The following is a 57671-nucleotide window of genomic DNA, read 5'->3' as shown; positions in this document are numbered from 1 at the left end:
GAGTCCTTCCGGCAGCAGGAAGGGTTCTCGCTCACCTACCTGCCCTTCATCGCCCGCGCCACGATGGAAGCCCTCCGGGCCTTCCCGGTCGTCAACAGCTCTTTCGACCAGGAGGGTCGTACAGCCACCTTCCACCAGGATGTCAACCTCGGGATTGCAGTCGACCTCAACCAGGACGGCCTGATGGTGGTCACCATCCCGAAGGCGGATGACTACTCGCTGAGGGCCCTTGCCAGGAAGGTCCGTGACCTGGCGGTGCGGGCACGCGGCGGTCGGGTGGGTCCGGATGACGTATCCGCCAGTACGTTCACGATCACCAATCCGGGACCCTACGGATCGTTCATGTCGGCGCCGGTCATCAACGTTCCCAACGTGGCCATCCTCTCGACCGACGGGATCGCCAAGCGACCCAAGGTGGTCACCACGCCCGATGGCGCGGACGCCATCGCCATCAGGCCACTGGGTTACCTCGGCCTGTCATGGGATCATCGAGCCTTCGACGGCGCCGTCGCGGTCCTATTCCTCCGCCGGATCAAGGACAACCTGGAGACCTGGGATTGGGAACAGCAACTGACCTAGACAGACCACGACCACCGGAACCGGTCCCGCTCCCGGTCGACTCGGATGGGCAGTTCCGGGTAGCCGCCGACCCGACCCGGTTGCGCACCCGATGGTTGGGCCGTCTCGCCTACGACGAGGCCTGGGACCTGCAGCGCGCCTTCTGGGAAGGTAGGCAGACCGGCCGGGCCGGATCGGACTACCTGCTCCTGCAGGAACACTCCCACGTCTACACCGTGGGTCGGAATGGCGACGGCTCCCACCTCCTCCTACCCGAGGATCGCCTGGCGGGGATCGGCGCGCAGCGTTTCGACATCGACCGTGGAGGCGACATCACCTACCACGGCCCCGGCCAGCTGGTCGGCTATCCCATCCTGGCCCTGGCCGACCTGCGCAAGATCGTCCCCTACGTGCGGGCCGTGGAGGAGGTGCTGATCCGCACGATGTCCGACCTCGGCCTGGAGGCCTGGCGGGATGCCGGGTACACCGGAGTGTGGACCGACCGCGGGAAGGTGGCCGCAATCGGGGTCCGCGTGGCTCGCGGCGTCACCATGCATGGCTTCGCCCTGAACGTCGATCCCGACATGAGCTACTTCGGCCACATGCACCCGTGCGGCATCACCGACCGGCCCGTCACGTCCCTGGCGGAGTTGCTGGGCAGGAGGATCTCGATCGAGGAGGCCGTGGAGTTGCTTGTCCCGCGCTTCGTGGAGGTGTTCGGTTACGAGCAGAACGACCTCCAACTGGGCGCCTTCACCCGGGGGCAGGGCCGGCCCAGAACCTTCGAGGTGGACCGGCTCCTCGCCGAGGGGACCTTCGCCCCCAAGGGTCGGGCATCCGTGCCGGTGACGATCGGCAAGCGGTTGGCGGGCGAGCCGCCCCGGGCGCCGTGGATGAAGGTGACCGCCCGCCTGGGGCCGGAATACCGGCAACTGGGAAGGCTGATGCGGGAACTCGACCTCCACACGGTTTGCGAGGAAGCAGGCTGCCCCAACATCTACGAGTGCTGGAGCGAGGGCGCCGCCACCATCATGATCCTGGGTGGTGTCTGCACCCGGGCATGTGGTTTCTGCGACGTCACCACGGGCCGCCCTCAAGGACTCGACCTTCAGGAACCGGTCCGGGTGGCCGAGGCCATAGCGGCGATGGGTCTCCGCCACGCCGTGATCACGTCCGTCAACCGCGACGACCTACCCGACGGCGGCTCGACCGTCTTCGCCAGGACCGTACAGGAGGTGCGCAATCGGGTGCCGGAGTGCGACGTGGAGGTGCTGATTCCCGACTTCAAGGGGGTCAGGGCGGACCTGGAGCGGGTCATGGAAGCGGGGCCGGCGGTGCTGAACCACAACACCGAGACCGTGCTCCGGCTCCAGCGCGAGGTGAGGACCGCCGCCTCGTACGGACGCTCCCTGGCGCTCCTGGCCCGGGCGAAGTGGTACCGACCGGACGGTGTGGTGAAGTCGGGATTGATCGTGGGGATGGGCGAGGTCCGCGACGAGGTTCTGGGAGCTATCGCCGACCTCAGGGCGGTCGGCGTGGACGTGGTCACGGTGGGTCAGTACCTGCGGCCCACCGTTAGGCACCGCCCGGTGGACCGTTACGTCCACCCCGACGAATTCGCCGAGTACGCCGACTTCGGCCGGCGGGCCGGTCTGGCCCACATCGAGTCGGGCCCGCTGGTGCGGTCCTCGTACCACGCCCGGGACTCCCTGGACGCCGCCACCACCTCCGGCGTGCCCGCTGCCGTAGGCGGCCGCTGACATCGAAGCGGGCACACCCCGCATCCCACGGCTCCGGCGGGCTTGTCCGGATGGTGGCCCGGCGCGAAGGGCGCGGCGACGCGAGTAGCCTCCGACCCACGCCGATCGTAAGCGAGGAGACGTGGCCGAGCGCACTATCGAAAACCTATTGCAGGAAGATCGCATCTTCCCGCCGTCACCGGAGTTCACCCGGCAGGCCAACGCCCGACCCGGCCTGCATGAGCAAGCGGCCGCCGACCCGGTCGCCTACTGGGAGGCGCAGGCCCGCGACCGTGTGACCTGGTTCAAGGAGCCCACCGTCCTCCTGGACGACTCCAACCCGCCGTTCTTCAAGTGGTTCACCGACGGCGAGCTCAACATGTCGTACAACTGCCTCGACCGCCACGTGGAGGCCGGCCAGGGCGGCAAGGTGGCCTACTACTGGGAGGGCGAGCCGGGGGACGAGCGCGCCATCACCTACCAGGACCTCTACGAGGACGTTTGCCGGTTCGCCAACGGCCTGCGCTCGATCGGTGTGCGGAAGGGTGACCGGGTGGCCGTCTACATGGGCATGGTCCCCGAGTTGGCGGTGGCCATGCTGGCCTGTGCCCGCATCGGCGCCGCCCACAGCGTCATCTTCGGCGGCTTCTCGTCCGACGCCATCTACGACCGGGTCGAGGATGCCGGCGCCCGGGTCCTGATCACATGCGACGGCGCCTGGCGCCGGGGGAAGGTGGTGGATCTGAAGGTGGCCGCCGACCGGGCCATGGAGAGGACCGACCTGGTCGAGCGGTGCGTGGTGCTGCGCCGGACCGAGAACGAAGTGACCATGAAGGAGGGTCGGGACATCTGGTGGCACGATCTCGTGGACGGCCAGAGCGCCGAGTGCGCTCCCGAGGTCATGAACGCCGAGGACCTGCTGTACATCCTGTACACATCCGGCACCACCGCCAAGCCCAAGGGCATCATGCACACCACGGGGGGATACCTGGTGGGCGCGGCCACGACGCACAGCTTCGTGTTCGACATCAAGCCCGACCAGGACATCTGGTGGTGCGCCGCCGACATCGGCTGGGTGACCGGTCACACCTACATCGTCTACGGGCCTCTGGCCAACCAGACCACCTCGGTCATGTACGAGGGGACGCCCGATTACCCGGACAAGGACCGGCTGTGGTCGATCATCGCCAAGTACAAGGTGACCCAGCTCTACACCGCACCCACCGCCATCCGGGCTTTCATGAAATGGGGCGAGGAGTACCCGCAGCGCCACGATCTGTCCACGCTGCGCGTGCTCGGCACGGTGGGCGAACCCATCAACCCCGAGGCGTGGATGTGGTATCACGAGCACATCGGCGGCGGGAAGGCGCCTGTCATGGACACGTGGTGGCAGACGGAAACCGGCTCGATCATGATCGCCCCGCTTCCCGGCATCACCGCCACCAAGCCTGGATCGGCCACCAACCCGATGCCGGGCATCCAGGCGGACGTGGTCGACGATGCCGGCAGCCCGGTCGGCAGGGGAGGGGGCGGCTACCTGGTGCTCCGCAACACCTGGCCTTCCATGCTTCGCTCCATCTGGGGCGACGACCAGCGGTACGTCGACACCTACTGGTCCCGCTATGACGGCCTGTACTTCCCCGGTGACGGTGCCAAGCTGGACGATGACGGGTATCTGTGGTTGCTGGGCAGGGTGGACGATGTGATGCTCGTGTCGGGCCACAACATCTCCACCATGGAGGTGGAGTCGGCCCTCGTCTCGCACCCGTCCGTGGCAGAGGCGGCGGTGGTGGGCCGGTCCGATCCGCTCACCGGCCAGGCAATCGCCGCCTTCGTCAGCCTGCGGGGCACCATCGAGGGCGACGCATCTCTGATAGGCGAGCTGCGGGATCACGTCGCCGGCTCGATCGGCCCGATCGCCAAGCCCAAGAGCATCGTCTTCACGCCTGACGTGCCCAAGACCCGTTCGGGCAAGATCATGAGGCGCCTGCTGAGAGACATCTCCGAGCAGCGGAAGCTGGGGGACGTGACCACGCTGGCGAATGCCGATATCGTTGCCGAGATCGCGGAGATGGCTGCCGCGGCCCCTGCTGACGAGGACTGAGCCCCCTGCGGCGCCGGCGCGCTCGGGCCCGGCGGGTAACTACGGAGGAGAGTCATGCTGCTGACAGGTAAGCGGGTGCTGGTAACCGGCGTCCTCACGCACGGTTCGATCGCCTGGCACAGCGCCAAGGTGGCCCAGGAACAGGGCGCCGAGATAGTCCTGACCGGATTCGGGCGGGGGATGCGTCTCACCCAACGGGCAGCCCGCCGCCTGCCGGATCCGCCCGACGTGTTCGAGCTCGACATCAACGATCCGGTTCACATGCAGCAGCTTGTCGACGAGCTGGGGCGACGCTGGGGGCGCCTGGACGGGGCCTTGCACGCCATAGCCTTCGCTCCCGAGGACGCGCTGGGCGGCAACTTCCTGACCACGCCCGTGGAGAGCGCCTCCCTTGCTTTCACCACCTCGGCGTTCTCCTACAAGACCCTGGCCGTGGGCCTGTTGCCGCTGTTCGAGGAAGCAGGGGGCGGATCCCTGGTGACCCTCGACTTCGACAACAGCACCCAGGCCTGGCCCGCCTACGACTGGATGGGAGTGTGCAAGGCCGCCCTGGCCTCGGTGACCCGCTACCTGGCCCGCGACCTGGGGCGCCACAACGTTCGGGTGAACGCCGTGTCGGCGGGCCCGCTGTCGACCATGGCGGCCAAGGGCATCCCCGGGTTCGAACGGTTCCAGCATGTCTGGAGCGAGCGAGCCCCCCTCACCTGGGACACGTCCGATCCCACCCCGGTGGCCAACATGATCTGTGTGATGCTCTCGGACTTCGCCACCAAGGTGACCGGCGAGGTCATCCATGTGGACGCCGGATTCCACGCCATCGCTACCTAGTTTCTAGTTGATAGTCTCTAGTCTCTAGGTACTAGCACAACTAGGAACTAACAACATAGAACTAGCAACTAGCAACTGACAACTAGGATCTAGCAACTATGGATCCTGCCGGATACGTGAGCGCACTCGTCTTCGGGGCTCTCTCCTTCGTTTCGCCCTGCGTGCTGCCTCTACTGCCCGGATACCTGGGGCTCATGTCGGGCTACTCGGTGGCCGATCTGCAGCAGGGGAAGGCCTCCACCGGCCGGATGCTCCGGGTCACGGTGATGTTCGTGATCGGGTTCACCATCGTCTTCGTGGCCCTCGGAGCGGGGGCTACTTCGGTGGCCGGCCTGCTCGCCCGCAACAAGGGCGTCATCACCACCGCGGCGGGCTGGCTGATCGCCGTGTTCGGGCTGGTCATCGTGCTGATGGCGCTCAGCACGTCGCCCCGCCTGGCCTTCCTCTACCGGGAGCGGCGGCTCCACGTGCGTCCTTCGCAGCTGGGCGGCTGGGCGCCGCTGGTGATGGGCATGGCCTTCGGTTTCGGCTGGACCCCGTGTATCGGTCCGGTGCTGGCGGCCATCCTCACCCAGGCCGCCACCCAGGAGACGGTCGCCAGGGGGATGCTCCTGCTGTTCGTGTTCTCGATGGGTATGGGTTTGCCGTTCATCGCCGCCGGAATCGGTGTGACCAAGCTCTACTCGGGCATCAAGCTCCTCCAGCGGCATCTGCGGACCATCAACGTCCTGTCCGGTCTCCTGATGATCGTCTTCGGTTGGCTGTTCATCACCGGCCGCATCACCGACCTGTCGAGCCTGATCAGCGAATGGATGATCCGGCTCGGCCTCGAGGACCTGGCCGCGATCTAGTTGGTAGTTGGTAGTTGTTAGTTGCAACTATCGACTAGAAACCAATCCAGTCGCTGGCGAGTTCGCTCAGCCGCGCCTTGCCGAAAAGCTGCGCAGCTGCCTCGGCCGCCATCGCCCTCACCTCGGCCTCGTCCACCCTGGTGGAGCGCCCATCCTCCACGATGATCTCACCGGCCACGATCACCGTGTCGACCTCGGCCGCGCTGCCGGAGTGGACCACCGACGCCACCGGACGGCTCCATGGCGTGTGCCGGACGCCGGACACGTCCACCACCACCAGGTCGGCCGCCCGGCCCGGTTCCAGCGATCCGGCGTGCAGACCGGTCATGGCCGCTCCGCCGAGCGTACCCAGTTCGAGGAACTGCTCCACCGTGGTGGCGGTGGAGTCGAGGCTGGCCACCCGGTGCATCAGCATGCCTGCCTTCATGGCCTCGAAGATGTCCTGCCCGGCGACCGCTACCCCGTCGCTACCCAGGGCGACGGTTGCGCCCGCCGACAGCAGCGGCTCCAGGTGGAGCACGCCCGAGGCCAGGTACTGGTTGGAGATCGGGTTGTGCACGGCGGCGGCGCTGGAGGCGCCCATGGCCGCCACCTCGTCAGGATCCAGCCATACGGCATGAGCGAGCGTGGTGTGGCGGCTCAGCAGCCCCCGGTCGGCCAGCCACGCCACGGGGCGGGTTCCGTGCACCTCCATGAAGAACGAGATCTCGTCCTGCACCTCGGAGCAGTGCATGTGCCAGCCGACCCCGGCGGCCGCAGCCATCTCCGCGGAGGCCTCGATCAGCTCCGGCCAAACGTACACGATGTTCTCCGGGCACGGCCAGACCTCGACCCGGCCGCCGCGCGGACGCTCGGCCATGCATTCGGCGGTGATCGCGATCTCCTCCTGGTTGGTCCAGGTGAACAGGTCCGGATCCACCCCCATCAGCTCTCCGCCCGGGTTCATTTCCCCGAAGATCCCCCGGGCGATGGCACCTCTGATTCCCACCTCCTCCACCGCGTCAGCGACTGCCAGGATGGTCTCGGTGTCGGTGGGTGCATAGTGGTTGTCCACCACCATCGTGGTGCCGGATAGGGCGGCCTGGAGCGCGCCGAGCCGGACCGCCGCCACGCTCATCTCCCTTGTGATCGCCTTCGAGTAAGGCAGCATGAACCTCTGCAGCCAGGGCACCAGCGTCATGCCGTCGCCGAGTCCCCGGCCCAGCGACTGGAACAGGTGGGTGTGGCCGTCAGTCAGCCCGGGGAGGACCACCTTGCCGCGGCAGTCGATGACCTTCCCGGCCGTCTCCCGCAAGTGCCGCAGGTCGGCGGCGGAGCCGACCTCCGTGATCTTCCCACCGGCGACGGCCACGGCGCCGTGATCAAGCACCCGCCGCACCCCGTCCAGCGTGATCACCACCCCACCCTCGAGCAGGAGGTCGCATACGGTGCGATCAGATGGAGAAGCCTGGCTCATTGATGACCTCCGTGCATCGGTCGGCGACCGCTCCGATCGTACTCGTCGAGGACCTAACCGACCCTGCTATAGGTGAGGAGGGTGAATGCCGATCACACCCGTCCGTGGACGACGCTACAGTTGTTTAGTCATGATAGAGTAGGGGAGTAGCTTCTCCCGACGAACGACGAAGAGGAGATCGGAGAAGTGACACCGGTTACCGAGAAGTACGTGAGCTTCGACCGGCTGGACGCTGCCATGTCGCGTCTCCACGCCGACATGGAGAGGCGCTTCTCCGAACAGACCCGCTGGATCGTGGGGTGGATGACCGGTCTGGTTGCGAGTGCCGCCGCCATCATCATCGCCGTGCTCCAATGAACGTGCTATCGCCGGCGGTCACCCGGAGCGACCCCCTATTGCCTATTGCCGGTAGGCGCCCGCCGCGCTAAACTGGCTCCCTACGGCGCGGGGTGGAGCAGTCTGGTCAGCTCATCGGGCTCATAACCCGAAGGTCGTAGGTTCGAATCCTACCCCCGCTACCCGGTACGGCCCTCGTTCCCGTTGATGGGGACGGGGGTTGTTTCATTGTGATCCGCCCGGTGCGTGGCCGCGGCGGGGGAAGGAACAGGGATTGAGCGCTCCGATGGCGGTGTTCGAGGCGATGCGACGGCGCCGCATGCACCGAGACTTCCTGCCCGAACCGCCCGACCGCGCCACCCTCGATCGTCTGGTCTACGCCGCCGGTCGAGCCCAGGTGGCCCGCCCGGGGATCCGCCACCTGATCGTGATCACCGATCCGCGGATCGTCCACACCCTGCGTCAGGCCTGCCCGGGATTCGTGAACAACGCCCCGGCCGCCATAGCCGTCTGCAGCGATCTGAAGCGGTCGGAGGAGGAGTCCGGCGTACGCGGGGTGGAGGTGGTGAGCAGGCTGGATGCGGGTGCGTCCGCCGCATTCATGGCCATCGCCGCGCCCGCGCTCGGTATCGGCGTCTGCAAGGTCACCAGCTGGAGCGAAGAAGTGGTCCAGGCCATCCTGGGCCTCCCGGAGCACGTGCGCCCGGAGGTGTTGATGGCGGTGGGAGTACCGGTCTCCAACCCGTCCAAGCCGCTGAAGGGTTTCCAGCCCTCCGTTCATGCCGACCGGTTCGATCAGCCGTGGACGGCATCACCATGAGCAACCAGGAGATCGATCCCCGGGAGTTCCTGTTCGACTTCGTGCTGTACCTGGTGACCTGCGCCCGGCTCCATCTCGATGAGAAACCCATCTACGGTGCGTTCCGGATGATCGAGGGCGCCAGCCGCCTGATCGAGGCGGCCGAGAACCTACCCGGCTGGGAGGTGGATGCCTTCCTAACCGAGCAACGGGCGGCGATCCAGGCCAACAAGGCCCGGATGACGCTTGACAAGGACGGCTTCCGCGGCTGGCTGAGCGACCTGGCCAGGGAGATGGCCGCCGAGGCCACGAGGAGAAACCTCGACCCGCCCGACTGATCCCGGGACGTAGAAACCTCCTCCACCAGCCTTAATGTATCGACTTGGCCGATCGTCGACCTATAGTCCCGTATGATGCGGATCCGAGTCGGCGCCATAGCGGTCCTGGCGACCCTTCTTCTCCCTGTTCCCGGCGTGCTCGCCCAGACGAGCGGCGACGGCGGGCGGGCACCCCTATCCCTCCGAGACTCGCTCGGACCCGGCGACGTTCTGCTGCGCGGTCAATCCCTCCTGTCCCCCGACGGTTCCTACCGGTTGGCCTTCCTCTGGGGCGGCAACCTCGTCCTGTATCGCGACCTCACTCCCTATTGGGGTGTCGAGGAAGTCTGGTCGGCAGGTACCGCCGGCTTGGGAGGCGACCGCATCGTCATGCAGCCCGAAGGCGACCTCGTCATGTACTCGGCGCCCCGGCTCGGAGGTGGGCCGGTCTGGCGTTCCGGCACGGACGGTTTCGACGGCGCCGAGCTTGCGCTGCCCCGGGACGGCGGAGCAACGATCCGCCTCAACGATGCGCAGTTGCTCTGGTCGGCCGGGCTCACGGCGCCGGACGTGGGCCTCGGCGGCCGCAGGCACGCGGTCTACGACCGGCGTGGCGAGAAGATGATGATGTGGCTGGTCGAGGCCGACGGCACGCTCGTGGATAGCTACCCGGTCAGCGGTATGTACCGGAATCCTCCCGCCGGTCATTACGAGGTCTATTCCAAATCGCCGATCGCCTACGGATACAGGGGCGGCAGCATGAACGACATGGTGCGTTTCGCGTGGGGCTTGAACGGTTGGCGGATCGGGTTCCATGCCATACCTCTCCGGAGCAACGGGGAGCCTGTGCAGACGCTCGACCAGTTGGGCCTATCCCTGTCGGCGGGATGCGTGCGGCAGAGAGCCGACAAGGCGGAGTTCCTGTACGAGTGGGCGCCGATCGGCATGCCGGTGGTCGTGCTCGGTTGAGGCCTCGCCTCCCTCGACGACGCCCGCAGCAACGCCATGGCCTGATCGATGGCTCGGGCACGCCCCTCCGGGCTTCCGGTCCGGTAGCTCCCTCGGTAACGTGGACCCATGAAAGTCACTCCGAGCCCGGCTGACTTCCGCCGCCTGGCCGAGCATGCCTCGGTGGTCCCGGTCAGGATCACCCTGCTGTCCGATCGGGAGACCCCGGTCAGCGCCTTCGGCAAGCTGGTCGGCGATGCGCCCGGCTTCCTCCTCGAGTCCCTCGAGGGAGGGGAGCGTTGGGCGCACTGGTCGTTCCTCGGATGGGACCCGGTCTTCACTCTCACCAGCCGGGACGGGGCCTGCCATGCCGACGATGCCCGGGTCCGGATACCGGATGGGGATCCGCTGACGGTCCTCGAAGGGCTGCTGGCCCGCTACGCCACCGAGCCGATGGACGATCTTCCACCTTTGCACTCCGGCGCGGTCGGGTACCTCTCCTATGACGCGGTGCGGTACATCGAACGGCTCCCCGACCGGCCGCCCGACGACCGTGGCCTGCCCGAGATGATGTGGCAGTTCGTCGGGAGCCTGGCGGCGCTCGACCATCCCCGTCAGACGCTGCATCTGGTTCGCAATGTCTTCATCGACCTCGAGGACGACCTCGACGCCGCGTATGACGACGCGGTGACCCGGCTCCACGAAGCCGCGGAACGGCTCGGTACGGCCCTTCGCTACCGCCCGGCCGCCCGGCCCGACCGCTCCGCCCGGCCCGACCTGCCCATCGCCTCCACGCTGGACCGCGAGGAGTTCGAGCGGGCCGTCCTCACGGTCAAGGACTACATCCGGGAGGGCGACGCCTACCAGGTGGTGCTGAGCCGCCGTATTGCAGCGCCTTTCGCGGGCGATCCGTTCGGCCTCTACCGTGCCCTGCGCCTCATCAACCCCTCGCCCTTTCTCTTCTACTTGAGGCACCCGGAGGTCACCGTGGTGGGTGCGTCGCCCGAGCTGATGACCAGGGTCAGGAACGGCACCGTGTTCTCCCGTCCCATCGCCGGCACCCGGAGGCGCGGTGTGTCCGAGGAGGAGGACCTGGCCTTGGAGCAGGAGATGCTGGCCGACCCGAAGGAGCGGGCCGAACACGTCATGCTCATCGACCTAGCCCGCAACGATCTGGGCCGGGTGTGCGACTACGGCACGGTGACCGTGGACGACCTGATGGTGGTGGAGCGCTACTCGCACGTCATGCATCTGGTGTCGGGCGTGTCGGGACGGCTCCGTGACGGGCTGGGGCCGGTCGACGTGGTCCGGGCGGTGTTCCCCCATGGCACCGTTTCGGGGGCGCCCAAGGTGCGGGCCATGGAGATCATCGATGAGATGGAGCCGGTGGCCCGAGGCCCTTATGCCGGCGCCGCCGGCTACATGGACTTCAGCGGCAACGTGGACACCGCCATCTGCCTGCGGACCGTCGTGATCGCGGGCGGCACCGCCTGGGTCCAGGTGGGCGCCGGACTGGTGGCCGACTCCGATCCGGCGGCGGAATTCCAGGAGACCGAGGACAAGGCGGCCGCGGCTCTGGCGGCCGTGGCGGGGGCCGATCTGCTTTGATTACCTTGTCCGGCGAGCCCGACGACTTCAGGGCCGGGTATGCGCATGCCCGGAGCGTCGCAGGATTCGCCACTGACACACTCGGCCTGTTCTGGGCGGTCGGACCGGATGCCATCCCCTACCTGCAAGGCATCCTCAGCCAGGACATCGAGGCGCTCGCCCCCGGGCAGGCGGCCAGGTCCTTCCTCCTGGAACCCAGGGGGAAGCTCGACGCCCTGCTCTGGGTCCTGCGCGACGAGGACCGGGTGGGGATCATCACCGACGCGGCCCGCCAGGTGCCGGTCATCACCTCGCTCTCGCGCTGGCGCCTGCGCGTCGATGTCGAGTTCAGCGGGGATGACCGGCCGGTGCTCGACGTGTGGGGACCCGGCGACCGTGTCCCCGGGGCGCCGCGCGGCTGGCGGGACGAGCAGGGGGTGCTGGCCGCCGAACTGCGAGAGCAGCCGGTGCGGCGCCGCCTGATCGCCGGCCTGGGTCCGGAGGCGCTGGAGGAACTCGGCGCCGTCCCGATCGGCCACCGCGTTGTCGACGCCTTGCGGATCGAGGCCGGAGAACCCAGGATGGGGATCGACGTCAACGCCAAAACCATCCCGCAGGAGACCGGCCTGGTTCCCGAGGCGGTCTCGTTCACCAAGGGCTGCTTCCTGGGGCAGGAACTGGTGGCCCGCATCGACAGCCGGGGCCGGGTCAACCGCCATCTCCGGGGATTGAGGATGCTCGAACCGGTCATGCCGCCGGTGGGCGCCCGGGTAACCCACGGGGAGAGAGTGGTGGGAGAGCTGGCGACCGTGGGGGAGAGCCCGGTGCTGCACGCTCCGATCGCCCTGGCCCTGATCCGCCGCGAAGCCCCACCCGGAAGCCGGGTCACCGTGACCTGGCAGGGCGCGCAGATCGAAGCGGAAGTCCACCTGCTGCCCATGACCGGCGGGACCGGATAGCGCTCCGGCTCACCCGGAGCGCAGCGCCGGGACGGCCCCCAGGGCGCTCTGCGCTATACCTGTACACCCACCAGTGCGAGTAGCCTTCGGCCGATGCTGGACAAGGTTCTCGCCTCGGTGCGCCGCCGCCTGCCCGAGGTGACGGCGCGCCAGGATCAGCTGCGCGAGACAGCTGCCGGCCTGCCCCCGCCGCGGGACTTCACAGGCGCGCTGGGCGGTCCCGGACTGTCGATCATCGCCGAGTTCAAGAGGGCGTCGCCCTCGAAAGGGGTGATCAACGCCGGTATGGACCCCTCCGAGCGGGCCGTGGCCTTCGAGGCGGGCGGGGCGTCCGCGATGTCGGTGCTGACCGAGCCGGATCACTTCGTAGGAACCCCGGACGACCTCCGGGCCGCCCGGTCCGCGACATCGTTGCCGGCGCTCCGGAAGGACTTCACCCTCGATACCGCCCACGTCTGGGAGGCCAGAGCCATGGGCGCCGATGCGCTGCTCCTGATCGTGGCGATCCTCGACGATGTTCTCCTCGCCCGGCTGCTCGGCGCCGCCGATGAAGCGGGGCTCGCCGCCCTGGTCGAGGTCCACAGCCGGGAGGAGGCCATCCGGGCACTGGGCGCCGGCGCCAGGGTGGTGGGGGTCAACAACCGGGACCTGCGGACCTTCGACGTGGACCTGGCCACCTCGGAGGAGATAGCGCCGTTGCTGGCCGGCGTCGACGTCCGGATTGCCGAGAGCGGCGTGCAGGGTCCGGAGGACGCGGCCCGGCTCAGAGCCGCCGGATACGACGCCATACTGGTGGGGGAGTACCTGTCAAGATCGGCGGATCCCGCCGCGGCCATCTCCGGGCTCAAGGGGGCGGCATGACCTGGGTGAAGGTCTGCGGTATGCGCACCGCCGGTGACGTGGAGGCGGCGGCCGACGCCGGTGCCGACGCGCTGGGACTGAACCTCATCCCAGGGACGCCCCGGTACCTGGAGGTGGACGACGCCGCCCGCCTGGCCTCCATGTCCCGTGTGCCCGCGGTGATCCTTACCCTCGACGCCCGTCCCCACGAACTCGTGGAACTGCTGGACCGGGTGGGCGCCGCCGGTGTGCAGCCCTACGGTGACCACGCGCCCGAGGCCGCCCGCGTGGCGGCCACGGCCGGGGCCTTCGTGCTCCGGCCGCACCGCGTGCGGGGCCCCGTGGACCTGGGGACCATCCCGCCCGGCTGCACCGCCCTCCTCGACGGGTACTCGCCGAACGACCTGGGCGGTACGGGCCGCGGGGTCGCTCCGGAGTGGCTCCCGCCTCCGGGCAGCCGGTACGTGCTGGCGGGCGGTCTGAACCCCTCGAACGTCGCGGACGCGGTGGCCCGTCATCGTCCATGGGGCGTCGACGCCTCGTCCGGCCTAGAGTCTGCGCCCGGGGTGAAGGATCCCTCCAGGATCCGCAGCTTCGTGAGGAACGCCAAACGGGTGGAGGAGAATCCATGACGGTAACCGCCGCGACGGGTCCGGGTCCCAGGTTGGACCGGCCTGACGAACGGGGCAGGTTCGGCGACTACGGCGGCATGTTCGCTCCCGAGACCCTGATGCCCGCCCTGGAGGAGTTGGCCTCCGAGTTCGCCGAAGCGTGGATCGACCCGGGCTTCGTCAGCGCGTTCCATGACCTGCTGGCCAGCTACACGGGCCGGCCCACCCCCCTCCGCTCCGCCGACCATCTGTCGCAGGAGCTCGGCGTGCGCGTCCTCCTCAAGCGGGAGGACCTGGCCCACACCGGCGCCCACAAGATCAATAACGCCCTGGGCCAGGCCCTTCTCACCAACCGCATGGGCAAGTCCCGGCTCATAGCCGAGACGGGCGCCGGCCAGCACGGGGTCGCCACCGCCACCGCCGCCGCCTACGCGGGCCTGGAGTGCCTGGTCTACATGGGCGAGAAGGACATCGAGCGCCAGGCCCTCAACGTGCAGAGGATGCGCATGCTCGGGACCGACGTGGTCCCGGTCACATCGGGAGCCGGCACCCTGAAGGACGCCGTCAACGAGGCCATGCGCGACTGGGTACGCACGGTGGAGACCACGCATTACATAATCGGGTCGGTCGTCGGCCCCCATCCCTTCCCGTGGATCGTCCGGGAGTTCCAGAAGGTGATCGGCGAGGAGAGCATCGCCCAACTCGAGGGGGAGATGCCCGACGTGGTCGTGGCCTGCGTGGGCGGGGGGTCCAACGCCATCGGCATGTTCTTCCCGTTCGCCGGTCTCGAAAAGGTGGAGTTGGTCGGCGTGGAGGCGGCGGGTCACGGTATCGAGACCGGCCGGCACGGCGCATCGATAGGGGCCGGTTCGCCCGGCATCCTCCACGGCGCCCGTACCTACATGCTCCAGGACGACGAGGGCCAGGTGCTGGAGGCGCATTCGATCTCGGCCGGCCTCGACTATCCGGGAGTGGGGCCCGAGCACGCTTACTTCGCCGACACGGGTCTGGCCCGGTACGTATCCATAACCGACGAGGAGGCCCTGGGAGGAGTCGACCTGCTCTCCCGCACCGAGGGGATCATTCCCGCCCTCGAGTCGGCCCACGCGGTGGCCTGGGTGGCCAAGGAAGCCGATGCCCTGCGGGACCGCACCGTCCTGATCAACCTCTCCGGGCGCGGCGACAAGGACGTCGAGATGATCGCCGCCAAGATCGGGATGAGGTGATCTGATGAGCCGCAAGGGCCTCGACCGGCTGTTCGCCGACGTGAGGAGGGAGGGTCGCACCGCCTTCCTGCCCTTCATGACCGCCGGACTTCCCAGCCCGGGAGAGACGGTCGAGACGTTCATCGCGATGGCGGAAGCCGGCGCCGACGCCTTCGAGGTCGGTATCCCCTACAGCGACCCGCTCATGGACGGCCCCACCATCCAGGTGGCGAGCCAGCGGGCGATCGAGCAGGGCATGACGCTCGGCGGCGGGTTCGATGTCCTCCGCCGGGTCGTGGAGGCCACCGGCCGGCCCTCGCTGGCGATGTCCTACGCCAACCCGGTGTTCCGGGTCGGCCCGGTCGAGTTCGCGCGCCGGGCCGCCGATGCCGGAGCCGCGGGGCTGATCGTCGCCGACCTGCCCCTCGAGGAGGCCGGGCCGGTGATCGAGGCGACCGAGGGGGCGGGCATCGGCCTGGTGCTGTTCGCCGCGCCCACCACGCATGACGAGCGCCTCGCCAGGATCGCCGCCCGCGACCCGGTGTTCATCTACGGTGTGGCAGCGATGGGGGTGACCGGGGAGCGGGACGAGGTGTCGGACGTCCCCCGCCGCCTCGCGGAGCGGATCAGGGCCGTGACCGGGACGCCTTTGGTGATGGGCGTGGGCATAGGAACTCCCGAGCAGGCGGCCGCCCTGGCGCCCCACGTGGACGGCATCATCGTCGGGTCCGCCCTGGTGCGCCGGGCGCTGGCATCGGACGATCCGATCCCAGAGATAGCCTCCGCTACCCGCGCCCTGACGGTCGCCCTTTCCTAGGGTTTAGTCAATACTCACCGGCGTTTATTGATTATGACTAGCAACTAGGAACTAGCAACTAGGAAGTCATCCTCATCACCGAGATGAAGGCCTCGGGTGGGACATCGACGCTTCCGATCGCCTTCATCCTCCGCTTGCCGGCCTTCTGGCGCTGTAGCAGCTTGCGCTTGCGGGTCACGTCGCCCCCGTAGAGTTTGGCAGTGACGTCCTTGCGGTAGGCCTTCACGGTCTCGCGGGCGATGATCCTGCTGCCGATGGCGGCCTGGATCGGCACGTCGAACTGCTGGCGGGGGATCAGCTCCCTGAGCTTCTCGGTCATCCGGCGCCCGTAGGGATAGGAGGCTTCCCGGTGGACGATGGCGCTGAAGGCGTCGACCGGGTCGTGATGCAGCAGGATGTCCACCTTCACCAGGTCGGCGTCCTCGTACCCGTCGGGCTCGTAGTCCAGGCTGGCGTAGCCCCTGGTCCGGCTCTTCAGCTGGTCGTAGAAGTCGGTCACCACCTCGGCGAGCGGGACACGGTAACGCAGTTCGACCCGCTCGGGAGACAGGTACTCCATGCCCTTGATGCGTCCCCGGCGGCCCTGGCAGAGGTCCATTAGGCGTCCCGTGTAGCGGGCCGGGCTGATGATGCTCGCGGCCAGTATCGGCTCCGCGATGGCCACCACCTCGCCGGCCGGGGGCATCTTGGCGGGGTTGTCGACGGGTACCTCGTTCCCGGCCGCGGTCCGCACCCGGTACTCCACCGACGGCTTGGTGGTGATGATGTCAAGGGCGAACTCGCGCGCGAGGCGCTGGGTGATGATCTCCATGTGCAACAGGCCCAGGAAGCCGCACCGGTAGCCGAAACCGAGAGCGGTGGAGGTCTCCGGCTCGTAGGTGAAGCTGGAGTCGTTGAGGCGCAGCCGGTCGAGGGCATCCCGCAGTTCGGGGTACTCGTCGCCATCAAGGGGATAGAGCCCGCAGAACACCATGGGCTTCGGTTCACGATATCCGGGTAGGGGGGTGGAGGCGGGACGGGCGGCGTCGGTCACGGTCTCGCCGGGGCGGGCCTCCGCAGTGTTCTTGACCCCCGATATGAGGTATCCCACCTCCCCCGGACCCAGCTGCTCCACGGGAGCGGCTGACGGGGTGCGTACCCCGATCTCCTGGACGTTGTAGACAGCGCCGGTCTGCATGAAATGCACACGCGAGCCGGAGCGGAGCGTGCCCCGCACGACCCTGATCGAGCTGATCACGCCCCGGTAGTTGTCGAAATGCGAGTCGAACACCAGGGCGGCCAGCTCGGCATCGGGATCGTCCTCCGGGGGCGGTACGCGCCGGCAAACCGCGTCGAGCAGCCCGGTAACACCCTCGCCGGTCTTGGCCGAGACCGCGAGCACCTCCTCGGCCGCGATGCCCAAGACCTGTTCGATCTCCTCGGCCACCCGGTCGGGATCGGCGGCGGGTAGGTCCACCTTGTTGAGAACCGGCACCACGGCCAGATCGTGCTCAAGGGCCAGCGTGCAGTTGGCCAGGGTCTGGGCCTCGATGCCCTGGGCGGCGTCCACCAGGAGGATCACCCCCTCGCATGCCGCCAGCGAGCGGGACACCTCGTAGCCGAAGTCGACATGGCCGGGCGTGTCGATCAGGTTGATCCGCCAGGGTCCGTACTCCAGGCGGACGCTCTGGAGTTTGATGGTGATACCGCGCTCGCGCTCCAGTTCCATGTTGTCGAGGTACTGGGCGCGCATCCGGCGTGCTTCTACGGCCCCGCAGATCTCCAGGAATCGATCGGCCAGTGTCGACTTGCCGTGGTCGATGTGAGCGATGATCGCGACGTTGCGTATGCGAGATTGATCCATGACCTGCGACGGTGCTCGAGAGCGGTTTCTCCGGGGTTCGCGGGTAGGCGAACTCACCCGGTCCGGGAGTTGCAGGCTAGCGAGCGAACCCCACGGCGATGGGGATACCCTCCTGCAAGGTGGCGCGTCGGGGTAAGATCGGCGCCCGCTCGCCGGGATGGCGGAATTGGTAGACGCGCCGGACTCAAAATCCGGTGCCCGCAAGGGCGTATGGGTTCGAGTCCCATTCCCGGTACTACGGCTACGATCATCGCATGCCCACCCTGGCCCTCGTGGACGGCCATAGTCTCGCCTACCGCGCCTTCTACGCCCTTCCTCCCGACCTCGCCACCAGTTCCGGCCTGGTGACCAACGCCGCGTTCGGCTTCACCTCGATGCTGATCAAGCTGCTCGGCGAGCACCGGCCCGACGGTATGGCGGTGGCGTGGGACGTGGGGAGGTCCACCTTCCGCACCGAGCGCTACGCCGACTACAAGGCCCAAAGAGCGTCGACGCCGGACCTGTTCCGCAGCCAGCTCCCCCTGATCCGTGAGGTGCTGGAGGCCATGGGGATCCTCCAGATGGAACGCCCCGGTTTCGAGGCCGACGATGTGATCGCGACCATCGTGAAGATGGTGACCGACCTCGGCTGGCAGGTGCTGGTAGTCACGGGAGACCGTGACAGCTTCCAGCTGGTGTCCCCGACCGTGAGGGTGATCTACACCCGCCGGGGGATCTCCGACACGGTGATGGTGGATCCGGAGTGGGTCGAGGGCAAGTACGGGGTACGGCCGGGGCAGTATCTGGACTACGCAGCCCTGCGCGGCGACACGTCCGACAACCTGCCCGGTGTTCCGGGGGTGGGGGAGAAGACCGCCGCTCGGCTCCTGTCGGAGTTCGACGACCTGGAGGGCGTCCTCTCGCATGTCGAGACCTTTCCTCCGAGGCTGCGTAGCAACCTCACCGCCCACAGGGAACAGGTCCTGCTCAACCGCGAGCTGATGGCGCTGGTCGACGACCTGGACCTCGAAGTCGATGAGGACCGGCTCCGCCGGAGAGACCTTGACTGGCCGTCGGTACAAGCGGTCTTCGACCGGCTGGAGTTCGCCACGCTCTGGACTCGCTTGACGGATCAGGAGGGCGGCACTTCTCCGGTGGCCGAGACGGCCGTCGAGGTGGAGGTACGCGTGGTGCAGTCGGCCACCGAGGCCGCAACGCTGGCAGGCGCGGCAGGCCTGGCCGTGGAGCCGGTTCACGAGTCGGGCGAGTTGATCGGGCTGATGGTCGTCCCCCTTCTCGGAGAGGCGGCGCCGGGCGGGTCCGAACCCATGGCCGGGACGGCCTACTACGTGCCCGCGTCGCTCCTGGATGATCTCGCGCCCGCTCTGGCCGATCCCGGCGTGCCGCACTCCGCCTACAAGTCGAAGAAACTGGCGCAGAAGTTGCACCGGACCGGCTACGAACTGGACGGGCTGGAGTTCGATCCTGAACTGGCGGGATACATCATCGGCCCGGCCGGTCGATCGGAGAAGCTGGAGGACCTGGCCTCCCGCTTCCTGGCGGCCGACCTGACCGCCACGGAGAGCGGGGCAGCCGATGACGGCCAGGCCACCTTCGACTTCGGTGGAGGCCCGGACCTGGAGGCGGCCGGGGCCAGAGCCATGGCGGTCCGCGACCTGCAGGCCGTTATGGAGGCGGAGCTGGCGGATCGGGACCAGTTGACCCTGCTACGAGAGATGGAGCTGCCCCTGGTGCGGGTGCTGGCCCGGATGGAGCAGCACGGGATCGCGGTGGACAGCAGCTACCTCGAGCAGATGGGTGCAGGCCTCGGGGCCGAACTCGCCGGGTTGGAGACCGAGATACACGAACAGGCCGGTCGGAAGTTCAACATCAAGTCCAGCCAGCAATTCGGAAAGGTGCTCTTCGGCGACCTCGGGCTGCGCGTGGTGAAGAAGACCTCCCGGGGAACACCCAGCACCGATGCCTCGGTGCTCGAGAAGCTGAAGGAAGCCCATCCCATCGTCGGGCTCGTCCTTCGTTACCGCGAGGTGGAGAAGCTACGGAGCACCTACGTCAAGGGCTACCTGCCGTTGATCGGACCCGATCAGCGGATCCACGCCCGGTTCAACCAGACGGGCGCCTCCACAGGGCGACTGTCCTCGGACCGGCCCAACCTCCAGAACATCCCGGTCCGCTCCGAGCTGGGCCGCACCATCCGGCGAGCCTTCGTCGCCGCCGAGGGATTCCGTTTCGTCGTGGCCGACTACTCCCAGATCGAGCTCCGGATCCTGGCCCACCTTTCCGAGGATCCCGGCCTGCTGGATGCGTTCTTGGCCGGTGAGGACATCCACACCGCCACGGCGGCGCGCGTGTTCGGGCTCACTGCCGCCACGGTCACGGCCGATACCAGGCGCCGGGCAAAGGCGATCAACTTCGGCCTCCTCTACGGGATGGAGGCCTACGGCCTCGCCGACCGGCTGAAGATCGGACGGGCGGAGGCCCAGGAGCACATGGACACCTACTTCCGGCAGTTCCCCGACGTGCGCCACTACCTCAGGGAGGTGGTGCGGGAGGCACGAAAGGTCGGCTACACCACCACGCTGTTCGGGCGCCGCCGGTACCTTCCCGAGCTGCTGTCGGGCAACTGGCGGACCCGGCAGATGGGGGAGCGGATGGCCCTGAACGCACCCGTTCAGGGTTCCGCCGCCGATGTCATCAAGATCGCAATGATCGAACTCGACAGGCATCTGGCTCCCGACCAGGCGAGGATGCTGCTCCAGATCCATGACGAGCTAGTGTTCGAGGTCCGAGAGGATGCTGTCGAGCCCACCGTGCGCCTCGTCCGCGAGATGATGGAGGGGGTGGTCGAACTCGCCGTACCGCTCACCGTCGACGTGGGAATCGGACCGGACCTCGCCTCCGTGAAGGAGTAGCGAGGCGGACGGCGGGCGGATAACCTCCTAGGACGCGCCCGCCGGGCCGGCCGGGGAGGTGTTATTCTTCGGCGCGCTCCGTCACCGGCGACGCATAGCGGAGACGCTCTTCCTGCCTGGAGGTCCACAACCAACCACACCGACACGATCAGCTTTGGCGAGACGTGATCCGTCGCGGCTCGTAACCCAGTCCAGGACCTTCCCGCAGAGAAATAGGAAAGATGGAACCTACCTCCGATAAGACAGAAAACGCTCAGGACACCGGCCCTCCCACGCCGGAACCAACCATCCACGCACCGGTATCCCTACCGCCGGTCGTGGTGCCGACCGAGATGGTCGCCAATCCGGATGACAACAACCCCGTCATGGGGCCGCCCGCCATCAAGGCTCGTAGCGTCAGCTCCCTTCCGGACGACCTCGGCCCCGAGGATTTCGAAGCCGCCATCGCCGAGACCGTTCTCGAGTTCAAAGAGGGCGACATCCTCGAAGGACACGTGGTCAGCATGGGCCAGGATGAGGTCTTGGTCGATATCGGCTACAAGTCCGAGGGCGTCGTTCCGCTCAAGGAACTGTCGATCCGCAAGAACGTCACGCCCGACCAGATCGTCTCGATCGGCCAGAAGATCGAGGTGCTGGTCATCGACAAGGAGGACGAGCACGGCCGTCTGATCCTGTCCAAGAAGCGAGCCCTCTACGAACGGGTCTGGGGTCAGATAGAGGCGGTCAAGGAGAACAAGGGCACCGTCCGGGGTACGGTGATCGAAGTGGTCAAGGGCGGGTTGATCGTGGACATCGGGTTGCGGGGCTTCCTGCCCGCCTCCCTGGTCGATCTCCGCCGGGTTCGTGATCTCGACCCGTTCGTGGGCGAGGACATCGAGGCCAAGGTCATCGAGCTGGATCGCAACCGCAACAACGTGGTGCTATCCCGGCGGGCCTACCTGGAAGAGGCCCAGGCCGAGCAAAGGGGCGCGTTCCTGAGCAACCTCACGGTGGGAGAGACCCGCACCGGTTCGGTCTCGTCCGTGGTGAATTTCGGGGCCTTCGTGGACCTAGGCGGGATGGACGGCCTGGTGCACGTCTCCGAGTTGAGTTGGAAGCACGTCAACCACCCGTCGGAGGTGGTCAAGGTCGGCCAGAAGGTAACCGTCAAGGTCCTCGAGATCGACCGCAACCGGGAACGGATATCGCTTTCCATCAAGCAGACCACCGCCGATCCGTGGCAGGCGTTCAGCCGCCAGCACGAGGTCGGAACCGTGCTCGAGGGCGAGGTGATCAAGACGGTGCCCTTCGGGGCCTTCGTGGCGGTCGGAGACGGCGTCGAGGGTCTGGTCCACGTCTCGGAGATCGCCATGCACCGGGTCGAGTCCCCCGAGTTGGAACTCTCCATCGGCCAGCGGGTCAAGGTCAAGCTGACCGAGATGGACGAGGGCCGCCGCCGGGTGAGCTTCTCCATCAAGCAGGCCCTACCCGAGTTCAGCGCCCGGCAGTCGGGCCACCGTCCTCCTCGGCGCCGGCGTCCCGCCGTGTCCGAGTTCGAGCGAGCGGATACCCCAGAAGAGAAGCAGCCCTCCTTTGACGTGGATGCCTCCCTGGAAGCGATCCTGCAGGAGCTGAAGGAGCGGGGGATCGGCCGCCGGTAACCCCAGGCGAGGCCGCTCATGAAGCCACTGCGGTTGGTCATCGGCGGGGGCATCGGTTCCGGAAAGTCACAGGCAGGGGGGTTGCTGGTCGAGCGGGGCTTCGCGGTTCTGGACGCCGACCGGGTGGGCCATTCGATCCTTGAGGGAGACCATCCGGTGGCCCGACGGGTGGCCGAGCGGTGGCCGGCGGCCGTGACCGGTGGGACGATCGATCGGCGTGCGCTGGCAAGGATCGTCTTCCGCGACCGGGACCAGCTCGCCGAACTCGAGGCGATCACCCACCCGGCCATCCGCCAGGGCGTCGCCGCCTGGGCTCGCCAGGTGGGAGACCGTCCGTTGGCCTTGGAGGTCCCGATACTGGCCGAGTTGGCCGGTGGCGACTGGATCTGGGTGATAGTCGAAGCGCCCCTCGAACTCAGAAAAGAGCGGCTACGGGAGCGGGGCATGTCGGACGGGGAGATCGCGGCTCGCGTAGCCGCGCAGCCCAGCCGCGAGGAATGGCTGGAAGCGGCCGACTACGTCATCGACAACGAGGGCACGCAGGAGCATCTGGCCAGGGCGCTCGACGACGCCCTGGCACGAATCAGGACCCGTCCCCGAGCCGGCCGGTAGATCTCCGGACCCCTGCGCCCGACCGTTTCTTGACGGCCAGCGCGGAGAGGGCCTCCATCACCACACGGTTGGCCGCCATCGCCGTCAGGTCGGCATGGTCGAAGGGCGGGGAGACCTCCACCACGTCCATGCCCGCCAACTCGACCGCGCCCACTATCCGGCGGACCGCCCGCAGCAGCTCGCGGGTACTCATCCCGCCTGGCTCGGCCGTTCCCGTCCCCGGGGCGTAAGCGGGGTCGAGAACGTCGATGTCCACGCTCAGGTACACGGCGTCCGCCCCGTCCAATGCCTCGTCGATCGCCCGGTCTACCACCGCCTCGGCGCCATGCTCCTCGATCTCGGTGATGAAGTGCGACCGGAAGCCCTTCTCCTCCATCCAGGCCAGGGTCTCCCCGTCCGGCCAGTAACCCCGGAGCCCCACCTGGACGAAGTTAGGCCCGGCGATGGCGTCCGACTCGAGGAGCTTCCGCATCGGGGATCCGTGGTTCGCGATCGGTCCGAAGACCTCGCCGGTGTCGGCGTGGGCGTCGAAGTGGACCATCCCGATCCGCGCCGGATCGTTCACCTCCGCGATGGCGGTGGCCGACGGCCAGGTGATGCCGTGGTCGCCTCCGAGGACGATCGGCACCGCACCCGTCGCGGCCAGGTCGCGCACCTTCCGGTAGATCATCGCGTAGCCACGTTCCAGCCACACCGGTTCGATGTTGGCGTCACCGGCGTCGACCACGTCCAGTACATCGAAGAGGTCCACGCCGAGTTGGAGGGAGTGGAACACGCTGTAGTTGTTGTTACCCGTCCGTATGGCCCTGGGCCCGAATCTCGCCCCCGGCCGGTAGGTGGTGCCGTCATCGAGCGGCGCGCCGACGATGACCGCGTCAGGGGCCAGGTGGGCGATCTGGCCGATGTCCGTTACCAGGGGCAGCTTGGCGAACGTGGTGGCCCCCATGTAGGCGGGGAGATCGGAGTCAGGACGTTCGACGAACTCCTCGCTGTGCCATCCGTGCATGTCGCCGTAGTCGGGCATCGTCCCTCGAGTCTCGCCGGCGCCGAACGATAGACCATCCGGGCGCCGTCCCCGCACCAGGCGTCTGTTGCTGATCCCTCGCAGTACCTCCTCCAGCCGGTTGTCACCCCACCCTCCTATGATCGAGCGGCGTGGCGGATTTCGCAGTTGTTTCCGACTTCAACCCGGCCGGTGATCAACCTGCCGCCATTACCGCGCTCGCCCAAGGGGTGGAGCGTGGCAACGCGTTCCAGACCCTGCTGGGCATTACCGGCTCCGGGAAGTCCGCCACCATCGCCTGGACCATCGAGCGGGCCCAACGCCCTGCCCTGGTGATCGCTCCCAACAAGGCCCTCGCAGCGCAGTTGGCCTCGGAGTTCCGCCAGTTCTTCCCCGGCAACCGGGTCGAGTACTTCGTCTCCTACTACGACTACTACCAGCCGGAGGCCTACATCCCCCAGACCGACACCTACATCGAGAAGGACGCCACCATCAATGACGAGATCGACCGGCTCCGTCACGCCGCCACCTCGTCGCTGCTGTTCCGGGACGATGTGGTGATCGTGGCCAGCGTGTCGTGCATCTACGGCCTGGGCAGTCCCGACGAGTACGCCGGGCAGGTCCTGCGGCTGATCCGGGGCGTCGAGTTCCCGCTCCACCAGGCCATCCGCCGGCTGGTGGACATCCAGTACCAGCGCAACGAGGTGAACCTGGTACGGGGGCGTTTCCGGGTCAGGGGCGACACCCTCGAGGTCTTTCCCGCCTACGAGGAGACCATCGCCCGGGTGGAGTACTTCGGCGATGAGGTGGACCGGATCGTCCGCATCAACCCCGTGACAGGTGAGATCATCGACGAGATGAAGGAGCTGTGGGTATTCCCGGCCACGCACTATGCCGCTTCGGATGAACGCATGGAGCGGGCGATGGTGGGTATCCAGGCAGAGCTGCGGGAGAGGCTGGCGGAACTGGAGCAGCAGGGAAAGCTGCTCGAGGCCCAGCGGCTCCGCATGCGTACCACCTACGACCTGGAGATGATCCGCGAGGTGGGGTTCTGCTCCGGGATCGAGAACTACAGCCGCCATATCGACGGCAGGGAGCCGGGGGAGGCGCCCTACACGTTGCTGGACTACTTCCCGGACGACTTCCTGACCATCATCGACGAGAGCCACGTGGCCATCCCGCAGCTCCACGGCCAGTACGAGGGGGATCGAAGCCGGAAGGACGTGCTGGTGGAGCACGGTTTCCGCCTGCCTTCGGCGCTCGACAACCGGCCGCTGCGCTTCGACGAGTGGCTGGAGAAGACCGGCCAGGTGATCTTCATGTCGGCCACGCCCGGCCCCTTCGAGCGCAGGCAGTCCGACAACATCGTCGAGCAGATAGTCCGTCCCACCGGGCTCGTCGATCCCGAGGTGGTGGTCAGGCCCGCCAAGGGCCAGATCGACGATCTGATCGGGGAGATCCGGGACCAGGCCGTGCTGGGCAACCGGATACTGGTCACCACGCTGACCAAGAAGATGTCCGAGGATCTGACCGACTACCTGCTGGAGATGGGGGTCCGGGCCCGCTACCTCCACTCCGAGATCGACACCCTCGAGCGGGTCCAGTTGCTACGCGACCTGCGGTTGGGGGACTACGACGTGCTGGTCGGCATCAACCTGCTCCGGGAGGGACTCGACCTGCCCGAGGTGTCCCTGGTGGCGATCCTGGATGCCGACAAGGAAGGCTTCCTCCGCTCCGAGACCAGCCTGATCCAGATCATCGGCAGGGCCGCCCGCAATGTCTCGGGACGCGTGATCATGTACGCGGACGATCTGACCGATTCGATGAGGGCCGCCATCGGGGAGACCAACCGCCGCCGGTACCTTCAGGTGCGCTACAACGAGGAGCACGGCATCGATCCCCAGACCATCCGCAAGAAGGTGTCCGACATCCTCGAGCTGGTGTCGTCAAGCCCGTCGTCATCGCGCCGCCGGGACAGGAGCCTGGGCTCGATGGAGGTGAGCTCGCCGGTGGAGCTGGCGGGCGAGGACCTGGGGCGTCTGATCCAGAGCCTCGAGGACGAGATGAGGGAAGCCGCCCGGGAGCTCCGCTTCGAGTACGCCGCCCGGCTCCGGGACGAGGTGGCCGAGCTCAAACGAGAGATGAAGGAACTGAGCGAGGTAACCAGGTAGCCAACGGGTCTGACGGGGGGGGTGAAGCGACACATCGCCTGTCACCCGGCGCCGGTGGGTGGTCACGGGCAACCACTAGAATGCCTGGTGTCCCGCTTCCCCTGCGCCGAACCGTCCGGGCTTCATGACCAGAGACAAGCTCATCGTTCGCGGAGCACGCGAGCACAACCTCCAGGACATCTCCATCGAGCTGCCCCGCGAGAGGTTTATCGTGTTCACGGGCCTGTCCGGTTCGGGTAAGTCCAGCCTGGCGTTCGACACCATCTACGCAGAGGGCCAGCGCCGCTACGTTGAGAGCCTGTCGGCCTATGCCCGCCAGTTCCTGGGCCAGATGGACAAACCCGATGTGGACTTCATCGAAGGCCTGTCACCCGCCATCTCGATCGACCAGAAGACCGCCAGCCGGAACCCGCGTTCCACGGTGGGCACCGTCACCGAGATCCACGACTACCTCCGCCTGCTCTACGCCCGCATCGGTACGCCCCACTGCCCCCGGTGCGGGAAGGTGGTGGAGCGCCAGACCCCGCAGCAGATCGTCGACCGGATAACCGAGCTTGAGGAGGGCACCCGCTTCCAGGTGCTGGCGCCGATCGTGCGGGGACGGAAGGGAGAGTACGAGGAGTTGTTCCGGGACCTGTCCCGCCAGGGTTTCAGCCGGGCCCGGGTCGACGGCGAGATAATGGACCTGGCCGAATCCATCCGTCTCGACCGCTACTACACCCACACGATCGAGGTGGTGGTGGACCGGCTGGTAGCCGGGCGGGGCGGCACCAGGCGACTCACCGAATCTCTGGAGACCGCTCTGGGACTGACGGGCGGCACCGCGGTGATCGACATCATCGGCGGGTCCGAGCTGACCTTCAGCCAGCATCTCTCCTGCGACAGCTGCGGTATCTCGTTCGACCAACTGGAGCCCCGGTCGTTCTCCTTCAACAGCCCCTACGGCGCCTGCGAAGCCTGCTCAGGCATCGGTACCAGGTTCGAGGTGGATCCCCGCCTGGTCGTGCCCGACGACGAGCGCTCCATAGCGGACGGCGCGCTCGCACCATGGGCTACCAACAGCAACCGCTACTACCAGCATCTCCTCAAGGGCTTGGCCAGGACGCTGGGCTTCGATGTCGACACCCCGTTCTGCGACCTTGACCTCGAGCACCGGCAGGCCGTGCTGTACGGCACCGGAGACCTGAAGATCCAGGTGTCCTTCACCAACCGGTTCGGTCGGAGGCGGCGCTACCGCGCCAAGTACGAAGGGGTGATCCCGGTACTGCGAAGGCGCCACGAGCAGACCGAGTCGGATCACGCCCGGTCGGTGTACGAGGAGTACATGCGCAAGGTGCCCTGCCCGACCTGCTCCGGCGCTCGCCTCAACCCGGTGTCGGTGGCCGTCACCGTGGGGGGGTTGAACATCTTCGAGGTCTGCGACCGGTCGATCCGGGGCACGCTCGAAGCCCTCGACCGGCTCGAGCTCGGCGAACGGGATGCGACCATTGCCGGCCCGGTACTCAAGGAGATCCGGGAGCGCCTCAGCTTCCTCCTCGACGTGGGTCTCGAGTACCTGACCCTCTACCGGGGCGCCGCCAGCCTCTCCGGAGGCGAGGCGCAACGCATCCGCCTGGCAACCCAGATCGGCTCCGGACTGGTGGGCGTCCTCTACGTGCTCGACGAACCCTCCATCGGGCTCCACCAGCGGGACAACCGGCGGTTGCTCGAGACACTGCTGCGGCTCCGCGACCTCGGGAACACCCTGATCGTGGTCGAGCACGACGAGGAGACCATCCGGACCGCCGACCATGTGGTCGACCTGGGCCCGGGAGCAGGGGAGCGGGGCGGGCACGTGGTGGCCCAGGGGGACCTCTCCGACCTCGTGGCCGAGCCGGAGTCGCTGACCGGCGCCTACATGGCCGGCCGGCGTCGCATCCCCACACCCGAACAGCGCCGCAACGGGGACGGGCGGTCGCTCAGGGTGATCGGGGCCGCCGAGAACAACCTGCGCGACCTCGACGTGGACCTCCCCCTGGGGAAGCTGATCGCCGTGACGGGGGTGTCCGGTAGCGGCAAGTCCTCCCTGGTCCAGGAAATCCTGTCGAAAGGCCTCCATAGCCGGCTGTACCGGTCGCGGGCCGTTCCCGGGCGGCATCGCCGCATCGAAGGGGTCGAGCACCTCGACAAGGTGATCAACATCGACCAGTCGCCCATCGGCCGCACCCCGCGCTCCAACGCCGCCACGTACACGAAGGTGTTCGACCGGATCCGCAAGCTGTTCTCCTCCACACCGGAGTCCCGGGCCCGCGGCTACATGCCGGGGCGGTTCTCGTTCAACGTCAAGGGCGGGCGCTGCGAGGCGTGCCGGGGCGACGGCAACATCAGGATCGAGATGCACTTCCTGCCGGACGTCTACGTGCTGTGCGAGGTCTGCGAGGGCCGGCGCTACAACCGGGACACCCTGGAGGTGCTGTGGAAGGGCCGGTCGATCGCCGACGTCCTGAACATGCCCGCCGAGGAGGCGCTTTCGTTCTTCGAGGCGCAGCCTCCGATTGCCCGGATCGCCCAGACCATCTGCGATGTCGGCCTCGGTTACATCCGCCTCGGCCAGCCCGCCCCGACCCTCTCGGGCGGGGAGGCCCAGCGGGTGAAGCTGGCGTCCGAGTTGGGCAAGCGGGCCACCGGCAACACCTTCTACATCCTGGACGAGCCCACCACCGGGCTCCACTTCGAGGACACGCGCAAGCTCCTGGAGGTACTCCATCGCCTGGTGGACACCGGCAACACGGTGGTGGTGATCGAGCACAACCTGGACGTGGTGCGTTCCGCCGACTGGATCATCGACCTCGGCCCGGAAGGCGGAGACGAGGGCGGACGGATCGTGGCCTCCGGAACCCCCGAGCAGGTGGCCGCCGTGCCCGAGTCCTACACCGGCAAGTTCTTGCGGGATGTGCTGCCTTAGTGTTGGTACGCGTGGCGGCTGATTGAGGCCATGGCCACGCGTCCACCATTGCGCGGGTCCGGTGATTGGGACGAGCTGGCCGATTGGTGGCTGGTCGAAGTAGATGATCCCGCTTACCGGGAGGAGGTAATACCCCTCTTCCTCGAAGTGCTCGGGCCGGTGCGGGGCAAGATCCTCCTCGACCTCGGATGCGGGGACGGTCGCATCCAGGATCTGTTGGCGGCGCGGGACGCCAGAGCCATCGGCGTCGACACCAATCTCGAGCTGGCCGGCATCGCTGCCCGGGGCCACCCCGTCTTCATCCACCGCCTGCCCGACCTGGGCTGCGTGAGCGACGCCGCGGTTGACGGTGCCTACGTGGTGCTAGCGCTCGAACACTTCGCGAGCGCACGGCGCTTCTTCGCCGAGACCGCGAGGGTCACCCGCGCCGGCGGATCGCTGGTGATCGTCATCAACCACCCCCTCTACACGGCTCCCGGGTCCGGTCCGGTGATCGACCCGACCGACGGCGAGTTGTTCTGGAGGTTCGGGGACTACCTGAGCGAGGGCCGAACCCGGGAGCCGGCCGGAGACCGGGCGGTCGAGTTCATCCACCGACCGATCGGAACCCTGCTCACCCAGGCTGCCACGGCCGGGTGGTCCCTCGAGAAGGTGCTGGAGCACGGGGTGGGCCCTCGGGCCGCCGCCAGGGATCCGATCCTCGCCAAGCACGGGGACATCCCCCATCTCATGGCGCTCCGCTGGCTCCGGGCGTAGCCGGGCCCGAGACTTCGTCCCCGCTACGCGAAGACCCGGCTCCTCTCGAATCGGTGAGGAGCCGGGTCTTCCTAACTGTTCTTGCTTGTCTGTCTCGACTGATCAGCCGCGTGCCGTTGCCAGCCAGTCATCGACCTGGTCCCGGTTGTCGGCGATCCAAGCCTCGGCGTCAGCCTCGATGTCAGCCTCGGAGTACTCCCCGGCGGCCATTCTGGCGTTCTGCGCCGCGATGTCCTCCAACGGGATCGCCACCACCTCGAGAAGGCGGCGGATGTCCGGGTTCCTATCCAGGAAGTCGGTGTTGGCCACCGCTCGGATGTCGTTGATGTCGGACTGCACCCACACGGCATTCTGGCCCGGCACCAGGACGGTGCTGGTCCAGTTGGGGGTCCAGGCATAGAACACCGCCGACTCGCCGGCCTGTATCTCGTCGATGACGCCTCTGATCAGCTGGTCGTAGGTGCCGGAGATCTGCTCCACGCCGACGCCCCAGCTCTCGTTGGCGATCTGCTCGTTGAAGGCGATCTGGCATCCCCATCCGACATTGCAGCCGATGAAGTCCGCCTTGCCGTTGCCGTTCTTGTCGAAGACGCCGGCGTTTGCGGCCACACCGTCCATCGAGGAGATGCCCAGCCGGTCGGCCGTGGCCTTGTCGACCATGATGCCTTCGCCGCCGCCGCCCCTGACCTGCCAGCCCACCGGCTCGATGGGTAGATCGACCGCTTGGCCGGTGACGTTTTCTCCCTCCAGGAAGAAATTGTGGAGTGGGAACCAGCCGTTGGCCCACAAATCGTACTGGCCGGCCGCAAGAGCCGGATAGAACGAGTAAGGCCTGAGCTCGGCGGCCGCCGGATCGGTGACCTCGTACCCGAGCTCCTCGATCAGCTGCGCGTAGATGGCGGCCTGCATGTAGCCGGAACTCCAGTCGGCCCGGGCGATCGCCACGGGGCCCTCCTCTTCCTGCACGGCGCAGGCCGAGAGCACCACCACGAAGGCCGCGACCGCGGCGATCAGAGTGCTCGATCGCTTGATCATGCTTCACCTCCTCTCTCCAGCCGCTCGATCAAGCCGCTGTGCTGGGCTTGGAAGATGGCCTCGTCGTAGTGGCTCTCCAAGAGGTCGAGTTCCTCGTCGAAGGCCTTCTTCAGGCTCCAGAGCATGATCAGCAGCACGAAGAGGAAGGGCAGTCCGGTAGCCACGGCAGCCGTCTGTAGGGCGGACAGGCCGCCTCCGGCCAGCAACACGATCGCCACCGCGCCTTCCATCAACGCCCAGAACACGCGCTGCGGTTTGGGCGAGTCGAGCTTTCCGCCCGAAGTCAGGTGGTCCACCACCAGGGATCCCGAGTCCGACGAGGTGACGAAGAACGAGACCAGTAGCAGGATGCCCACTATCGAGACGAAGAAGGTCCATGGGAAGGCCTCCAGCATCACGAACAGGGCGGTCGCCACGTTTTCGTTCACCGCCGTAGCAACGTCCAGTTCGCCGGTCATCTGCAGGTTCATGGCTGCTCCGCCGAACACCGCGAACCACAGGAAGCACAGGAGGCAGGGAAGGACGATCGTACCGACGATCATTTCCCGCACCGAGCGCCCCTTGGAGATCCGGGCGATGAACATGCCTACGAAGGGGGACCAGGAGATCCACCATCCCCAGTAGAAGATGGTCCACCACTGCTGCCACTGCGTGTCAAGCAGGGCTGCGTTCCAGAACGAGAACTCCGGAAGGATCTGGATGTAGACGCCGATGCTCTCCACGTACAGCGAGAGGACCAGCAGGGTCGGGCCCACCGCCAGCACGAAGACCAGGAAGGCCGCGGCCAGCCATACGTTGAGCGCGCTGAGCCGCTTGACTCCGGCGTCCAAGCCGGCCACAACCGAGATGGTGGCCAGCCCCGTGATACCTGCGATCAGCAGAATCTGGACCAACAGGGTGTCCGGGACACCGAAGACCTTGTTCAGCCCCGCAGCGGCCTGCGAGGCGCCGAACCCCAGCGAAGTAGCCAGACCGAAGAGGGTGGCCACCACGGTGAGGATGTCGATGGCGTTGCCCCATCCGCCGTAGATCTTCGGACCCAGGATCGGGTAGAAGACCGAGCGGAAGGTCAGGGGTAGTCCTCGGTTATAGGCGAAGAACCCGAGGGCGAGGGCTACCAGGCCGTACAGCGCCCACCCATGGATCCCCCAGTGGAGGTAGGAGGTCGCCAGCGATGCCCGGGCCGCGCCCGTCGACAAGGGTTCCACGTCGAACAGGGGAGGCGGCGCCGTCAGGTGGAAGATCGGCTCTGCCACGCCCCAGAACATCAACCCGATGCCGAGACCGGCCGAGATCAGCATGGCGTACCAGGCGGGTGTGGAGAACTCCGGAAGGGCCCCCGGGCCGCCTAGTCGTATCTTGCCGTACCTGCCCAACGCGAAGTAGAGCGCGGCGCCGATGAAGACGTTGAACGCGATGATGTACAGCCAGCCCACCTTCTCGTTGATGAAGGTGAGGATGGCGCTGAACACCCCGCCCGCCTGATCCGGGAAGATCAGGGTGGCCGCTATGAAAATCACCAGGAATCCGGCGGCGTAGAACGTCACCTGGGGATGTATGTCAAATCCCCACCTGACTATGTTCTTGTCACCGGGCTCCCGGTCGGCCACCTCGGGATAGAAGTCGATGTCGGGGTCTACCTGAAGACCCTGGAAGTGTGCACGTTCCCGGATGGCAGCCTCGCGGCGGCGGTCCTGGTCCTTCTCCCAGTCCTCGTAGGCCTCGGAGATGCCGGTGAGGTCCAGGTCCTGGTCGTGGCCTTTGTTGTCAGCCATGGAACCTCCTCCCGATTCTCATGACCATACGGGCCTCCTTTCAATCGCCAGCCAGGTGCACGGCAATTCACAGCCGAGCCCTGTGCCATTCACTCTATAGCCCAAGCAGACCGCGAGTACGGAGAAACCCAGGTATTTGTTCCATGAGGACGTATGGAGACATCGCTAGCCTTGGCGGAGTCCCTACCGGAGACCATCGTGCGCCGCACCCTGATCGCCTGTTCGCTGTCGGCTCTGGCATTGCTGGCCATGATGGCGGTCGTCCCCGCGTCGGGCCAGCCGGATGGGGATCCCGTCGAGGCGAAGACGGTGCGCATGGCCAGGGCGACCTGGGACACCGGCTGGTTCCAGGCCGAGGTTTACCGTCTCCTCCTAATGCGCCTGGGGTATCGCGTGGAAGGTCCGGTCACCATGGAGAACCCGGACTTCTACCGCGCGGTGGCCGCCGGTGAGGTCGATCTCTGGGTGAACGGATGGTTCCCCACCCACGACGGCCTCATCGAGGAGGACCTCGTGGAGCGGATCGGGACGCAGGTCGACGCGGGGGCACTCCAGGGCTACTTCGTCGACGCTGCCACGGCAGGGGCGTACCGCATCACCAACCTCGGAGATCTGGCCGATCCCGAAGTCGCCGCGCTGTTCGACCTCGACGCCGACGGCCGGGCCGACCTGATCGGTTGCGAGACCGGCTGGACGTGTTCACACATCATCGACCACCATCTTGAGGCGTTCGGACTGGATGGGACGGTCGAACAGGTCCAGGGTGACTACTCCCCGTTGATAGCCGAAACCATCGCCCGGTTCGAGGCCGGGCAGCCGGTCCTGTACTACACATGGACTCCCAACTGGACCGTCGGCGAGCTGGTGCCCGGCCGTGACGTGGTGTGGCTGGAGACACCCTTCCCGTCCCTCCCTCCCGACCAGTCGGCCTTTCTCGACCACACATCGATACCGGGAATACCGGGATGCGCCAACGATCCGTGCCAGGTGGGATGGCCCCCCAACGACATCCGTGCCGTGGCCAACTCCGGCTTCCTCGATGCCAACCCGTCCGTTCGCAGGCTGCTCGAACGGGTGGTGATCTCTCTCGAGGACATCTCCCTGCAGAACGCCCACATGGTCCGCGACCAGGGTGATCCGGAGGACATCCGGCGCCACGCCGAGCAATGGGTGGAACAGAACTCGGACGTGGTGTCCGCGTGGATCGAAGCCGCCGATCCGGAGGCCATCGCCTTGGATGGCAGCGCCGTGGATGACACTGCAGCAGGCGGCATGCTCCATGTAGCGGCCCGTACCCTTCCGCCCTTCGTCATCTACAACCAGGGTACGTACAGCGGCTTCGAGGTAGACTTGGTGGAACTCATCGCCGCGCGCCTCGGCATGACGGTCGAGATCTACGCGGTCGACACCGCGGCAAAGCAGATGGACGACATCAGCCGCGGAGTGGCCGACGTGGGATTGGGCGGCGTGGTGATTACCGGCCCGCGCGAGGAGGCGATCGACTTCTCGCTACCCCTGCTCGACACCGGCCTCACGATCATGACCCCCACCAGCGGATCCCAAGCGGTTTGGGACCGCATCGGGGTATTCCTGTCGGCTATCTGGGGTTCGGACCTGCCCTGGCTGCTGGTGGTGTTCGCGGTTGCCGTTCTGGTCGCCGCCCACCTGATCTGGTGGCTGGAACGGAAGCACAACCCGGACTTCGCAGTGCCGTACGGCCGGGGCATCTGGGACTCGTTCTACTGGTCCGTCGTCACCATGAGTACGGTCGGCTACGGGGACAAGGTGGCCCGCGGCCGACTAGGCAGGTTGTTCGCCCTGATCTGGATTGCCCTGGGAACCCTGGTATTCGCCAGCTTCACCGCTGCTATCGCCTCGTCGCTGGCGGTGAACGAACTCCGGAGCAACATCGACGGACCCGCCGATCTTCCGGGCCACCGGATCGCTACCGTCCATGACTCGGCCGGATACGACTACCTGACCGGTATCGGTGTCGGCCCGGTCGTGGTGCACAATCTCGATGACGCCTACGATCAGTTGGCGCAGGGCGAGGTCGATGCGGTCGTATTCGATGCTCCGGTTCTCCAGTTCCACGTGTCCCACCGGGGCGAGGGCACGGTGACCACGGTCGGCCCGCTGTTCGACAAGGTTCAGTACGGGCTGATGGTCAGCGAGGACGACACCGCGCTACGCGAGAGGATCGATCTGGCCCTTCTGGACCTCATCGAGTCCGGCATCTACAAGCAGATCCACGACCGGTGGTTCGGCGCGTTGGGTTGATGGGTTGTTCGACGCCGATGGAGACTGGCCCGTGAACCGTCCCCTGCCGGCCGAGATTCCTGACGCGCCCGGCGCCTACCTGTTCCGTGATCGGCATGGCCGGGTCAACTACGTGGGCAAGGCCAACTCTCTCCGCAAGCGGGTCTCCACCTACTTCACCGGAGATCTGCCTCCCCGGACCCAGGCCATGATCGAGGCGTCCGACGGCGTGGAATGGATCATGGTCGACAGTGAGGTGGCTGCCCTGTTCCTGGAGTTCTCACTGATCAAGGAGCACCGCCCCCGCTTCAACATCCGGCTGCGAGACGACAAGAGCTACCCCTACCTGGCCATAACCCGGTCCGACCTGTGGCCTCGCGCCCGGGTTGTACGGGGCGCCAAGCGCAAGGGTGTCCAGTACTTCGGGCCCTTCGCCCATGCCTATGCCATCCGCAACACCCTGGACCTGCTGCTCAAGTCGCTTCCGATCCGCACCTGCTCCGATACGGTGTTCCGGCGCCACGAGCTCAAGGGCAGGCCATGCATCGAGTACGAGATCGATCGCTGCTCGGCGCCCTGCGTGGGCTATGTCGACCCGGATACGTACACCGGGTACGTGAACGGCCTGGAGCAGGTCCTATCGGGCAGCGCCGACGACCTGATCGAACGCATAGAAGCCCGGATGCGCGAAGCGTCGGACAGACTCGAGTTCGAGAGCGCCGCCCGCCTGCGCGACCAGGCTCAGGATGTGAGGCGCGCCGTGGCCCGCCAGGAGGTGGTCACCGACCGGCGCGAGGACTTCGACCTGATCGCCATGGACGAGACCGACCTCGAGACCTCGGTTCAGGTGCTCAAGGTGCGCAACGGCCGCATAGTGGGACGGCTGGGCTCGATCATCGACAAGGTCGAGGACGTGACGCCCTCCCAGGTCACCGCCACCGTCCTCCGGGATCTCTACGACGAGTCCTCGCCACCGCCCCGTCTCATCCTGGTGGAGGCCCTGCCACCGGACGATGAGCCGTGGTCGGATCTCCTGTCACAGCGGCGCGGCACTCGGGTGACACTCCGGTCTCCCAAGCGGGGCGCCAAGCGCCGCCTGCTGGAGACCGCCAAGACCAACGCTGCCGAGGCTCTCCTGCGGCATAGGCTGAGACGCCAGTCGGACCACAACGCCCGGGCCCGCGACCTGCGCAGCCTCCAGACCGCGTTGGTGCTTCCGGAGCCGCCACTCCGCATCGAGGCCTACGACATCTCGACGATCCAGGGGCGCCATACCGTGGCGTCGATGGTGGTTCTGGAGGACGGACTTCCCCGGCGGTCCGACTACCGGAGGTTCCGGATCCGGACCGTGACCGGGCAGGATGACTTCTCCTCCATGGAGGAGGTCGTCCGCCGGCGCTTCACCGCCTATCTTGCAGACCTCGAAAAACCCGTATCGGAACGGGGCAAGTTCGCCTACCCGCCCTCCCTGGTCCTGATCGACGGGGGGCCCGGGCAGATCGCCAGGGCGGTCGAAGTCCTCGCCCGGCTCGATCTCGACATACCGGTGGCAGGACTGGCGAAGCGCATGGAGGAGGTCTACGTCCCGGGTCAGGTCGATCCGATCGTCATCCCGAGGGACCAGCCCGCGCTCCACCTGCTCCAACGGGTCCGTGACGAGGCCCATCGGTTCGCTCTCATGTACCACCGCCAGCTCCGCGGGAAGCGGATGATCGACTCCATACTCGACGACGTGGACGGGGTCGGACCCGCTCGCAAGAAGGCACTCGTCAGGACGTTCGGCTCGGTGAAGAAGATGCGGGAGGCCAGCGTGAGCCAGCTGGCCGAGGTGGTGCCGCTGCGTGTCGCCGAGAACCTCTACGCTACCCTCCATGGTTGAGCCCGACGCCCCGGTATCTTCCACGACGGGCCCCGGTTCCCGGTTGCTCGTGCTGACCGGGCTCTCCGGCGCCGGCCGCTCCACCGGCGCCAAAGTCCTCGAAGACCTGGGCTTCTACGTGATCGACAACCTGCCCCCGTTCCTTCTCCGCCAGGTTCTCGAACTGAACGACCTGCGCGCGAGCGGGCGGCACCTGGCGGTGGTCCTGGACAGCCGCGGCGGCTTCCCTCTCACGGAACTCGAGACCCACATCCAGGAGTTGGAGCAGGCCGGTATCGGCATGACGCTGGTCTTTCTGGACGCCGACGACGACGTCCTGATACGCCGCTACGAGGAGCACCGCCGGCCCCACCCCCTCGGACTGGCGACCCTGGCCGACGCGATCGCCGCCGAGCGCGAGATGATGGTCGACCTCCGGCTCCGGGCCGACATGTACATCAACACCAGCGAGACGAACGTCCATCAGCTTCGCGAGTGGTTCGGGAGCCACCTCTCGGCGCTGGTGGATGAGCACGCCATGCGCCTGGCGGTCACCTCGTTCGGCTTCAAGAACGGTACGCCCCGCGACAATGACCTGATGTTCGACGTGCGTTTCCTCCCGAATCCTCATTGGACGCCCGGGCTTCGCCTCCTTACCGGCCGGGATGAGGCGGTTCGTTCCTTCGTGCTCGGCACGGACGACGCTCGTGGCTTCCTGGAGCGGATCCGCGACCTCCTCTCGTTCCTGATCCCCCGTTACCAGGAGGAGGGCAAGTCCTACGTGAGCATCGGGATCGGCTGCACGGGAGGGCGGCACCGCTCCGTGGCCATCGCCGAGGAGCTGGGGGAGTGGCTGGGGGACCAGGGTTATCACGCCACCATCCGGCATCGGGATGTAGAGCAGTAGAAACGGGTACTGGTGGAGAGTTTCTTGACCGTCGCGGATCTTCCGGTGTCCGAGCGCCGTGTGCTGCTCCGGTCCGACCTGAACGTTCCCCTGCGAGACGGGCGGGTGGCTGATGACTTTCGTCTCCGGGCGGCGCTCCCCGCCATAGGCCGGCTAAGAGACGCCGGCGCGGTGGTCATCCTATGCAGCCATCTGGGACGGCCCCGGGGCCGCGTGGTGGACGGGATGCGGATGGCCCCCGTGGCCGTGGCACTGTCCGAGCTGGGTGGATTCCCGGTTGTCCACGCCTCCGACTCGGTCGGCGAGGACGCCCGCCGCCTGATCGGAGAGGCCCGTCCGGGCGACGTGGTGCTGCTCGAGAATACCCGTTTCCATCCCGGCGAGACCACCAATGACCCCGATTACGCGTCGGAGTTGGCCGAGTGGGCCGACGTCTTCGTGCTGGACGCGTTCGGTTCGGCCCACCGGGCCCATGCCTCCACCACCGGGGTGTCCTCCCTGCTCAGATCGGCGGCAGGGCCGCTGCTAGAACGCGAGCTTGCCGTGTTCAGCACCCTCATGGACAACCCGCCCCAACCGTTCACGGTGGTGCTGGGGGGCGCCAAGATCTCGGACAAGCTTCCGCTGATCCGGGCGCTGCTACCCAAGGTGGACGCCATGCTCGTCGGTGGCGGCATGTGCTTCAGCTTCCTGGCCGTCGAGGGCTACGAGGTCGGCAACTCGCTGGTCGAGCCGGACTATTTCGACTCCCTGAACGAGCTCCTGAGCACCCCGGAGGCAGACAGGCTGGTCCTTCCCTCGGACATAGTCACCGCCGATCGGTTCGCTGAGGAGGCCGGCGCCACCGCGGTGGGTATGAGTTCCATCGAGGAGGGCACCTGGGGTCTTGACATCGGCCCCGCCACCGCCGAACAGTTCGCCGAGGTCATCGGCGGGTCGGGATCGGTTTTCTGGAACGGCCCCATGGGGGTGTTCGAGTGGGAGGCGTTCCGGTCGGGGACTGCGACGGTGGCGGACGCGATGGCCCGATCCAGTGCCTTCCGGGTAGCCGGCGGCGGCGATTCCGTGGCCGCACTGCGAATGCTCGGGTTTCAGGCCGGCCTCGATCACCTATCGACAGGCGGCGGGGCCGGGCTCGAGTTGCTGGAAGGCAAGACCCTGCCGGGGGTGAAGGGCCTGGAACGATGGGCCCGGTAGCGCGCAAGCCCCTGATGGTGGCCAACTGGAAGATGCACGGGACCTACTTCGAGGCGATGCAGTGGGTACAGGCTCTGAGCTACCAGCTCGGTCCGGCCGACTACGACCGGGTCGACGTCGGGGTTGCGCCTTCCTTCACCTCGCTCCGCTCGGTCCAGACGGTGGTCCAGATGGACGACCTACCGATCCGCATCGTGGCGCAGAACGTGCATTGGGCAAAGGAAGGCGCCCACACCGGCGAGGTATCGGTCCGCATGCTGGCCAAGCTGGCCGTCAGCTACGTCATAGTGGGCCATTCGGAGCGCCGCCGGGACTTCGGCGAGGACGACCGTATGGTCAACAGGAAGGCTCGGGTGGCGCTGTCGGAGGGAGTCGTGCCGATCGTTGCGGTAGGGGAGACCCTGGACGAACGTGAAGCCGGTTGCGCCGAGGAGACGGTAGGCCGGCAGGTCTCGGGCGCCCTCGCCAGGATACCGTCCGATCAGGTAGCGCGGCTGGTGGTTGCGTACGAACCGGTATGGGCCATCGGCACCGGCCGGCACGCCCGGCCATCCGTTGCCCAAGAGATGATCTCGCACATAAGGAGCCGCATTCGATCACGGCACGGGGATGCAGCCGATCAGGTGCGGATCATCTACGGCGGGTCGATCAACCCGGGTAACGTGGCCGCGCTCATGGCCAAGCGGGACATAGACGGCGGCCTGATCGGGGGGGCATCTCTCGACCCGGGGACGCTGGCGGCCTGCGTGAGGTACTGGACTTGAGAGGGTACTGAAGATGAATCTCGCGGGGTTCGCCGGCAGCAAGTCACCTGTTCTGAGGTATGAGACAGCGCCCGAACCCCTTGTGAGGGCTTCTTCAGCACCCTCTTAGTAGGGAGCGGACGCGCATGAGCCGACCGAATGAGCTGGTCCTGGTTCGACATGGTGAGAGCACCTGGAATCTCGAGAATCGCTTCTCGGGCTGGACCGACGTACCGCTCACCGTTGGCGGGGAGGAGGAAGCGGTGTCCGCCGGCGTGCTGATGGCGGAGGAAGGCCTGTCCTTCGACATCGTCCACACCTCGCTGCTGCGACGGGCCATCAACACCGCCAACATCGCCCTCGACCGTATGGACCTGCACTGGTTGCCCGTCAGGCGGAGTTGGCGGCTCAACGAGCGTCACTACGGCGGCTTGCAGGGTCTGAACAAGAAGGAGACCGCCGCCCTGCATGGCGCGGATCAGGTCTTCCAATGGAGGCGGAGCTATGGGGTGCCGCCCCCGGCCCTGGAGAGGGACGATCCGCGCCATCCCCGCTTCGACAGGAGGTACCGGGACGTGGCCACCGGGGAACTCCCTGTCTCCGAATGCCTGGCCGATGTGGTCGCCCGCGCGGTTCCCTACTGGGAGGCGGGGATCCTGCCCGACCTGTCCGCGGGACGCCGCGTCCTGGTCGTGGCCCACGGCAACAGCATCCGCGCCCTGCTCAAGTACTTGAAAGGGATCGGCGAAGAGGAGATCACCCGCCTGAACATCCCCACCGGGATCCCCCTGGTCGTGGAACTGGACGACGACCTGGAGTATGCCGGAGACCGGTACCTAGGCGATCCGGGAGTAGCGGAGGCCGCTGCTGCCGCAGTTGCCGCACAGGCCGGCTAGTTGCTAGTTGCTAGTTGCTAGTTGCTAGTTGCTAGTCAATATAGCTTAGAACATACTGATGGCTATAGTAACCATCACGGGCGGCTATCAGGATTTGGAGGTCTGGCAGAAATCCCTCGAGTTGGCCGAGATGGTCTATCGGCTCTCCGCCAGGGAGTTCCTCCAGTTTCTGGGAATCGCGAGCGGCTCGCTGGCAGAGACAGAGACGTTTCTGATCTTGGCTAGCCGGCTGGGCATGGCCGACAACGAGCACGTTCAGGATGTTCTGGTTTGTGCCGACGAGGTTGGTAGGATGCTCAGCGGGCTCAAGCGGGCGCTTCGCTTGACGCCCACCACCAACTCGAAACTAGAAACTAACAACTAGGAACTAAGTAATGACTGTTGCGATCGCCATCATCACCGTCCTTCATCTCATCGTGGCGGTTGCCCTGGTCTTCCTGATCCTGCTTCATGCCGGCAAGGGTGGGCTTGGCGACATGTTCGGCGGCGGGATGCAGGCAGGCGGGATGGGCGGATCGACGCTCGCCGAGCGGAACCTGGATCGCATGACCGTCTTCGTGGCGGTCCTGTTCGCGGCCACGACCGTCAGCCTGGCGATCCTTCTCGGCCGCTGAACTCATGATCCTCGGCCTGCGATCGGAAGCGGGCCGGCGCACGAGTTGATGACCGGACCTCCGGGCGAGACCGCGGCATGAATCCCGGACGCCGCCGGGCGCTTCTGATCGGTCTGGTGTTACTGGCGGGGCTCGCCCTGCTGGTCGCCATCCGATCCGCGGGACCGCCGAGCCGGCAGGCCGAAACGGTCGAGGTCGCCGAGCCTGTCGAGGCCACCAGCACGACCGGCCTGACGGCATCCACGACCGCGTCCGGCCGTGACCAACCGACCGGCGAGGCTCCGGAGGCGGCGCCCGAGCAGGTCTCCGCCGCAACCACGGCGCTGCCGGCCGAATCAACGGATGAACCGGCGGCCACTACAGCAGAGGACGCCGTGGCGGTGGACGTAGAAGCCGATCTCCAAGCGGTACTCGACTCGTTGACCACCGGGCTGGACACCGATGCCATCGTCCGCCTCGGCCGGTCCGGTGATCTGCGCGTCGCCTGGGTCATCGCGGATCTCATGCGCTTCATCCATCCCGAGGCTTCGGGCCTCCAGTACGCGTTCACCCAACTGACGGGCGTGGACCTCGGCCCGAACCCGTGGCGCGACGCCACCAACCAGTTGATGGCATGGGACACCCCGGCGCCACCAGGGTTCGGCGCGTGGAAGGGCGGGTTGTACACCTTGGTCGAGTTGGGATGGGCGCCCTTCTTCGCCGACGAGGACTCACTCATCGATTGGCGTCACGTCACGTGGGGCGGGGTGCTGATCGACGATCGCCCACTCAACACGACGCACCTGCCGTGCCCCAGGGGCTGCATCCCGGCGCTCAACGATCCCCTACTGGTACCCGCCTCCGAGGGCGACTACTACCCCGACGAGGCATACGTGTTCGCGGTGACCGTCAACGGGGAGGCGGTGGCGTTCCCCAAGAACATCATGGAAGTTCACGAGATGGTCAACATCACCATCGGGGGAAGGCGATTGGGTATTCCGTACTGCACCCTGTGCGGCTCCGCCCAGGCCTACTTCACGGACGTGGTGCCCGACTCGGTCCGCGACCGGCTCGGCGACGCCGGGACGTTCGAGCTCCGCACGTCCGGGCTCCTTACACGTTCCAACAAGATGATGTACGAGTACCACACGCGTTCCATGTTCGACACCTTCACCGGCCAGGCCGTGAGCGGTCCTCTCCGGGAGGCGGGCGTCCGGTTGCCCCAGACCACGATGGTGACCTCGCGGTGGGGCGAGTGGAAGGCGGCCAATCCGCACACTCTCATCGTGGCGGAGGACGGTGGGATAGGCCGGTCCTACCCGGACGATCCCCTGCGGGGTCGGGACGACCACGGTCCCATCTTCCCGATAGGGGACTGGGACGACCGCCTGCCGGTCCACGAGAAGGTACTGGGTGTGCTTTCCGAGGTAGGAACGGAGCCGATCGTGGTGGCGTTTTCCGTCGTTGATGCCCATGCGACGCTGGACCGCGGAGGGTCGGTGGAGCACTCCGGGATCGTTGTGACCAAGGACGGGGGCGGCCTGCGGGCCCTGGGACCGGACGGAGTCGAGATACCCGCCCACGAGTCCTTCTGGTTCGCGTGGAGCCAGTTCCATCCCGGAACCGAACTCTGGACACCATCTGGGGCGTAGAGGTCCGGACCGGTCCCGGACACACTCATCCAACTAGTCTTCCCGATAACGTCAGCAGAGGAGAAGAAAATGCCACGGACCGTGCAGGGTGTGGTATCGAAGGCAGTCGGCGAGCCGGTGACCCTCGAGGAGATCGTCATACCGGATCCCGGTCCCGGTGAGGCCGTGGTCCGCATCCAGGCTTGCGGGGTCTGCCACACGGACCTCCACTACCGCGAAGGAGGCATCAACAACGACTTCCCCTTCTTCCTCGGCCACGAGGCGGCCGGGGTGGTCGAGGAAGTGGGTGCCGGGGTGACCGAGGTGGAGCCCGGTGACTTCGTCATCCTGAACTGGCGGGCGGTATGCGGCCAGTGCCGGTCGTGCCTGAGGGGTCGGCCCAACATTTGTTTCAGCACCCACAATGCTTCCCAGAAGATGAGCCTCGCCGACGGCACGGAGTTGTCGGCTGCCCTCGGCATCGGCGCGTTCGCGGATGCCACCCTCGTGGCGGCCGGCCAATGCACCAAGGTGGATCCCGCCGCCTCGCCGGTGGCGGCCGGCCTGCTCGGTTGCGGGGTCATGGCCGGCATCGGCGCCGCGATCAACACCGGCGGCGTGGGCGCGGGCGACAGCGTGGCGGTGTTCGGCTGCGGAGGCGTGGGCGACGGCGCCATCGCCGGGGCCAAGCTGGCCGGAGCCACCACCATCATCGGGGTGGACATCGACGACCGGAAGCTCGAATGGGCGACAGAGTTCGGGGCCACCCACACCATCAACTCCAACGACGAGGACCCGGTCCATGCCATCAAGGCTCTGACCGGAGGCAACGGGGTCGACGTCGCCATCGAGGCGATCGGCCTACCACACGTCTACCAGCAGGCCTTCAAGGCCCGTGATCTAGCCGGCACCGTGGTGCTCGTGGGGGTGCCCGCCCCTGACATGACCCTCGAGTTGCCGTTCATCGAGGTGTTCGGCCGCGGAGGCGCCCTGAAGTCGAGTTGGTACGGGGACTGCCTTCCCTCCAAGGACTTCCCCATGCTGATCGACCTGTACCTCCAGGGCCGTCTCGACCTGGACCGGTTCGTCTCCGAGACGATCGGCGTGGGAGACGTCGAGGAGGCCTTCCACAAGATGGAGCGCGGCGAGGTTCTTCGCTCGGTCGTGGTGTTCTGAGAGGGTACTGAAAAATGTCCAGCTGGCCCCACAATAGGCAACAACGGCCCACGTCGAGACCGTCGCGGGCCAACCCATCCTCGTCTTTTTCAGCACCCTCTTAGGGCTCGACCATGCCGATCGAACTGGTAACGACCGACGGGCTGTTCCGCCTCGACGGCGGGGAGTGGGAGGTCACCAACAACATCTGGCTGATCGGGGACGATCGGGAGGTGCTGGTGATCGACGCCGGCCATGACCACGCCCCGATCGTGGAGGCGGTGGCGGGACGGCGGGTGTCCTCCATCGTGGCAACTCACGGCCACAACGACCACATCAACTCGGCGGTCGCCCTGCGCGATCGCGTGGACGCTCCCATCCTGCTCCACCCCGACGACCGGATGCTTTGGGATATGGTGTACGCCGAAGAGGTCCCGGACCGTGACCTGGCGCACGGCGCCACGCTGCGGGTGGCCGGACACGAGTTGGATGTGATCCACACCCCCGGACACTCACCGGGCTCGTGCTGCTTCCTGGACAACAGGAGCGGGCTGATGTTCTCGGGTGACACCCTGTTCAAAGGGGGCCCGGGCGCTACCGGGCGGAGCTTCAGTGACCGGCCCACCATCCTCCGGAGCATCCGCGACATGCTGCTGGTCCTCCCGGACGAGACGGTCGTCCACACCGGCCATGGCGACAGCACCACCATCGGTGCGGAACGGGCCGGGGTACTTGACCGGATCGCCCGCCTGGGCCTCGACTGATCAAAGGACCCGCGGTGGGTATACTCGTGCCCCCGCTCGGGTCGGAGTGGCGGAACTGGTAGACGCGCTAGGTTGAGGGCCTAGTGCCCGCAAGGGCGTGGAGGTTCGAGTCCTCTCTCCGACACCGGTCTGGAGGTATCCTTCGGTCGTGTCCCGGGTCGATCAAACCCACGGGGAGCCCGAGGGACCGGTGGTCCTGGGATCCCCCTCCATCCATCCCGACTCCTTCGTGGCGCCGGGCGTTCACATCTACGGCAACGCCGTGATCGAAGCCCGCGCCGTGGTCATGTTCGGGGTGGTTATCCGCGCCGAACTGGACCGGGTGGTGGTGGGGGAGGGATCAAACCTCCAGGACAATGTGGTGGTGCATTGCGACCCCGGCTTCCCGTGTGTGGTCGGCAGGGACACCACGGTGGGACACGCCGCGGTGCTGCACAGCGTGAGGGTCGGAGACCATTGCCTGGTCGGGATCGGCTCTATGGCACTCACCGGCTCCGAGCTGGGTGAGGGCGCCTGGCTCGCGTCCGGGGCGGTGCTGCCGGAGGGACGGGTCATCCCGCCCTGGACCCTCGCCATGGGTATCCCGGCCAAGCCGGTGAGGCGGCTGACCGATGACGAGATCGAGCGGCAGAGATCGGGAGTCGCCACATACCAGCAGTTCCTGGAGGCCTACAAGCCCTTGCTGGGATGAAGCCCGCCTCTCCGGGTTGCGGACGGCCCTGGGGCTCTCAGGCGAGATTCCGGATCTCCTTGAGGAATACCCACCGACCACTAGGCTTGAGCGCCCCTGCCGGATTACCACGCCATGAAGCAAGCCGAAATCCCCCAGCTGATATCCGAACTGCTCGAGATGTCGAAGGCGTACCTCGCCCAGGAGACGGTGGCGCCCTTGCGCCGGGTGGCGCGTTTCGCGGGGTTCAGCCTGCTGGCGGGGCTGCTGTTCGCGGCGGGTTGGCTGATGCTCTCGATCGCAGGGCTGAGACTGGTCCTGGACCTGCTTCCTGACAGCGCGCTGTGGAGTGTTCTGGGCTACTTCATCGGCGCGGCGCTGGCCGGCCTGCTGGCTCTCTTCGTGATGTGGCTGGCCAACCGACCCAGGGGAGCCCTGTGATCACCCGTGACGATATCGAAGCCAAGGCTCACCAGATCGAGGAAGCCGTCAACGACACCGGCGACTTCGTCCGCTCGGCCGCCATGAGAAACGCGCTGGCCTGGGCCGGCGCGCTCGCCATCGTCTTCCTGGCCGGACGGAGGCGCGCCCGGCGCCGTGGCGCCCGGATCGAGATCCACCGGCTGTAGTTGCCCAGCTAACTGTCTACCCGGAAGGTCGCCGGCGCCTCGCCGGGCCGGGAGACCCTGAGACCGACGGTCTGACCAGGTTTCACCCGAACCGTCGCCACCTGCGAGCGGTAGGGCCTCCAACGCCTGTTGAACTGGGTGACCAGCACAGTGAGACCTACCAGGATGAGCGGCCACTTGCCTTCTCGAAGGCCCTGGAAAACGTAACGAGCGCCGCGACGAGCGGACAGGAACCGGATCATCACCGCCCAGGCTAGCCATGCCCTCGTGGCCGCTAGGAGGTACACCCGGCTCACCGGCCGCGACGAAGCGGTTGAAAGTGTCACACGTCCGCGATACGTTGCCGACCGCCAAGCACCTACACCGGACGCAAGCGTTACCGATCGGAGCGACCCGGCCCGCAGGGAACATACCGGCTTATGGGAGCGCCCCGCCGACACCCGGCTCCAATCCGGGCATGGCCCAACACGCCCCACGCCAAGGACAGGTGGTGGCGGGGGAGGGCCCGGGGCGGAGCAACCGTTTGCTGGGGCGTCGGTTTTCGCGTTCTTCGGGCGGGCTCATGACACTAGATTGGCGGAGAGGTGTTCGGAGTGCGGAGACGACGACTCGAAAATACGCCTCGCCGGAGCACCAGGAGAGGAGCATATGAGGCGGACGCCCACATGGGTGAAGGTGGTGGTCTGGGTCACCGTGGCCGGCATGGTGCTGACCTTGGTAGCCAGCCTGGCCTCGCTCGGGTTTTGACCGTCGTGGCGGCGGGAATCCCGTTCGGGGAGGGCGAGCCGGCTCTCCTGCTCGACGACAAGGGACGCAAGTACCTCTTGCGACTTCGCTCCACCGGCATGTTCCAGTACCACCGGGGAAGCCTTGCCCACGCCGACATCATCGGCCGGCCTGAGGGGACCAGGTTCACATCCTCCAACGGCGCGCCCTTGATAGGTGTCCGGCCCCGCCTGGCCGATTACGTACTCAAGATGCGGCGCGGGCCGCAGGTGGTGTACCCGAAGGATCTCGGACCGATCCTCGTGTATGCCGACATCCGCCCCGGCGCCACCGTGGTGGAAGCCGGCACGGGCTCCGGCGCCGCCACTCTGGCCCTGGTCCGGGCGGTGGGCCCGACCGGCCGGGTGATCTCGTGCGAGCTCCGCGAGGATCACGCCGCCCGCGGGCGGGCCAACATCGAACGCTATTTCGGATCGATTCCCGACCACCTTGACCTTCGGGTGGGTGATGTCCGTGAGATCGCGGCCGAGGTCGAGCACGATCGCCTCGTCCTGGACCTGGCGGAGCCCTGGCAGGTCATCCCGGCCACGGCCGAGACCCTACGACCCGGCGGTCTGGTGGCCGGCTACGTCCCCACCGTTCCACAGCTCGACAGGTTCCACAGCACTCTGGAATCCAGCGGGCGGTTCGTCGATGTCGAGACCTTCGAGATCCTGCTCCGGACGTGGCACGTCGCGGGCCGCTCGGTCCGCCCGGATCACGGGATGGTCGGCCACACCGGATTCGTGACCACAGCCCGATGCGTCACCGCGCCGTGAGGGGGTATGCGATTGTTCGAGAAGAGGACTTCCACTCGGATGAAGAGGACTTCCACTCGTATACTGCCCGCAATGTTCAGGCGGGCGAATGACTGATCGACAGATGCCGTACGAATACGAGCACCGGATCAACGCGCTCCGAGGCACCGTGCACGCGCTGGAGGAAGAGGTCTCCGTTCTGCGCCGTCGCCTCCAGGACGGCCCGCGCCGGGTCCGGCTCCTGGAGAGCCGTCTGGCCGAAGCCAAGGCCCAGCTCGCCCTGGCCGGCCAGCGCAACGAGAAGCTGTCCGCAGTACTGGAGGAGGCCCGGGAACAGCTCGCCATGCTCCGGGCCGAGGTGGACAAGCTCACCACCGCCCCCAATCCGTTCGCCACGGTCCTGGGTGTCAACAGCGACAGCACCGTCGACGTGATCAGCGGGGGGCGCCAGATGCGCGTGAACGCCCAGCCCTCCATCGAGATCAAGGAACTCCAGCGGGGCCAGCAGGTGCTGGTGAACGATTCGATGAACATCGTGGAGGTGAGGGACTTCGACCGCCAGGGTCAGGTCGTCACCATCAAGGAGATCCTCTCCGACGACCGGCTGCTGGTGATGGCCCACGCCGACGAGGAGCGGGTAGTGGAGTTGGCAGGGCCGCTGCAGCGGGTCTTCCTGAGGATCGGGGACCACGTTCGCATCGACCCCCGGCACGGCCTCGCCTACGAGAGGCTGATCCGGCCCGAGGTGGAGGAACTGGTGCTCGAGGAAGTCCCCGACGTCACCTACGCCCAGGTGGGCGGACTCCACGAGCAGATCGAAGCGATCAAGGACGCCGTGGAGCTTCCGTATGTTCACCGGGACCTGTTCGAGGAATACGGTCTGGTGGCGCCCAAGGGGGTCCTCCTCTACGGGCCACCCGGATGCGGCAAGACCCTCATCGCCAAGGCGGTGGCCAACAGCCTGGCCGACGCGGTGGCCAGGCGCACGGGCCACGACGACGCCCGGTCCTACTTCCTCAACATCAAGGGCCCGGAGCTTCTCAACAAATACGTGGGCGAGACCGAGCGGCAGATCCGGCTGATCTTCCAGCGTGCCAGGGAGAAGTCTGACGAAGGCGTCCCGGTGATCGTCTTCTTCGATGAGATGGACTCCCTCTTCCGGACCCGCGGCACGGGTATCTCATCCGACGTCGAGTCCACCATCGTCCCGCAGCTTCTCTCGGAACTCGATGGCGTGGAGATGATCAAGAACGTGATCGTGATCGGCGCCTCCAACCGGGAAGACCTCATCGATCCGGCCATTCTCCGCCCCGGAAGGCTGGATGTGAAGATCAAGATCGCCCGTCCCAACACGTCGGCGGCCCGCCAGATCTTCAAGATCTACCTCGGTACCGACCTCCCGTTCGACGCCGGCGCCCTCGAGGAGGCGGGCGGTGATCCGGTCTGCCTGGTGGACAGCATGGTCGACCAGGTGGTGCACAGGATGTACGCCGAGAGCGATGAGAACCGCTTCCTGGAGGTCACCTACCAGAACGGTGACCGGGAAATCCTCTACTTCCGTGACTTCGCCTCGGGCGCCATGATCGAGAACATCGTCCGCCGGGCCAAGAAGGCGGCCATCAAGCGGCGGATAGCCGGTGACTCCGGCGGGATCAGCACCGAGGACCTGCTGGTCGGCATCAAGCAGGAGTTCCGTGAGCACGAGGACCTCCCGAACACCACCAACCCGGACGACTGGGCCAAGATCTCCGGGAAGAAGGGGGAGCGGATCGTCTACGTCCGCACCCTCATCGAGGGGGAGGACGAGTCGAGGACCATCGAGGCGGTCGGCGCAGGTCAGTACCTGTAAGCATGGCAGCCCCCAAAGTCATCGGGACCGAGACCGAATACGGGATCACGGTTCGCAACCAACCGGACTTCAACCCTACCCTCGCCTCCTCGCTGGTGGTCAACTCCTACCAGGGGGGCCGCGTCCGGGTGCGGTGGTCCTTCGACGAGGAGACCCCGGGCCGGGACGCTCGGGGCGGGGGTCACGAGGATCACGGCCTGGCGGAGCCCGATTCCGGTCTGGTCAACGTGGTTCTGACCAACGGCGCCCGCTTCTACGTCGATCACGCCCATCCCGAGTACTCCAGCCCCGAGTGCGTCGACCCGTGGCAGGCCGCCCTGTACGACAAGGCGGGGGAGCGGGTGGTGGCCACCGCCGTGGACCAGGCCTACCAGATCCTCCGGCCCGGCGAGTACATGTACGTCCACAAGAACAACAGCGACGGTAAGAGCAACTCCTACGGCCATCACGAGAACTACCTGGTGGATAGGGAGTTGCCCTTCTCCGACCTGATCCGCTACGCCACCACGTGGCTGGTGACCCGCCAGATCTTCACCGGTTCGGGAAAGCTCGGTTCCGAGAACGGCCGCCCACCGGTGCGTTACCAGATCAGCCAGCGAGCCGACTTCTTCGAGGAGGAGGTCGGCCTGGAGACCACGCTCAAGAGACCCATCATCAACACCAGGGACGAGCCCCACGGCGATCCGGCCCGGTACCGGCGGTTCCACGTCATCATCGGCGACGCCAACATGTCGGAGGTCCAGACGTTCGTGAAGCTGGGGACCACCGCCCTGCTCCTGGCCGCCATCGAGGACCGTGCCCTGCCCGACGATCTGGCCCTGGCCGACCCGGTATCGGCTACCTGGCAATCGAGCCACGACCTCTCCCTCAGCCTGCCCCTGCCAATGGCCGACGGCTCGTCCGCCACCGCTCTCGAGCTCCAGTTCCGCTACCTCGAGTGGCTGTCGAAGTATGCCGCCTCCAACCATCCGGAACCGGTGTGGGCGGACGTCATCACCGAGTGGAGTTCCATCCTCAACGATCTCGAACGGGACCCGATGCTCACTTCGGACCGGATCGACTGGACCGCCAAGTTACGAATGCTGAGCGCCTTCCGCCGGCGCGACGAGCTGGAGTGGCACGATCCCAAGCTGGCCATGGCCGCGCTCCAGTACCACGACACCGATCCCCGCAAGGGCTTGGCATACCGGCTCGAGGAGCGGGGCCTGCTCCGGAGGATCTTCGACGAGGCCGAATTGCGGCGGGCCACCGTGGAACCACCTCCCGAAACCCGCGCCTACTTCCGGGGACGATGCGTCAAGAAGTATCCCGACGCGCTCGTGGCTGCCAACTGGGACTCGCTGGTGTTCGACGTGGGTGAGGACTCCCTCAAGCGGGTGCCTATGATGGAGCCCTTGCGGGGTAACGAGTCTCTGGTCGGAGACCTGCTCGACTCCGCCCCGGACGCAGCCGCGCTCCTGGACGCTCTCGGAGGGTGCTGAAAGACCTATCCTCCCGGAGGGGTGAGGGTCGGCTCGGGAACGCTATGAAGCCCGTCGTCGGCGCCTGCATGATTGGTCGACAAGTGAAGCATTGCAACATGGCCGGGTTCGGCCAGGGGTCCTAGGAGGAGAAGATGGCACAGGAACGAGAGCGGATCCGGCGCCGTCGCGGCGAAGTAACAGAGCCGGTTACGGCATCCCCGCAAGTCGCCGCGCAAGGCGGGGTACACAAGATCGACGAACTCCTGGACGAGATAGATTCGGTGCTCGAGGAGAACGCCGAGGAGTTCGTGAAGAACTACGTGCAAAAGGGCGGCGAGTGACGGGCAGCCTGCTTCCTCTGGGGGCGCCCCTGCCCGGCGCCAGCTTCACCGAACTGATCAGGTCACTCGACCTGGCTCCGCAATGGGAACTGGGCCCGGACGCCCCGCCCTCCGGTTTCCGCCCGCCTGACGCAACCACCGTGCTGGCCCTCCGCTACGGCGGCGGCGTGGTGATGGTGGGGGATCGCCAGGCGACCGCCGGATACGACATCGCTCATCGCCACATCCAGAAGGTGTTCGCCGCGGATTCCTACTCGGCCGTGGCCATCTCGGGAACGGCGGGGCTCGGAGTCGAGCTGATCCGCCTCTTCCAGACCGAGTTGGAGCACTACGAGAAGCTCGAGGGGGTGCGCCTCAGCCTGGAGGGCAAGGCCACCTACCTGGCCCGGATGGTTCGTTCCCAGCTACCCATGGCCATGCAGGGGTTCGTAGTCGTGCCGCTGTTCTGCGGGATCGAGCCCGAGAGCGGGACCGGGCATGTGTTCACCTTCGATGCGATCGGAGGGCGCTACGAGGAGCGGGACTTCGGCGCCGCCGGTTCGGGGAGCCGGGAAGCCAGGGCATACCTGAGAACGGTGTACAACCCCGGATCCGACCGGACCGAGGCCGTCGACCACAGCATCGCCGCCCTGGTGGCGGCGGCCGGCCAGGACCTGGCGACCGGTGGTCCCGACCTGCGTCGCGGGATCTACCCCAACGTGTTCACGGTCACCACCGACGGCGTCCAGGAAGTCGACCGGACCGAAGTGGCTGAGGCGGCCGAACGGGCTTTGGAGGTGGTCCGGTGACCCTTCCGTTCTACGTAGCTCCCGAACAGCTGGTCAAGGACCGCGCCGAGTACGCCCGCAAGGGCATTGCCCGAGGCCGGTCTATCGCCGCTCTGGAGGTTCGGGAGGGGGTCCTGTTGCTGGCCGAGAACCCCAGCCGCACCCTCACCAAGACCTCGGAGATATACGACCGTATCGCCTTCGCCGGGGTGGGCAAGTACAACGAGTTCGAGTCATTGCGGGTGGCGGGAATCCGCTATGCCGACATCAAGGGATACCAGTACGGGCGCCGCGACGTCACCGCCAAGAGCCTCGCGTCGGCCTTCTCGCAGACGCTGGGAAACATATTCGTCCAGGGACCCAAGCCCTTCGAGGTGGAGGTGCTGGTGGCGGAGGTCGGCCGGACCGTTGCCGAGGACCGCCTGTTCAAGGTCACGTACGACGGCACGCTGTACGACAAGCGCGGTTACACGGCCATCGGCGGGCAGGCCGACGAGCTGTCCGACCGGCTGGGGGAGGACTACCAGGACACCCTCGGCCTGGACGAGGCTCTGGCCCTCACCGCCAACGCGTTCCGGGAGGTCGAGGGCCGCGACATCGACGGTTGGGAGGGCGCCCTGCTGGCGCGGGAGGGCCCGGCGCGCCGGTTCCGCCGCCTGACCAAGGAAGAACTCGGCGAGATAGCGAATTCCTAGTTGCTAGTTATGTTTAAGCTTATAAGATAACGGCTAGTACCTAGAAACTACTGACTAGTAAATACTGACTAGCGACTAGAAACTAGTCATTAGCCTATTGGGCCATGGAACGGCGCATCTTCGGTCTCGAGAACGAGTTCGGGATCACGTGCACGCTTCGAGGTCAGCGCCGCCTCAGTCCCGACGAGGTGGCCCGCATCCTGTTCCGGGGGGTCGTGACGTGGGGCCGGTCCTCGAACGTGTTCCTGGAGAACGGGGCTCGGCTCTATCTGGACGTGGGCAGCCATCCTGAGTACGCCACACCGGAGTGCGACGACCTCCTCGATCTGGTAGCCCACGACAAGGCCGGCGAGCGGGTCCTGGAAGATTTGCAGCGTTCCGCCGAGCAACGCCTCCGGAACGACGGTATCCGGGGGAACATCTTCCTCTACAAGAACAACACCGACTCGGCCGGCAACTCCTACGGGTGCCACGAGAACTACCTGGTACTCCGCAAGGCGGACTTCCAGAAGATGCTGGAGATCCTCATACCGTTCCTGGTGAGCCGCCAGATCTTCTCGGGAGCGGGCAAGCTCCTCCAGACTGCCAAGGGGCCCACCTTCTCGATCTCGCAACGCGCCGACCACATCTGGGAAGGGGTCTCCTCGGCCACGACGCGGTCGCGACCCATCATCAACACGCGTGACGAGCCCCACGCGGATGCCGAGCGGTTCCGGCGACTCCATGTGATCGCCGGCGACTCCAACATGAACGAGTACGCCACCTACGTCAAGGTGGGCGCAACCGTTGCGCTTCTGGAGATGATCGAAGCCGACGTGATGTTCCGGGACCTGACCCTGGCCAACCCCATCCGGGCCATCCGGGAGATCAGCCAGGACCCGACCTGCCGGCAACCGGTACGCCTTGCCAACGGCCGGATGCTGTCGGCCCTCGACATCCAGTGGGAATACCTGGACCGGATCATCCGGTACGCCCGGAACCCCGGCTTCCCCCCCTCGGTACAGCGAGCCGTCGAGATGTGGGAGCACCTGCTCACCGGCCTCGAGAAGGACCCTTTCTCTCTCGAGCGCCAGGTCGACTGGGTTACCAAGTACCACCTCATCGAGCGTTACCGGGCCCGCTACGACCTGGCGCTCTCCGACGCCCGGGTCCAGTTGTTGGACCTCAGCTACCACGATGTGACGGAGGAGCGGAGCCTCTACTACCTGCTGGCCCGGCGGGGTGTCGTGGACCGCCTCGTGACGGACGCCGCCATCGCCATCGCCAAGGAGAAGCCCCCCCAGACCACCCGCGCCCGGCTGCGGGGGCGGTTCATCGCCGCTGCGAAGGCCCGCAACCGCGACTACACGGTGGACTGGGTCCACCTGAAGCTGAACGACCAGGCCCAGCGGACCGTGCTATGCAAGGACCCCTTCAAGGCCTCAGACGAGCGGGTGGAACGCCTGATCGCCGGCCTATGATTAGTCTCTAGTCGGCTAGTCTATAGTTGCTAGTCATTATATACAACTAGTCACGAGCAACTAGCAACCGGCACCTAGCTACTACTAGCCGCAGGGTATCGAGATCGGTACATTTGACAGACCATGAGCACCGTCGTCGAGCGCTTGATCAACCTGCTGGCTTATCTGGTCGATTCCCCGCGGCCCGTCACGGCCGAGCAGATCCGGAACACGGTGGCCGGGTACGGCAACCTGTCCGACCAGGCCTTCCATCGCAAGTTCGAGCGGGACAAGGCCAGCCTGCGCGAGCTGGGGATCGAGCTTGCGCAGGAAGCCACCGACGCCTGGGAGGTCGAGTGGGGCTACGTGGTTCCCGAGAGCAACTACCGGACCATCGAACCGGGGCTCACCGACGAGGAACGGACCGCGCTGGCCCTCGCGGTGCATATGGTGCGTTCCGGCGGCTGGCCGTCGGGCGCCAACGGCCTGCTCAAGCTGGGCGGGGCCCGGCTGGCCGACACGGACACACCGGTGGGCGCCGACCTGGGTCTGGGCAGCGAGCACCTGGCGCTGATCTTCCAGGCGGTGCTGGAGCGCCGCCCGATCCGGTTCGTCTACCACGGGCGCCCGCGCACCCTGTGCGCCTATGGCATGCACCACCGGCGGGGCCATTGGTACTTCGCGGGCGTCGAGCCGGACCAGGACCCCACCATCAGGACCTACCGGCTCGATCGGGCGGAGCGGTTGGAATTGGCGGGCGATCCGGACGCTTTTCCGCGGCCCGAGGGTTACAGCGCCCGGGACATCCTGGAGTCGCTGCCCTGGGAGCAACAGGCGCCGAAACGCGCGCTGATCGAGTGCGATGCCGACATCGCCTGGTGGGTCGCGAACCGGTTCCCCGACGCCGAGGCCGTGGGGCACACCGAGGAGGGAGGCACCATCCTGGAAGTCCCCTACGCGAACGACTCGTTGATCGACATGGTCATACACCTCGACGACGGGGCGGTGATCCTCGACCCTCCGGAGCTTCGCGCCGAGATGGTCAGGCGGCTCGAGGCCGGCCGGTGACCGCCTCTCGGACCCGGCAGAGGCTGGCCCGGATCCTGGCCCTGGTCCCGTGGGCGCTGGCCAACCCCTACCCGACCGTCACCGAGGTCATGGAGCGGTTCGGCTACGCGAGCCGTCGCCAACTCGCCGACGATCTCAACCTGCTCTTCTGCTGCGGGCTGCCCGGATACGGCCCCGGTGACCTGATGGTGGCGTACATGGACGGTGACGAGGTGGTTCTGGACATGGCCGACTACTTCTCCCGGCCGCTCCGGCTCACGCCCCACGAAGCCTTGGGACTGCTCAGCGCCGGCCTGGCGGTGGCCGGCACCTCCCAGGGGAACGAGGCGCTGGCGAGAGCGGTCGAGAAGCTGACCGGCGCCCTCTTCCCGGAGGCCGCCACGGTCATCGCGGCCGAGTTGCCTCCCGAGCCCGGACACCTCGACACCTTGCGCCGGTCGGCCCGTGACGGAACTGTGCTGACCATCACCTACCTGTCCCTGAGCACCAACCGGACCACCGTCCGGGCCATCGAGCCGCTGATGGTCCACGCGTCGATGGGAAGCTGGTACCTCCTGGCGTACTGCCGTCTGGCCGGTGACCGGCGCCTGTTCCGCGTGGACCGGATCCGGTCGGTGGAGGCGTCGGGGGAGGTGTTCGAACCCCCCGCCCGCCCGCCTGCTCCCACGAATGTCGACTACACGCCGTCCGCTGACGCGATCTATGCCCGGCTGGCGCTGCGTTCCGGCGCCAGGTGGGTGGCGGAGTACTACCCGGTGGAGATACTGGAGGACAACGGCGAGGAGCTGGTGATCCGCTTTGCCATGTCCGATGCGCGGGTGTGCGCCCGGCTGCTGCTGCGGCTGGGCGACCAGGCGCGCCTGATCGAGGGACCGGAAGTCCGGGAGGAGACCGAGCGCCTGCGCGAAGCAATCCTGGCTCGATACGACGCCGCCCGAGCCTGAACCGCCGTGGGGCGGGTAGGCGTGCGCCGGTAGCATGGCACCGTGTTCGACACGTTCAGCGGTCTCGAGATACTCACCATCGCCGTGATAGCCCTGGTGGTCTTCGGTCCGCACCGCCTGCCCGAGATCGCCCGCACCATGGGCAAGTACGTCCGGGAGCTCCGCGACGCCGTCCGAGACCTTCGCGAGGGGATCGAGAAGGAGGTGGCTCCGCTGCGCGAGCCGATCAAGGAACTCCGCGAGGACCTGGCCGAGCCGGTGAGCGACGTGAAGCGGACGCTGGCCGAGACCGCCGATGCCGCCGGCGCCGTGGACCGCGACATCAGGCAGTCCCTCGAGGAAACCGGCCGGGCCGCGCCTGATGCCGCCACCCCCGTCCCGGAGACGCCGGAAGCGCCCGAGGCGCGATGGGTGGCCCCCGAACCCCCGGTGGGCGTGTCGCCCGGCGAAGCGTGGAAGGGCCTGGACGACCCGATGCCCGGGAACGTGGTACCGCTCGACGCACCGAGCCCCACTCAGGAGGAGGGCCCGGACGAGGAGGCCGCCGACCCGCCTGTAGGCGAGGACGGCGATCTGGGGGAAGCCGCTGCCGGACGTGAAGCCGACGAGCAAACGGACAGGGGCGAATGACGGAAGGAGCCGATTCCTCCGGCCAGCCGCTGATGGGGCACCTCACGGAGCTCCGGTCACGTCTGGTCAAGACCTTCATAGCAGTCGGCGCCTGCACCGTGGTCGCCTTCTTCTTCCGCAACCAGATGCTCTACCTCCTGCAGAACTCCTACAGCGAGGTGGCAGGGCGGGATCTGGTGGTGACCGGTCCCACCGACCAGTTCTCGATCGCCATGCGGATGGCGCTCTTCGGTGGGACGGTCCTGGCCAGCCCCGTGATCGCCTACCAGGCGTGGTGCTTCATCAACCCCGGCCTCACCCAGAGGGAACGCAAGTGGGCCTTCCCGGTGGTGGCGGCGCTGGTCACTCTGTTCTGCCTCGGCGTCGGGTTTGCCTACTGGAGCCTTCCCCGGGCGGTCGCGTTCCTCGTGTCGATCTTCGAGGACCTGGAGAATCTCTGGACGGTCGAGCTCTACACCCGTTTCGTGATCCGCTTCCTGCTGCTGTTCGGCATCTCGTTCCAGTTCCCCGTGTTCCTGTACGGCGCGGCTGCGGCCGGCGTGGTGAGTTCCGACAAGTTGGCCGCCGGTCGGCGCTGGGCGGTACTCATCATCGTCGTGGTAGGGGCCGCGGTGAGCCCCACCGGCGATCCGGTGACGCTCCTGCTGCTCTCGACCCCGCTCTACCTGTTCTACGAGGCCACCATCTGGCTGATCCGCCTGACCCTCAAGAAATGAGGGTTCACACCTTCTTCGAGTCGCTCCCGTTCACGGCCGACCCCTACCAGGTGCTGGCCGCCGAGATGGTGGAGATGGGCCGGTCGGTGGTGGTGACGGCTCCCACCGGCGCCGGTAAGACCCTGATCGCCGAGGCGGCCATCCACCTGAGCCTGGCCAACCGGCGCCGCGTGTTCTACACGACGCCCCTCAAGGCGCTGTCCAACCAGAAGTTCCGGGACTTCGGCGCCGTTCATGGAAGCGACCGGGTCGGGTTGCTGACCGGCGACAACACCATCAACCACGACG

52 protein-coding genes and 3 tRNA genes (2 of these 55 running past the window's edge) are annotated in these 57671 nt (G+C 66.9%); 50 read left to right on the top strand and 5 right to left on the bottom strand.

The features are described 5' to 3' along the window. The 5 genes from OXM57_10245 to OXM57_10225 form a co-directional block, all read left to right on the top strand. Positions 1 to 579 carry the final stretch of a dihydrolipoamide acetyltransferase family protein gene (locus OXM57_10245; protein ID MDE0353056.1) on the top strand. 738 nt of this gene lie to the left of the window's left edge, so only the last 579 of its 1317 coding nucleotides appear in the window; the start codon falls outside the window, past its left edge; the stop codon is at positions 577 to 579. Beyond that, entirely contained in the window at positions 480 to 2318 is a 1839-nt protein-coding gene (lipA, locus tag OXM57_10240; protein MDE0353055.1) for a lipoyl synthase, read from the top strand. Before OXM57_10245 ends, lipA begins: the two co-directional genes overlap by 100 nt. Before the next feature lie 121 nt (positions 2319 to 2439). Beyond that, positions 2440 to 4401 (top strand): acetate--CoA ligase, encoded by a 1962-nt coding sequence (acs, locus tag OXM57_10235; protein MDE0353054.1) that lies wholly within the window; start codon positions 2440 to 2442, stop codon positions 4399 to 4401. A gap of 54 nt (positions 4402 to 4455) precedes the next feature. Beyond that, positions 4456 to 5229, top strand: coding sequence for an enoyl-ACP reductase FabI (gene fabI / locus OXM57_10230; GenBank protein MDE0353053.1), 774 nt, complete (start codon positions 4456 to 4458; stop codon positions 5227 to 5229). Between the two features lie 98 nt (positions 5230 to 5327). Further along, on the top strand, positions 5328 to 6080 hold the full coding sequence (locus tag OXM57_10225) for a cytochrome c biogenesis protein CcdA (GenBank protein MDE0353052.1): 753 nt from the start codon (positions 5328 to 5330) through the stop codon (positions 6078 to 6080). Positions 6081 to 6114: 34 nt separating this feature from the next. Here OXM57_10225 and OXM57_10220 read toward each other — a convergent pair whose 3' ends face one another. Continuing rightward, entirely contained in the window at positions 6115 to 7536 is a 1422-nt protein-coding gene (locus tag OXM57_10220; protein ID MDE0353051.1) for an amidohydrolase family protein, read from the bottom strand. Positions 7537 to 7722: 186 nt separating this feature from the next. Between OXM57_10220 and OXM57_10215 the strand changes: the two genes are divergently transcribed. The 11 genes from OXM57_10215 to trpA all read left to right on the top strand — a co-directional run bounded on the left by OXM57_10215 (position 7723) and on the right by trpA (position 15955). Beyond that, on the top strand, positions 7723 to 7893 hold the full coding sequence (locus OXM57_10215; GenBank protein ID MDE0353050.1) for a hypothetical protein: 171 nt from the start codon (positions 7723 to 7725) through the stop codon (positions 7891 to 7893). 86 nt (positions 7894 to 7979) lie between these two features. Beyond that, a tRNA-Met gene (locus OXM57_10210) sits at positions 7980 to 8054 on the top strand. A 92-nt stretch (positions 8055 to 8146) separates the two neighbouring features. Further along, a complete protein-coding gene (locus OXM57_10205; GenBank protein ID MDE0353049.1) occupies positions 8147 to 8692 on the top strand; it encodes a nitroreductase family protein in 546 nt (181 codons plus the stop codon). Further along, entirely contained in the window at positions 8674 to 9009 is a 336-nt protein-coding gene (locus OXM57_10200) for a DUF6092 family protein (protein ID MDE0353048.1), read from the top strand. The genes OXM57_10205 and OXM57_10200 overlap by 19 nt, the downstream gene beginning before the upstream one ends. A 72-nt stretch (positions 9010 to 9081) precedes the next feature. Next, entirely contained in the window at positions 9082 to 9957 is an 876-nt protein-coding gene (locus OXM57_10195; GenBank protein MDE0353047.1) for a L,D-transpeptidase, read from the top strand. 108 nt (positions 9958 to 10065) lie between these two features. After that, positions 10066 to 11544, top strand: a complete 1479-nt coding sequence (gene trpE, locus OXM57_10190) for an anthranilate synthase component I (protein ID MDE0353046.1) — start codon at positions 10066 to 10068, stop codon at positions 11542 to 11544. After that, complete coding sequence (locus OXM57_10185; protein MDE0353045.1) at positions 11541 to 12482, top strand: hypothetical protein; 942 nt, start codon at positions 11541 to 11543, stop codon at positions 12480 to 12482. Before trpE ends, OXM57_10185 begins: the two co-directional genes overlap by 4 nt. Before the next feature lie 93 nt (positions 12483 to 12575). Next, on the top strand, positions 12576 to 13343 hold the full coding sequence (gene trpC / locus OXM57_10180) for an indole-3-glycerol phosphate synthase TrpC (GenBank protein ID MDE0353044.1): 768 nt from the start codon (positions 12576 to 12578) through the stop codon (positions 13341 to 13343). After that, positions 13340 to 13954 carry a phosphoribosylanthranilate isomerase gene (locus OXM57_10175; protein MDE0353043.1) on the top strand — a complete coding sequence of 205 codons (615 nt, stop codon included), beginning with the start codon at positions 13340 to 13342 and terminating at the stop codon, positions 13952 to 13954. The genes trpC and OXM57_10175 overlap by 4 nt, the downstream gene beginning before the upstream one ends. Then, entirely contained in the window at positions 13951 to 15159 is a 1209-nt protein-coding gene (trpB, locus tag OXM57_10170) for a tryptophan synthase subunit beta (protein ID MDE0353042.1), read from the top strand. The genes OXM57_10175 and trpB overlap by 4 nt, the downstream gene beginning before the upstream one ends. Before the next feature lie 4 nt (positions 15160 to 15163). Then, positions 15164 to 15955 carry a tryptophan synthase subunit alpha gene (trpA, locus tag OXM57_10165; protein ID MDE0353041.1) on the top strand — a complete coding sequence of 264 codons (792 nt, stop codon included), beginning with the start codon at positions 15164 to 15166 and terminating at the stop codon, positions 15953 to 15955. Between the two features lie 58 nt (positions 15956 to 16013). Here trpA and lepA read toward each other — a convergent pair whose 3' ends face one another. Beyond that, complete coding sequence (gene lepA, locus OXM57_10160; GenBank protein MDE0353040.1) at positions 16014 to 17798, bottom strand: translation elongation factor 4; 1785 nt, start codon at positions 17796 to 17798, stop codon at positions 16014 to 16016. A gap of 151 nt (positions 17799 to 17949) precedes the next feature. Here lepA and OXM57_10155 point away from each other — a divergent pair. From OXM57_10155 to coaE, 4 genes are all read left to right on the top strand, one after another. Next, positions 17950 to 18033, top strand: a tRNA-Leu gene (locus tag OXM57_10155). A gap of 19 nt (positions 18034 to 18052) precedes the next feature. Next, complete coding sequence (gene polA, locus OXM57_10150) at positions 18053 to 20710, top strand: DNA polymerase I (protein ID MDE0353039.1); 2658 nt, start codon at positions 18053 to 18055, stop codon at positions 20708 to 20710. 365 nt (positions 20711 to 21075) lie between these two features. Next, positions 21076 to 22350, top strand: a complete 1275-nt coding sequence (rpsA, locus tag OXM57_10145; protein ID MDE0353038.1) for a 30S ribosomal protein S1 — start codon at positions 21076 to 21078, stop codon at positions 22348 to 22350. A gap of 18 nt (positions 22351 to 22368) precedes the next feature. Beyond that, entirely contained in the window at positions 22369 to 22962 is a 594-nt protein-coding gene (gene coaE, locus OXM57_10140) for a dephospho-CoA kinase (protein ID MDE0353037.1), read from the top strand. Here coaE and speB read toward each other — a convergent pair. Next, positions 22934 to 23986, bottom strand: a complete 1053-nt coding sequence (gene speB / locus OXM57_10135) for an agmatinase (protein ID MDE0353036.1) — start codon at positions 23984 to 23986, stop codon at positions 22934 to 22936. The two genes, coaE and speB, sit on opposite strands and share 29 nt — an antisense overlap. 131 nt (positions 23987 to 24117) lie before the next feature. Between speB and uvrB the strand changes: the two genes are divergently transcribed. The 3 genes from uvrB to OXM57_10120 all read left to right on the top strand — a co-directional run bounded on the left by uvrB (position 24118) and on the right by OXM57_10120 (position 29836). After that, positions 24118 to 26136: an excinuclease ABC subunit UvrB gene (uvrB, locus tag OXM57_10130; GenBank protein ID MDE0353035.1), complete on the top strand. Its 2019-nt coding sequence runs from the start codon at positions 24118 to 24120 to the stop codon at positions 26134 to 26136. A gap of 124 nt (positions 26137 to 26260) precedes the next feature. Further along, a complete protein-coding gene (uvrA, locus tag OXM57_10125; protein MDE0353034.1) occupies positions 26261 to 29080 on the top strand; it encodes an excinuclease ABC subunit UvrA in 2820 nt (939 codons plus the stop codon). Positions 29081 to 29110: 30 nt separating this feature from the next. Beyond that, positions 29111 to 29836, top strand: coding sequence for a class I SAM-dependent methyltransferase (locus OXM57_10120; GenBank protein MDE0353033.1), 726 nt, complete (start codon positions 29111 to 29113; stop codon positions 29834 to 29836). Positions 29837 to 29938: 102 nt separating this feature from the next. On the opposite strand, the gene OXM57_10115 is transcribed toward OXM57_10120, so the two are convergent. Continuing rightward, the gene (locus OXM57_10115) at positions 29939 to 30871 is read right to left on the bottom strand and encodes a hypothetical protein (protein ID MDE0353032.1); all 933 of its coding nucleotides are present in this window, start codon (positions 30869 to 30871) and stop codon (positions 29939 to 29941) included. After that, complete coding sequence (locus OXM57_10110) at positions 30868 to 32646, bottom strand: BCCT family transporter (GenBank protein ID MDE0353031.1); 1779 nt, start codon at positions 32644 to 32646, stop codon at positions 30868 to 30870. Before OXM57_10110 ends, OXM57_10115 begins: the two co-directional genes overlap by 4 nt. A gap of 153 nt (positions 32647 to 32799) precedes the next feature. On the opposite strand from OXM57_10110, the gene proX reads away from it, so the two are divergent. The 27 genes from proX to OXM57_09975 form a co-directional block, all read left to right on the top strand. Beyond that, entirely contained in the window at positions 32800 to 34926 is a 2127-nt protein-coding gene (proX, locus tag OXM57_10105) for a glycine betaine/L-proline ABC transporter substrate-binding protein ProX (GenBank protein ID MDE0353030.1), read from the top strand. A 31-nt stretch (positions 34927 to 34957) separates the two neighbouring features. Then, a complete protein-coding gene (gene uvrC, locus OXM57_10100; protein MDE0353029.1) occupies positions 34958 to 36784 on the top strand; it encodes an excinuclease ABC subunit UvrC in 1827 nt (608 codons plus the stop codon). Then, entirely contained in the window at positions 36777 to 37670 is an 894-nt protein-coding gene (gene rapZ, locus OXM57_10095) for an RNase adapter RapZ (protein MDE0353028.1), read from the top strand. Before uvrC ends, rapZ begins: the two co-directional genes overlap by 8 nt. 24 nt (positions 37671 to 37694) lie before the next feature. Further along, entirely contained in the window at positions 37695 to 38867 is a 1173-nt protein-coding gene (locus OXM57_10090) for a phosphoglycerate kinase (protein MDE0353027.1), read from the top strand. Then, positions 38855 to 39631, top strand: coding sequence for a triose-phosphate isomerase (tpiA, locus tag OXM57_10085; GenBank protein ID MDE0353026.1), 777 nt, complete (start codon positions 38855 to 38857; stop codon positions 39629 to 39631). The genes OXM57_10090 and tpiA overlap by 13 nt, the downstream gene beginning before the upstream one ends. Before the next feature lie 125 nt (positions 39632 to 39756). Then, entirely contained in the window at positions 39757 to 40506 is a 750-nt protein-coding gene (gene gpmA / locus OXM57_10080; GenBank protein ID MDE0353025.1) for a 2,3-diphosphoglycerate-dependent phosphoglycerate mutase, read from the top strand. 58 nt (positions 40507 to 40564) lie between these two features. Further along, positions 40565 to 40870, top strand: a complete 306-nt coding sequence (locus tag OXM57_10075; GenBank protein ID MDE0353024.1) for a four helix bundle protein — start codon at positions 40565 to 40567, stop codon at positions 40868 to 40870. Between the two features lie 10 nt (positions 40871 to 40880). Continuing rightward, positions 40881 to 41120, top strand: a complete 240-nt coding sequence (secG, locus tag OXM57_10070; protein ID MDE0353023.1) for a preprotein translocase subunit SecG — start codon at positions 40881 to 40883, stop codon at positions 41118 to 41120. Positions 41121 to 41197: 77 nt separating this feature from the next. Beyond that, the gene (locus OXM57_10065; GenBank protein ID MDE0353022.1) at positions 41198 to 42751 is read left to right on the top strand and encodes a DUF3179 domain-containing (seleno)protein; all 1554 of its coding nucleotides are present in this window, start codon (positions 41198 to 41200) and stop codon (positions 42749 to 42751) included. 69 nt (positions 42752 to 42820) lie between these two features. After that, on the top strand, positions 42821 to 43906 hold the full coding sequence (locus OXM57_10060) for an S-(hydroxymethyl)mycothiol dehydrogenase (protein ID MDE0353021.1): 1086 nt from the start codon (positions 42821 to 42823) through the stop codon (positions 43904 to 43906). Positions 43907 to 44019: 113 nt separating this feature from the next. Then, a complete protein-coding gene (locus OXM57_10055) occupies positions 44020 to 44649 on the top strand; it encodes an MBL fold metallo-hydrolase (GenBank protein MDE0353020.1) in 630 nt (209 codons plus the stop codon). Positions 44650 to 44689: 40 nt separating this feature from the next. Further along, positions 44690 to 44773 (top strand) — tRNA-Leu (locus OXM57_10050). 24 nt (positions 44774 to 44797) lie between these two features. Beyond that, positions 44798 to 45340, top strand: a complete 543-nt coding sequence (locus OXM57_10045; protein ID MDE0353019.1) for a gamma carbonic anhydrase family protein — start codon at positions 44798 to 44800, stop codon at positions 45338 to 45340. Between the two features lie 114 nt (positions 45341 to 45454). Then, positions 45455 to 45760, top strand: a complete 306-nt coding sequence (locus OXM57_10040) for a hypothetical protein (GenBank protein ID MDE0353018.1) — start codon at positions 45455 to 45457, stop codon at positions 45758 to 45760. Next, a complete protein-coding gene (locus OXM57_10035; protein ID MDE0353017.1) occupies positions 45757 to 45948 on the top strand; it encodes a hypothetical protein in 192 nt (63 codons plus the stop codon). Before OXM57_10040 ends, OXM57_10035 begins: the two co-directional genes overlap by 4 nt. Positions 45949 to 46700: 752 nt before the next feature. Beyond that, positions 46701 to 47492 carry a tRNA (adenine-N1)-methyltransferase gene (locus tag OXM57_10030; GenBank protein MDE0353016.1) on the top strand — a complete coding sequence of 264 codons (792 nt, stop codon included), beginning with the start codon at positions 46701 to 46703 and terminating at the stop codon, positions 47490 to 47492. A 103-nt stretch (positions 47493 to 47595) separates the two neighbouring features. Beyond that, on the top strand, positions 47596 to 49320 hold the full coding sequence (arc, locus tag OXM57_10025) for a proteasome ATPase (protein MDE0353015.1): 1725 nt from the start codon (positions 47596 to 47598) through the stop codon (positions 49318 to 49320). Positions 49321 to 49322: 2 nt separating this feature from the next. Then, on the top strand, positions 49323 to 50801 hold the full coding sequence (gene dop, locus OXM57_10020; GenBank protein MDE0353014.1) for a depupylase/deamidase Dop: 1479 nt from the start codon (positions 49323 to 49325) through the stop codon (positions 50799 to 50801). A 134-nt stretch (positions 50802 to 50935) separates the two neighbouring features. Continuing rightward, positions 50936 to 51124: a ubiquitin-like protein Pup gene (locus OXM57_10015; GenBank protein MDE0353013.1), complete on the top strand. Its 189-nt coding sequence runs from the start codon at positions 50936 to 50938 to the stop codon at positions 51122 to 51124. Next, entirely contained in the window at positions 51121 to 51912 is a 792-nt protein-coding gene (gene prcB, locus OXM57_10010; GenBank protein ID MDE0353012.1) for a proteasome subunit beta, read from the top strand. The genes OXM57_10015 and prcB overlap by 4 nt, the downstream gene beginning before the upstream one ends. Then, positions 51909 to 52586: a proteasome subunit alpha gene (gene prcA / locus OXM57_10005; protein ID MDE0353011.1), complete on the top strand. Its 678-nt coding sequence runs from the start codon at positions 51909 to 51911 to the stop codon at positions 52584 to 52586. The genes prcB and prcA overlap by 4 nt, the downstream gene beginning before the upstream one ends. A 104-nt stretch (positions 52587 to 52690) precedes the next feature. Then, complete coding sequence (gene pafA, locus OXM57_10000; protein ID MDE0353010.1) at positions 52691 to 54046, top strand: Pup--protein ligase; 1356 nt, start codon at positions 52691 to 52693, stop codon at positions 54044 to 54046. 123 nt (positions 54047 to 54169) lie between these two features. Then, entirely contained in the window at positions 54170 to 55093 is a 924-nt protein-coding gene (locus OXM57_09995; protein MDE0353009.1) for a WYL domain-containing protein, read from the top strand. Next, positions 55090 to 56037, top strand: coding sequence for a WYL domain-containing protein (locus OXM57_09990; GenBank protein MDE0353008.1), 948 nt, complete (start codon positions 55090 to 55092; stop codon positions 56035 to 56037). Before OXM57_09995 ends, OXM57_09990 begins: the two co-directional genes overlap by 4 nt. 42 nt (positions 56038 to 56079) lie before the next feature. After that, a complete protein-coding gene (locus OXM57_09985) occupies positions 56080 to 56667 on the top strand; it encodes a twin-arginine translocase TatA/TatE family subunit (GenBank protein MDE0353007.1) in 588 nt (195 codons plus the stop codon). After that, on the top strand, positions 56664 to 57383 hold the full coding sequence (gene tatC / locus OXM57_09980; GenBank protein ID MDE0353006.1) for a twin-arginine translocase subunit TatC: 720 nt from the start codon (positions 56664 to 56666) through the stop codon (positions 57381 to 57383). The genes OXM57_09985 and tatC overlap by 4 nt, the downstream gene beginning before the upstream one ends. Further along, positions 57380 to 57671: the 5' end (the start) of a DEAD/DEAH box helicase gene (locus OXM57_09975; protein MDE0353005.1), read on the top strand. The gene runs 1748 nt beyond the window's last position; the window shows 292 of its 2040 coding nt (coding positions 1-292); the start codon lies at positions 57380 to 57382; the stop codon falls past the right edge of the window. The genes tatC and OXM57_09975 overlap by 4 nt, the downstream gene beginning before the upstream one ends.

This window comes from bacterium, from assembly GCA_028820935.1.
In the GTDB taxonomy this organism is placed as follows: Bacteria; Actinomycetota; Acidimicrobiia; order Spongiisociales; family Spongiisociaceae; genus Spongiisocius.
The sequence above is the reverse complement of the archived record's forward strand: the minus strand, read 5'-3'. Positions and strand labels throughout refer to the sequence as shown.

Excerpts from the sequence above, each read along its gene's own strand:
- arc (MDE0353015.1), top strand. The coding sequence starts at position 47,596 with ATGCCGTACGAATACGAGCACCGGATCAACGCGCTCCGAGGCACCGTG.
- polA (MDE0353039.1), top strand. The coding sequence starts at position 18,053 with ATGCCCACCCTGGCCCTCGTGGACGGCCATAGTCTCGCCTACCGCGCC.
- coaE (MDE0353037.1), top strand. The coding sequence starts at position 22,369 with ATGAAGCCACTGCGGTTGGTCATCGGCGGGGGCATCGGTTCCGGAAAG.
- OXM57_09995 (MDE0353009.1), top strand. The coding sequence starts at position 54,170 with ATGAGCACCGTCGTCGAGCGCTTGATCAACCTGCTGGCTTATCTGGTC.
- dop (MDE0353014.1), top strand. The coding sequence starts at position 49,323 with ATGGCAGCCCCCAAAGTCATCGGGACCGAGACCGAATACGGGATCACG.
- uvrA (MDE0353034.1), top strand. The coding sequence starts at position 26,261 with ATGACCAGAGACAAGCTCATCGTTCGCGGAGCACGCGAGCACAACCTC.
- pafA (MDE0353010.1), top strand. The coding sequence starts at position 52,691 with ATGGAACGGCGCATCTTCGGTCTCGAGAACGAGTTCGGGATCACGTGC.
- rapZ (MDE0353028.1), top strand. The coding sequence starts at position 36,777 with ATGGTTGAGCCCGACGCCCCGGTATCTTCCACGACGGGCCCCGGTTCC.
- OXM57_10225 (MDE0353052.1), top strand. The coding sequence starts at position 5,328 with ATGGATCCTGCCGGATACGTGAGCGCACTCGTCTTCGGGGCTCTCTCC.
- trpE (MDE0353046.1), top strand. The coding sequence starts at position 10,066 with ATGAAAGTCACTCCGAGCCCGGCTGACTTCCGCCGCCTGGCCGAGCAT.
- lipA (MDE0353055.1), top strand. The coding sequence starts at position 480 with ATGGGATCATCGAGCCTTCGACGGCGCCGTCGCGGTCCTATTCCTCCG.
- OXM57_10120 (MDE0353033.1), top strand. The coding sequence starts at position 29,111 with ATGGCCACGCGTCCACCATTGCGCGGGTCCGGTGATTGGGACGAGCTG.
- rpsA (MDE0353038.1), top strand. The coding sequence starts at position 21,076 with ATGGGGCCGCCCGCCATCAAGGCTCGTAGCGTCAGCTCCCTTCCGGAC.
- OXM57_10060 (MDE0353021.1), top strand. The coding sequence starts at position 42,821 with ATGCCACGGACCGTGCAGGGTGTGGTATCGAAGGCAGTCGGCGAGCCG.
- trpB (MDE0353042.1), top strand. The coding sequence starts at position 13,951 with ATGACGGTAACCGCCGCGACGGGTCCGGGTCCCAGGTTGGACCGGCCT.
- tatC (MDE0353006.1), top strand. The coding sequence starts at position 56,664 with ATGACGGAAGGAGCCGATTCCTCCGGCCAGCCGCTGATGGGGCACCTC.
- secG (MDE0353023.1), top strand. The coding sequence starts at position 40,881 with ATGACTGTTGCGATCGCCATCATCACCGTCCTTCATCTCATCGTGGCG.
- OXM57_10015 (MDE0353013.1), top strand. The coding sequence starts at position 50,936 with ATGGCACAGGAACGAGAGCGGATCCGGCGCCGTCGCGGCGAAGTAACA.
- trpC (MDE0353044.1), top strand. The coding sequence starts at position 12,576 with ATGCTGGACAAGGTTCTCGCCTCGGTGCGCCGCCGCCTGCCCGAGGTG.
- OXM57_10075 (MDE0353024.1), top strand. The coding sequence starts at position 40,565 with ATGGCTATAGTAACCATCACGGGCGGCTATCAGGATTTGGAGGTCTGG.
- proX (MDE0353030.1), top strand. The coding sequence starts at position 32,800 with ATGGAGACATCGCTAGCCTTGGCGGAGTCCCTACCGGAGACCATCGTG.
- gpmA (MDE0353025.1), top strand. The coding sequence starts at position 39,757 with ATGAGCCGACCGAATGAGCTGGTCCTGGTTCGACATGGTGAGAGCACC.
- fabI (MDE0353053.1), top strand. The coding sequence starts at position 4,456 with ATGCTGCTGACAGGTAAGCGGGTGCTGGTAACCGGCGTCCTCACGCAC.
- OXM57_10040 (MDE0353018.1), top strand. The coding sequence starts at position 45,455 with ATGAAGCAAGCCGAAATCCCCCAGCTGATATCCGAACTGCTCGAGATG.
- OXM57_10220 (MDE0353051.1), bottom strand. The coding sequence starts at position 7,536 with ATGAGCCAGGCTTCTCCATCTGATCGCACCGTATGCGACCTCCTGCTC.
- OXM57_10065 (MDE0353022.1), top strand. The coding sequence starts at position 41,198 with ATGAATCCCGGACGCCGCCGGGCGCTTCTGATCGGTCTGGTGTTACTG.
- tpiA (MDE0353026.1), top strand. The coding sequence starts at position 38,855 with ATGGGCCCGGTAGCGCGCAAGCCCCTGATGGTGGCCAACTGGAAGATG.
- OXM57_10055 (MDE0353020.1), top strand. The coding sequence starts at position 44,020 with ATGCCGATCGAACTGGTAACGACCGACGGGCTGTTCCGCCTCGACGGC.
- OXM57_10175 (MDE0353043.1), top strand. The coding sequence starts at position 13,340 with ATGACCTGGGTGAAGGTCTGCGGTATGCGCACCGCCGGTGACGTGGAG.
- OXM57_10110 (MDE0353031.1), bottom strand. The coding sequence starts at position 32,646 with ATGGCTGACAACAAAGGCCACGACCAGGACCTGGACCTCACCGGCATC.
- speB (MDE0353036.1), bottom strand. The coding sequence starts at position 23,986 with ATGCCCGACTACGGCGACATGCACGGATGGCACAGCGAGGAGTTCGTC.
- lepA (MDE0353040.1), bottom strand. The coding sequence starts at position 17,798 with ATGGATCAATCTCGCATACGCAACGTCGCGATCATCGCTCACATCGAC.
- trpA (MDE0353041.1), top strand. The coding sequence starts at position 15,164 with ATGAGCCGCAAGGGCCTCGACCGGCTGTTCGCCGACGTGAGGAGGGAG.
- OXM57_10115 (MDE0353032.1), bottom strand. The coding sequence starts at position 30,871 with ATGATCAAGCGATCGAGCACTCTGATCGCCGCGGTCGCGGCCTTCGTG.
- OXM57_10195 (MDE0353047.1), top strand. The coding sequence starts at position 9,082 with ATGATGCGGATCCGAGTCGGCGCCATAGCGGTCCTGGCGACCCTTCTT.